At 68.7% G+C, this 57,671-nt stretch carries 51 protein-coding genes and 3 tRNA genes (1 of these 54 running past the window's edge); 44 read left to right on the top strand and 10 right to left on the bottom strand.

The genetic code is table 11. The features are described 5' to 3' along the window. From NXI30_03775 to NXI30_03800, 6 genes are all read left to right on the top strand, one after another. Positions 1–773: flagellin (locus NXI30_03775; protein ID MCR9093315.1), on the top strand; the 773-nt coding region annotated here is incomplete at its 5' end. 190 nt (positions 774–963) lie between these two features. Continuing rightward, a complete protein-coding gene (gene fliS, locus NXI30_03780; protein MCR9093316.1) occupies positions 964–1,338 on the top strand; it encodes a flagellar export chaperone FliS in 375 nt (124 codons plus the stop codon). Positions 1,339–1,546: 208 nt separating this feature from the next. Then, entirely contained in the window at positions 1,547–2,581 is a 1,035-nt protein-coding gene (pseB, locus tag NXI30_03785) for a UDP-N-acetylglucosamine 4,6-dehydratase (inverting) (protein MCR9093317.1), read from the top strand. After that, positions 2,578–3,741 carry a DegT/DnrJ/EryC1/StrS aminotransferase family protein gene (locus NXI30_03790; protein ID MCR9093318.1) on the top strand — a complete coding sequence of 388 codons (1,164 nt, stop codon included), beginning with the start codon at positions 2,578–2,580 and terminating at the stop codon, positions 3,739–3,741. The genes pseB and NXI30_03790 overlap by 4 nt, the downstream gene beginning before the upstream one ends. Next, on the top strand, positions 3,738–6,047 hold the full coding sequence (locus NXI30_03795) for a hypothetical protein (GenBank protein MCR9093319.1): 2,310 nt from the start codon (positions 3,738–3,740) through the stop codon (positions 6,045–6,047). The genes NXI30_03790 and NXI30_03795 overlap by 4 nt, the downstream gene beginning before the upstream one ends. Beyond that, a complete protein-coding gene (locus NXI30_03800; protein MCR9093320.1) occupies positions 6,025–8,013 on the top strand; it encodes a DUF115 domain-containing protein in 1,989 nt (662 codons plus the stop codon). The genes NXI30_03795 and NXI30_03800 overlap by 23 nt, the downstream gene beginning before the upstream one ends. A 69-nt stretch (positions 8,014–8,082) precedes the next feature. Here the strand turns inward: NXI30_03800 and NXI30_03805 are convergent, their stop codons facing one another. Then, positions 8,083–9,180, bottom strand: coding sequence for a hypothetical protein (locus tag NXI30_03805; protein ID MCR9093321.1), 1,098 nt, complete (start codon positions 9,178–9,180; stop codon positions 8,083–8,085). Then, positions 9,177–10,118, bottom strand: a complete 942-nt coding sequence (locus tag NXI30_03810; protein MCR9093322.1) for an N-acetylneuraminate synthase family protein — start codon at positions 10,116–10,118, stop codon at positions 9,177–9,179. The genes NXI30_03805 and NXI30_03810 overlap by 4 nt, the downstream gene beginning before the upstream one ends. Before the next feature lie 216 nt (positions 10,119–10,334). Here NXI30_03810 and NXI30_03815 point away from each other — a divergent pair, with 216 nt between their 5' ends. The 23 genes from NXI30_03815 (at position 10,335) to rdgB (ending at position 32,071) form a co-directional block, all read left to right on the top strand. Beyond that, positions 10,335–10,958, top strand: a complete 624-nt coding sequence (locus NXI30_03815; GenBank protein ID MCR9093323.1) for a hypothetical protein — start codon at positions 10,335–10,337, stop codon at positions 10,956–10,958. Positions 10,959–11,077: 119 nt separating this feature from the next. Continuing rightward, positions 11,078–12,604: a flagellar filament capping protein FliD gene (fliD, locus tag NXI30_03820; GenBank protein ID MCR9093324.1), complete on the top strand. Its 1,527-nt coding sequence runs from the start codon at positions 11,078–11,080 to the stop codon at positions 12,602–12,604. Continuing rightward, the gene (locus NXI30_03825) at positions 12,601–12,984 is read left to right on the top strand and encodes a hypothetical protein (protein MCR9093325.1); all 384 of its coding nucleotides are present in this window, start codon (positions 12,601–12,603) and stop codon (positions 12,982–12,984) included. Before fliD ends, NXI30_03825 begins: the two co-directional genes overlap by 4 nt. 232 nt (positions 12,985–13,216) lie before the next feature. Next, positions 13,217–13,609, top strand: a complete 393-nt coding sequence (locus tag NXI30_03830; GenBank protein MCR9093326.1) for a hypothetical protein — start codon at positions 13,217–13,219, stop codon at positions 13,607–13,609. 235 nt (positions 13,610–13,844) lie between these two features. Continuing rightward, a complete protein-coding gene (locus tag NXI30_03835; GenBank protein ID MCR9093327.1) occupies positions 13,845–14,540 on the top strand; it encodes a hypothetical protein in 696 nt (231 codons plus the stop codon). Next, entirely contained in the window at positions 14,537–16,582 is a 2,046-nt protein-coding gene (locus NXI30_03840) for a hypothetical protein (GenBank protein MCR9093328.1), read from the top strand. The genes NXI30_03835 and NXI30_03840 overlap by 4 nt, the downstream gene beginning before the upstream one ends. Positions 16,583–16,604: 22 nt before the next feature. Continuing rightward, entirely contained in the window at positions 16,605–17,339 is a 735-nt protein-coding gene (locus NXI30_03845; GenBank protein MCR9093329.1) for a hypothetical protein, read from the top strand. Further along, complete coding sequence (locus NXI30_03850; GenBank protein ID MCR9093330.1) at positions 17,336–18,568, top strand: sigma 54-interacting transcriptional regulator; 1,233 nt, start codon at positions 17,336–17,338, stop codon at positions 18,566–18,568. Before NXI30_03845 ends, NXI30_03850 begins: the two co-directional genes overlap by 4 nt. Positions 18,569–18,818: 250 nt before the next feature. Further along, a complete protein-coding gene (gene flgB / locus NXI30_03855; protein MCR9093331.1) occupies positions 18,819–19,199 on the top strand; it encodes a flagellar basal body rod protein FlgB in 381 nt (126 codons plus the stop codon). A 35-nt stretch (positions 19,200–19,234) separates the two neighbouring features. Next, the gene (gene flgC, locus NXI30_03860; GenBank protein MCR9093332.1) at positions 19,235–19,660 is read left to right on the top strand and encodes a flagellar basal body rod protein FlgC; all 426 of its coding nucleotides are present in this window, start codon (positions 19,235–19,237) and stop codon (positions 19,658–19,660) included. Positions 19,661–19,663: 3 nt separating this feature from the next. Beyond that, complete coding sequence (locus tag NXI30_03865; protein ID MCR9093333.1) at positions 19,664–19,969, top strand: flagellar hook-basal body complex protein FliE; 306 nt, start codon at positions 19,664–19,666, stop codon at positions 19,967–19,969. A gap of 8 nt (positions 19,970–19,977) precedes the next feature. Continuing rightward, positions 19,978–21,660 carry a flagellar basal-body MS-ring/collar protein FliF gene (fliF, locus tag NXI30_03870; protein MCR9093334.1) on the top strand — a complete coding sequence of 561 codons (1,683 nt, stop codon included), beginning with the start codon at positions 19,978–19,980 and terminating at the stop codon, positions 21,658–21,660. A gap of 6 nt (positions 21,661–21,666) precedes the next feature. Then, a complete protein-coding gene (fliG, locus tag NXI30_03875; GenBank protein ID MCR9093335.1) occupies positions 21,667–22,686 on the top strand; it encodes a flagellar motor switch protein FliG in 1,020 nt (339 codons plus the stop codon). Further along, positions 22,673–23,386, top strand: coding sequence for a FliH/SctL family protein (locus NXI30_03880; GenBank protein ID MCR9093336.1), 714 nt, complete (start codon positions 22,673–22,675; stop codon positions 23,384–23,386). The genes fliG and NXI30_03880 overlap by 14 nt, the downstream gene beginning before the upstream one ends. Continuing rightward, on the top strand, positions 23,383–24,786 hold the full coding sequence (locus tag NXI30_03885) for a FliI/YscN family ATPase (protein ID MCR9093337.1): 1,404 nt from the start codon (positions 23,383–23,385) through the stop codon (positions 24,784–24,786). The genes NXI30_03880 and NXI30_03885 overlap by 4 nt, the downstream gene beginning before the upstream one ends. Next, positions 24,783–25,271 (top strand): flagellar export protein FliJ, encoded by a 489-nt coding sequence (fliJ, locus tag NXI30_03890; GenBank protein ID MCR9093338.1) that lies wholly within the window; start codon positions 24,783–24,785, stop codon positions 25,269–25,271. Before NXI30_03885 ends, fliJ begins: the two co-directional genes overlap by 4 nt. Then, complete coding sequence (locus tag NXI30_03895; protein MCR9093339.1) at positions 25,268–25,882, top strand: hypothetical protein; 615 nt, start codon at positions 25,268–25,270, stop codon at positions 25,880–25,882. Before fliJ ends, NXI30_03895 begins: the two co-directional genes overlap by 4 nt. Positions 25,883–25,932: 50 nt before the next feature. Beyond that, positions 25,933–27,327 (top strand): flagellar hook-length control protein FliK, encoded by a 1,395-nt coding sequence (locus tag NXI30_03900; protein ID MCR9093340.1) that lies wholly within the window; start codon positions 25,933–25,935, stop codon positions 27,325–27,327. 69 nt (positions 27,328–27,396) lie between these two features. Beyond that, on the top strand, positions 27,397–28,173 hold the full coding sequence (locus NXI30_03905; GenBank protein ID MCR9093341.1) for a hypothetical protein: 777 nt from the start codon (positions 27,397–27,399) through the stop codon (positions 28,171–28,173). Positions 28,174–28,375: 202 nt separating this feature from the next. Next, positions 28,376–29,671, top strand: coding sequence for a flagellar hook protein FlgE (locus tag NXI30_03910; protein ID MCR9093342.1), 1,296 nt, complete (start codon positions 28,376–28,378; stop codon positions 29,669–29,671). 196 nt (positions 29,672–29,867) lie between these two features. Further along, on the top strand, positions 29,868–30,629 hold the full coding sequence (locus NXI30_03915) for an N-acetylmuramoyl-L-alanine amidase (protein ID MCR9093343.1): 762 nt from the start codon (positions 29,868–29,870) through the stop codon (positions 30,627–30,629). Between the two features lie 54 nt (positions 30,630–30,683). Further along, positions 30,684–31,445: a ribonuclease PH gene (rph, locus tag NXI30_03920; protein MCR9093344.1), complete on the top strand. Its 762-nt coding sequence runs from the start codon at positions 30,684–30,686 to the stop codon at positions 31,443–31,445. Further along, positions 31,442–32,071 carry an RdgB/HAM1 family non-canonical purine NTP pyrophosphatase gene (gene rdgB, locus NXI30_03925; GenBank protein MCR9093345.1) on the top strand — a complete coding sequence of 210 codons (630 nt, stop codon included), beginning with the start codon at positions 31,442–31,444 and terminating at the stop codon, positions 32,069–32,071. The genes rph and rdgB overlap by 4 nt, the downstream gene beginning before the upstream one ends. Before the next feature lie 17 nt (positions 32,072–32,088). Here the strand turns inward: rdgB and NXI30_03930 are convergent, their stop codons facing one another. Both NXI30_03930 and NXI30_03935 read right to left on the bottom strand, forming a co-directional pair. Continuing rightward, positions 32,089–32,811, bottom strand: coding sequence for a PilZ domain-containing protein (locus tag NXI30_03930; protein MCR9093346.1), 723 nt, complete (start codon positions 32,809–32,811; stop codon positions 32,089–32,091). Positions 32,812–32,905: 94 nt separating this feature from the next. Continuing rightward, complete coding sequence (locus NXI30_03935; protein MCR9093347.1) at positions 32,906–33,205, bottom strand: hypothetical protein; 300 nt, start codon at positions 33,203–33,205, stop codon at positions 32,906–32,908. 255 nt (positions 33,206–33,460) lie between these two features. Here NXI30_03935 and NXI30_03940 point away from each other — a divergent pair, with 255 nt between their 5' ends. Genes NXI30_03940 through NXI30_03950 form a run of 3 tightly spaced genes read left to right on the top strand, consistent with a single transcriptional unit; the run spans position 33,461 to position 35,439 of the window. Further along, positions 33,461–34,198 (top strand): sigma-70 family RNA polymerase sigma factor, encoded by a 738-nt coding sequence (locus NXI30_03940; protein ID MCR9093348.1) that lies wholly within the window; start codon positions 33,461–33,463, stop codon positions 34,196–34,198. Beyond that, a complete protein-coding gene (locus tag NXI30_03945) occupies positions 34,195–34,845 on the top strand; it encodes a DUF1109 domain-containing protein (protein ID MCR9093349.1) in 651 nt (216 codons plus the stop codon). Before NXI30_03940 ends, NXI30_03945 begins: the two co-directional genes overlap by 4 nt. Positions 34,846–34,848: 3 nt before the next feature. Further along, positions 34,849–35,439 carry a histidine phosphatase family protein gene (locus NXI30_03950; GenBank protein ID MCR9093350.1) on the top strand — a complete coding sequence of 197 codons (591 nt, stop codon included), beginning with the start codon at positions 34,849–34,851 and terminating at the stop codon, positions 35,437–35,439. 141 nt (positions 35,440–35,580) lie between these two features. Here NXI30_03950 and NXI30_03955 read toward each other — a convergent pair whose 3' ends face one another. Beyond that, positions 35,581–37,251 carry a carbon starvation protein A gene (locus NXI30_03955; protein MCR9093351.1) on the bottom strand — a complete coding sequence of 557 codons (1,671 nt, stop codon included), beginning with the start codon at positions 37,249–37,251 and terminating at the stop codon, positions 35,581–35,583. 63 nt (positions 37,252–37,314) lie between these two features. Beyond that, positions 37,315–37,839, bottom strand: coding sequence for a VanZ family protein (locus tag NXI30_03960; protein MCR9093352.1), 525 nt, complete (start codon positions 37,837–37,839; stop codon positions 37,315–37,317). 96 nt (positions 37,840–37,935) lie between these two features. Here NXI30_03960 and NXI30_03965 point away from each other — a divergent pair, with 96 nt between their 5' ends. From NXI30_03965 to NXI30_04020, 12 genes are all read left to right on the top strand, one after another. Further along, positions 37,936–38,943, top strand: a complete 1,008-nt coding sequence (locus tag NXI30_03965) for a D-alanine--D-alanine ligase (protein ID MCR9093353.1) — start codon at positions 37,936–37,938, stop codon at positions 38,941–38,943. 32 nt (positions 38,944–38,975) lie between these two features. Next, a complete protein-coding gene (locus NXI30_03970; protein MCR9093354.1) occupies positions 38,976–40,121 on the top strand; it encodes a KamA family radical SAM protein in 1,146 nt (381 codons plus the stop codon). A gap of 11 nt (positions 40,122–40,132) precedes the next feature. Further along, a complete protein-coding gene (locus tag NXI30_03975; GenBank protein MCR9093355.1) occupies positions 40,133–41,713 on the top strand; it encodes a hypothetical protein in 1,581 nt (526 codons plus the stop codon). Then, on the top strand, positions 41,710–45,345 hold the full coding sequence (locus NXI30_03980; protein ID MCR9093356.1) for a hydantoinase B/oxoprolinase family protein: 3,636 nt from the start codon (positions 41,710–41,712) through the stop codon (positions 45,343–45,345). The genes NXI30_03975 and NXI30_03980 overlap by 4 nt, the downstream gene beginning before the upstream one ends. Positions 45,346–45,430: 85 nt before the next feature. Continuing rightward, positions 45,431–45,506, top strand: a tRNA-Lys gene (locus NXI30_03985). Positions 45,507–45,698: 192 nt separating this feature from the next. After that, positions 45,699–45,784, top strand: a tRNA-Leu gene (locus NXI30_03990). A gap of 128 nt (positions 45,785–45,912) precedes the next feature. Next, entirely contained in the window at positions 45,913–47,244 is a 1,332-nt protein-coding gene (tig, locus tag NXI30_03995) for a trigger factor (protein ID MCR9093357.1), read from the top strand. 429 nt (positions 47,245–47,673) lie between these two features. Beyond that, the gene (gene clpP, locus NXI30_04000) at positions 47,674–48,309 is read left to right on the top strand and encodes an ATP-dependent Clp endopeptidase proteolytic subunit ClpP (protein ID MCR9093358.1); all 636 of its coding nucleotides are present in this window, start codon (positions 47,674–47,676) and stop codon (positions 48,307–48,309) included. A gap of 143 nt (positions 48,310–48,452) precedes the next feature. Further along, positions 48,453–49,697 carry an ATP-dependent Clp protease ATP-binding subunit ClpX gene (gene clpX, locus NXI30_04005; GenBank protein MCR9093359.1) on the top strand — a complete coding sequence of 415 codons (1,245 nt, stop codon included), beginning with the start codon at positions 48,453–48,455 and terminating at the stop codon, positions 49,695–49,697. 138 nt (positions 49,698–49,835) lie between these two features. Then, positions 49,836–52,295: an endopeptidase La gene (gene lon / locus NXI30_04010; GenBank protein ID MCR9093360.1), complete on the top strand. Its 2,460-nt coding sequence runs from the start codon at positions 49,836–49,838 to the stop codon at positions 52,293–52,295. Positions 52,296–52,325: 30 nt separating this feature from the next. Then, a tRNA-Val gene (locus NXI30_04015) sits at positions 52,326–52,402 on the top strand. 182 nt (positions 52,403–52,584) lie between these two features. Continuing rightward, positions 52,585–53,661 (top strand): site-specific integrase, encoded by a 1,077-nt coding sequence (locus NXI30_04020; GenBank protein MCR9093361.1) that lies wholly within the window; start codon positions 52,585–52,587, stop codon positions 53,659–53,661. On the opposite strand, the gene NXI30_04025 is transcribed toward NXI30_04020, so the two are convergent. The 4 genes from NXI30_04025 to NXI30_04040 form a co-directional block, all read right to left on the bottom strand. Next, positions 53,639–53,998, bottom strand: coding sequence for a helix-turn-helix domain-containing protein (locus NXI30_04025; GenBank protein MCR9093362.1), 360 nt, complete (start codon positions 53,996–53,998; stop codon positions 53,639–53,641). The genes NXI30_04020 and NXI30_04025 overlap by 23 nt on opposite strands. A gap of 189 nt (positions 53,999–54,187) precedes the next feature. Then, entirely contained in the window at positions 54,188–54,556 is a 369-nt protein-coding gene (locus NXI30_04030) for a hypothetical protein (protein MCR9093363.1), read from the bottom strand. Continuing rightward, positions 54,553–55,116, bottom strand: a complete 564-nt coding sequence (locus NXI30_04035; GenBank protein ID MCR9093364.1) for a hypothetical protein — start codon at positions 55,114–55,116, stop codon at positions 54,553–54,555. Before NXI30_04035 ends, NXI30_04030 begins: the two co-directional genes overlap by 4 nt. A gap of 353 nt (positions 55,117–55,469) precedes the next feature. Next, a protein-coding gene (locus tag NXI30_04040) for a hypothetical protein (GenBank protein ID MCR9093365.1) crosses the window boundary here: on the bottom strand, positions 55,470–57,671 show its 3' portion. Its footprint extends 1,029 nt past the window's final position; 2,202 of the gene's 3,231 nt are visible here — the last part of the coding sequence; the start codon falls outside the window, past its right edge; it ends in the stop codon at positions 55,470–55,472.

Raw genomic sequence — 57,671 nt, forward strand, 5'->3', positions numbered from 1 at the left:
CCGGGAATCTCCAGAAGAGCCTTCAGCGCTTGTCGTCCGGTCTCCGCATCACGCGGGCGGCGGACGACGCAGCAGGCCTCGCGATCTCGGAAGGGTTCCGAGCCGACATCCGCTCGATCGGTCAGGCCCAGCGGAACGCCAACGACGGCATCTCGCTGCTGCAGGTCGGTGAAGGCGCGCTGAACGAGGTGAGCTCGATCCTGATCCGTCAGCGCGAGCTGGCAATCCAGGCGGCCAACGGCACGCTCGGCAGCAGCGAGCGGACGACCCTGGACAACGAGTTCCAGGACCTGGTCTCGGAGATCGATCGGATCGCGGCGGTGACCTCGTTCAACGGGACCAGCATCCTGGAGTCCGGCGCGTCGACGACGTTCCAGATCGGCGTCGATGCGACGGCCGACGACCGGATCACGGTCAGCGCGGTGGACGGTCGAGCTTCGTCGATCGGTCTGCTTCGGAGCACGGGAAACTACGGTGGCATCACCACGGTGGAGAGTGCTCAGAACACGCTCGGCCTGATCGACGCGGCGATCTCGAACGTCGCTTCGCTTCGGGCGAGCTTCGGTACGGTGCAGAATCGGCTCGAGTCGTCGATCCGGTCGCTGGCGGTCGCGCAGGAGAACACGTCGGCCGCGGAATCGCGGATCCGCGACGTGGACTTCGCGAGCGAGACGGCGGAGCTGACCCGGAACCAGGTGCTCCAGCAGGCGGGCATCTCGGTCCTGGCGCAGGCCAACGTCTCCACCCAGAGCGCGCTCTCGCTCCTCGGCTAGTCCGCCGTTCGATCGACGCGCCGCCGTCTTCCCGATTCGAGAAGGCGGCGGCGCGTGGATCGTGCCGGTTCTTCGAAGAGTTCCGCTACAGACAGAGCGGGAGTCCACCGACACGGTGCACAGGGAGCGCGACCGCTCCACTTGGACGTCGTAGAGAGAAGGGAATCGTTTGGGCGCTCGATATCGTGAGATGGAGATCAAAACGGCGACTCCCGAGATGGTCATCGTCAAGCTCTATGAGGGAGCGATCCGATTCCTCGGGCAGGCGAAGACTTGCCAGGCGGAAGGCAACGTCTCCGGACGAGCCACGGCGATCGCGAAGGCCCTGGCCATCGTGGGCGAGCTCCAGCAAAGCCTGAACCTCGAGGAGGGCGGTGAGATCGCTCGAAACCTCGATTCTCTCTACTTCTACGTGACGGATCGGCTTCTCGAAGCCAACGTGCGCGGCACGGCACAACCCCTGGATGAAGCCTCGGGTGTTCTCTCTACGCTGAACGAAGCGTGGGTCGAGATCTCGAAGCGGCCTGCTCCCGCCGCCAGCGGAAGTGCCGAGGCGTCCGCTTAGCGGTTCGCACGCTCGGGGGCGGATCGGACGTTCGTTTCGATCCCGCGTTGAAACCCCCGATTGCAGCCTGAAAGGCTGCCCGGCAGAATCTGCCGCCTAACGTCCACAGCTTGCGCGAGAGCTGCGTTTCGTTGGCATCGTCCTTGCTCTTGTCTCCGGCGTGGCATGGACGAAAGCGCGGCCCGCGCTCGAGGGCAACGACAAGCAGATTCTCGGCTCGGCGCCGAAGATCCTGGTGACCGGGGGCACTGGCTCCTTCGGACAGGCCTTCGTACGCCGGATCCTCGCTTCGACGCCGGATTGCACGATTCGCGTCTACAGCCGGGACGAACTCAAACAGTACGACATGGCGGCGAGCCTGGGCCACGATCCCCGGGTTCGCTTCTTTCTCGGTGACGTCCGGGATCGTGATCGGCTGGAACGTGCGATGCACGGCATCGATCTCGTGGTGCACGCGGCGGCGCTCAAGCACGTCCCGATCTGCGAGTTCAATCCCGCCGAGGCGGTCAAGACCAACATCCTGGGTTCCCAGAACGTGGTCGACGCCGCGATCGATGCGGGGGTGCGCCGGACCGTCGCGCTCTCGACGGACAAGGCCGTCAATCCCGTGAATCTCTATGGGGCGACGAAGCTCTGCGCAGAGAAGCTCTTCGTGCACGGCAACGTGTACGCCGGCTCGCGGGACATCCAGTTCGCCTGCGTCCGCTACGGGAACGTGATGGGGAGCCGCGGCAGCGTCATCCCGCTCTTCCAGAAGCAGGCGCCGACGGGTGTCCTGACCCTGACCGACCGTCGGATGACGCGCTTCTGGCTCTCCCTCGACTCCGCCGTCGATCTCGTCCTCCACGCGGTCGGCGAGATGCAGGGCGGCGAGATCTTCGTGCCGAAGATTCCGAGCATGCGAATCGTCGACCTCGCCCGCGCGATCGCGCCCACGGCGTGCATCGAGGAGGTGGGGCGTCGCCCCGGCGAGAAGCTCCACGAAGTGCTCCTCACCGCCGAGGAGTCGCGCAACACGACGGACTGCGGGCGTCACTACGTGGTGCGCCCGGACTCGGGCTCCGTACCCGAGCCGACCGTAGCGGGGCGCGCCCTCCTGGATGGCTTCGCCTACTCGAGCGATGCGAACGACGACTGGATGAGCGTGTCGGATCTGCGTGCCTTCGTCGCCGACCAGTCGACCGCTGGTGCGCCGGGACCGGCGCGCCCGAACGGCGCCGCGGCGGTCCAGGAGACGCCGTGATTCCGTACTGCCAGCACGAGATCCGGGACGCCGATGAAGAGGCCGTCTCGAAGGTGCTGGGTTCTTCGAGGTTGACCCAGGGGCCCGCGGTCGCAGGCTTCGAGCGATCGCTCTGCGATCGGATCGGGGCCGCGCATGCGGTCGCCGTATCGAGTGGCACGTCCGCACTCCAGGTGGCGCTCGCAGCCCTCGGCGTCGGCGCAGGTGACGAGGTGATCGTTCCCTCGCTGACCTTTCTGGCGACCGCGAACGCGGTGCTGCTGAATGGAGCGACGCCCGTCTTCGCGGACATCGATCCAGAGACGTTGATGCTCGACCCGGAGGACGTCGCGCGTCGTGCCGGACCACGGACGCGCGGCGCGATTCTTGTCCACTACGCGGGGCATGCGGGAGACGTGGGTGCGTTGCGTGCCGCGCTCGGGCCGGGACGCTTCGTGATCGAGGACGCTTGCCACGCGCTCGGCGCGGAGGATCACGGAGAGCCGATCGGCACCCGATCCGAGCTCGCCTGCTTCTCGTTCCATCCCGCCAAGCACATCACGACCGGGGAGGGCGGGGCGATCCTCACGCGTCGCGACGATCTGGCCGCCGCCTGCGTTCGCTTGCGCGAGCACGGGGTCGAACGGAGACCGCAGGCCCACCGCGGCCTCGGCCTCCCCGAAGCGCTTCGCGCGGAGGAGACCGGAACCTGGGTCTACGAGATGCACGCGCTCTCGGCGAACCACCGTCTACCGGACCTGGGCGCGGCGCTCGGAACGAGCCAGCTCTCGAGGCTCGACGACAACCTGGCCCGGCGGCGTGAGATCGCGGATCGCTACCGGGGAGCCCTGGAAGCGGACGCGCGGATTCGTCTCCTGTCGGAGCGGCCCCAGACGCGATCGGCGTGGCATCTCTATCCGATCCGTCTTCGCGAAGGGGAGCGCGCGTCGATCCATGCGCGAATGCACGAAGACGGGGTCGGGGTCCAGGTCCACTACATCCCGATCCACCTCCAGCCCTGGTACCGGGAACGATTCGGAACGCGGTGGGGCGACCTGCCGGCGACCGAGGCGGCGTACCTGAACCTGCTGTCGATGCCGATGTTCCCGACCTTGTCGCGAAGCGACCAGGACCGATCGATCGAGGCGCTCCTTCGCGCGCTGGAGAGCACGTCGGGATGAAGCCGCTCCGTCTCTTCACGGCCTTCCACGGAAACCTCGATTTCTCGGCGCTGCCCGAGGCGGATCGACCGTTCGTCCTGGCGCGATGCTACTGGCCGCTTCTCCGGCTCCCGGAAGAGCTCGGGATCCCGATCGGATTCGAGCTGAGCGCGCGCACCCTGGAGATCCTCGAGAGCGAGGATCCGGACTGGGTCAAGCGATTCCTGCGGCTCTCGGAGAGCGGGTTGATCGAGCCGATCGCTTCCGGGCGCGCGCAGATCGTGGGTCCCCTCGCGCCGACGGAGATCAATCGACTCAACCTCAAGCTCGGAGCGGAGCGCTACGAGCAGATCCTCGGGAAGACCCCGCGGACCTGGCTGGTGAACGAGCAGACCTGGTCCGACGGACTCGCGCCGCTCTACCACGAGGCCGGCGCCGAGCGTCTCGTCATGGAGTGGAACAACCCGGCCGCGCGCCGGAGGGAACTCCGGCCGCTGCGCTGCCGGCCGGCCCGCCTCCGCGTCGCCGAAGAGCGAGGGCCGGTCCTGCTCTGGAACGACTCGATCGTCTTCCAGAAGGTGCAGCGCGTCGCCCATGGCGAGATTCCGGAGCAGGACCTCCGTGACTACGTCGAGCGCCTGCGATCGGGCGGCGGGGCGGTTGCGCTCTGTCTGTACGGGGGCGACGTCGAGATCTTCGACTACCGGCCCTCGCGTCGCCTGCCTGGAGGCGATTCGGGGCTGGAGATGGAACGACTGCTCGCGCTCTTCGAGCATTTCGCCGGGCAAGAGGGCTACGAGTTCGTGCTGCCCGGAGACGTCCCGGAGCCGGGGAGCGAGCTCGATCCCGTCGCGCTCGGGTCCGCGGAGGACCCGCTGCCCTGCAAGAAGCAGCCTCGGTACAACCCGACCCGGTGGGCCGTCTCCGGTCGCGATGGGCTCGGGATGAACACGCGTTGCGAAGCGCTCCTGCGGAGCGAGCGCGTCGTTCGACGGCTCTCCGCCGATCGGCGCGGTAGCGTGTCGGGGCGAGATCTCGTCGACCTCTGGCGCAGCGACTTCCGCACCCGCGCGACGGAAGAGAAGATCCGAAGCTTCGAGTCCGGTATCGGACTCGCGCAGGCCAGGAGTGACGAGCGACTCGGGAAGCTCGTGCCGCCGTTGGCAGAGGGCGAAGACATCGTCGTGATGCATCCGGGCACGCGTGCCTGGCAGGGGTCGCCCGTCGAGATTCCGCTGCGCTTCCCGCCGGGCCGACATTTCAACGCGAGCGTCGTGGTCCGGGACGGACCGCCCCTCGCGGGCGCCGATCACCAGATCGACGTGCTCTCCCGCCATCGCGACGGGAGTCTTCGTGAGGCGACCCTCGTCGTCTCGCCCAGGCTCGAGTCCGGTGAGCGGTGGGGGTTGGCCGTGGTCTCGAACGACGAAGGTCCTTCGCCGGACGAGGTCGAACCCGACGTCTACGAGATCGCGACCGAATCGGTTCGAGCGAGCTTCGTCGCCCACCGCGGTGGGGCGATCGAGGGCCTGGTCTTTCCGGAGCTCGGCGACGAACCGCTGCTCGGGACGATTCCGCACGGCTACTTCGACGCGATCGAGTACACGCCGGACTTCTACAGTGGACACATCGTCGCGCTGACCGAGCACGCGGAGAAGAAGACGGATCTCTCGCCTGTGAGTCTCACCTACCGACGGCAGAGCTCGGGACCGGTCCGCGTCGAGCTCGAAGCCTGCTTCGAGTCGACCTTCGGTCCCTGGCGCAAGCGCTATCGGATCTATCGAGGCTGCTCGCGGGTCGACATCATCCACGATCTCTCCTTCCACGACGCGCGTCTCGCGAGCCTTCGCCTCGGGACGATCACCCTTCGGCCGAGCGCCTGGGATCGGTCGAGCCTGCGATACGGGACCGTCAACGGGGGGGCGGGCATCGAGTGGCGGAGCCTGCCCGAAGGCGCTCGGATCAGGCAGTCGGAGGCGGTCTCCGCTTCCGTGACCGCGACCTCGTGCCTCGGCGCGACCGAGGGCTGGGTGGCCATCGCGGACCAGGCCCGCGGGCTGCTCGTCAGCACGGACCGGGGTCGCGCCGCCGTCGTGCCGCAGCTCGACTTCGAGGAGGTCGACGGCGAGTTCTTCCTTCGGCTCGGTCACACCGCGGCGGAGTGTGACGAGACCCGCGCGAGCTTCCTGCGCGGTCGACTCTCGTTCGGCTTCGCCATCGAGGCCTTCGATCCGAGCGACGGCGCGGTGATCGAGCAGGCCCGAACGCGGCAGCAGGGACTCATCTATCGAACGGAGCACGACGTTGGAATCACGAGCGGTCTTTGATCGAAACCTGGCGGCGCTCCGAAAGCGCAGCATCGACCTCGCGGAGGCCCTCGCAGAGGCGTCGACGGACGCGATCGTCGAGGAGACCGGACCGCGGGGGGCGCGGGTCTTCGTCCAGGAGGGCGTGCGGCTCGGCTCGGCCTACGACCCGGTCCAGGAGGGCGCTCAGATCGCCGAGCAGATGGCGGACGAGCCTGCGGACGTCATGGTCGCCGTCGGCTTCGGAATGGGCGAACAGTTCGCGCCCTATCTCGAGCGGAATCCCGCGACGCTGATCATCTACGAACCGTCGCTCCCTCGTCTGAAGGCGGCGCTCCACCGCATCTCCATCGCCGACCTGGTCACGAACCACCGGGACCTCTACTTCGCGCACGACCGCGTATCGCTCACGCGCTTCCTCACGGCACGCTACTCGCCGGGGCTGCGGATGCGGGTCTTCCCGCATCCGGCGGTGCTAAGGCTCGATTCCGCCGCCGTCGCGGAAGCGGTGAAGGCGACGCGCGACGCGAAGGAGGTCGTCGACGTCCAGCGCCTCACGTCGATCGAGATGCTTCTCCCCTGGGCGAACGTGACCGCCCGAAACGGCCGGCGGATCGCGGAGACCCCGCAGTTCGGCGTGCTCCACGATGCCTTTGCGGGCAAGCCCGCGGTGATCGTGGCGGCGGGCCCGTCCCTCGACAAGCAGCTCGATCTCCTGAGGGAGGCCCGCGACCGCGTGGTCGTGATCGGCATCGGCCAGACGACCCGCGCGTTGCGTCAGGCGGGGATCGTGCCGGACTTCGTCCACGTGCTCGAGAGCCGCGACGTGAGTCATCAGCTGACCGACGCCGGAGACACGAGCGACCTGATCGTCGCTCCCTCTGCCGACGCGGATCCCGCGATCTTCGACGTGCCGAGCCGCGCGAAGTTCACCGTGACCTCCGCCGGCGGGGCGCTCGGCGTCTGGATCGCCGAGGCGACCGGAGAGCAGCACTTCTCCATCGGCGGTGGCACCGTCGCCCAGGGCGCGGTCGGTATGGCGATGATGCTCGGCTGCAATCCGATCTCGCTGATCGGGCAGGATCTCGCTTTTTCGAACGGGCGTGCCTACGCCAAGGGGACGGCCTACGACTTCATCGAGATTACGGAGAAGGGGAATGGGAAGTTCCGATTCGACGGCATGAACGAGAAGGCCGCAATCCTGAATGAACGCGTGCCCCATCCCGAGAACGGGGGTCTGGCGGATCAGCGACTCGTCTGGGTCGACGGCTGGCAGGAAGGCGAGAAGGTCCCGACGAGAAACGCCTACGCTTCTTTCCTCGAACAGTACCGAGAGATCGGCCTCGGCTTCCGAGCACGAGGGATCTCCTTGATCAACTGCACGGAGGGCGGCGCCCGAATCCCCGAGATCGAACATCGAACCTTTCGTTCATTCGTAGACGAGTTCGCGACGGAGCCCCTGGGCGCGCGCCAGCGTATTCTCGAGATCCATGATTCGGTGCCGCGTTGGGGCCTCGCCGACTACGCGGACGCGCTCTCCGACGCCCGTAAGCTGCTCGACAAGCTGGACGAGGAAGCGAAGAAGGGGGCCCGGTTCGCGAAGCGTGCCGAGGATCGTCTCGTCGCTGCGCGGAACGACCAGCAACGGGTGGAGGTCCTGCGACGTCTGGCACGGCACGAGAAGCGGGTGCGGACCCGGCTCGATCGCGCGCCCTGGCTCGACATGTTCGTTCAGCCCGAGATCTACAACGCGATCACGGCGGTTCGACGAACGGAGCGCCAGGATCCGACCGACGAGGAACTCGTCAGGGAGTCCATCTACCTCTTCGAGGCAGCGCGCAAGGGCATCGCCCGTGCGCGGGATTGGTTCGAGCTCTTCGAGGCGTCGTTCGAGGTCGAGACGCCGTCCGCGGGCGCGGGACGAGCGCCTTCGACGAAGGCGCCCACGCCGATCGCGGGAGGCCCGGCCGCTTCGCCGCCGGCCTGACGTCCTCGCTCGGCGCGGAGCGAGCGCTTCGGAAATGGCGCGGGAATTCTGCGCGTCGGGCGCGTCGATTCAACCCGGCGGGGTCGTCGCCTCGTGGTGGCGCAGGCGGGGCCAGGGAGCGCGGAGGGCGAGCTCGGTCTCGATGCGCGCGAAGATTCTCGTGACACCCTCTCCGTCGCCGAGGGCGTCCCGCGCCCGCGCAGCGCTCGTGGTCCGCCACGTCTCGTCGCGCAAGGCGTCGACGATGTGAACCGAGATCGCCGTCGGGTTCAAGCGACGCGCGGCCGCCAGCGCGCGGCCGAAGCCGCGCGAGGCGAGGTCCCGTGCCGCGCCCCGATCGTGGTCGTGGTGGGGGATCGTCAGGAACGGGGTCGCGTGCCAGGCGAGCTCGGTCACCGAAGTTCCGAAGCCGACGATCGCGAGGAGCGCCGACCGCATGCGATCCGCCATTCCGAACGCGTCGAGACCCCGATGGACCCGGCAGCCCGCGGCCTCGAGAATGGACGCGTCGCGGTCCGCCGGATCCTCGAAGGAGGGGCCGAAGACGACGTCGACCTGGAGCGCGCGGAGCCCCGACCCGGCTCGAGCGAGTGCCCGGACGGCGTCGCGGGCGGCGAGACCGACCACCGGGCCGGCCCGGTGCGGATCCGATCCGCCCAGGGTGACGAGAAGGGAATGCCTCTCGTCGGACGGGGAGGTCGCGTGCGCGCGGTGGGCGTCCGAGAGGATTGCGTAGCGCGGCCCGGAGAGGAGCGCGAAGCCCTGCGCGTCCGTCGCGCCGGAGGTCTCGCAGCGACCGTGGTGGAGGCCGGGCAGCACGCGCCAGCCGCGCGGGCTCGCGGACGTGATCGCGTAGGGGCGTTCGTCGTCGATCAGGATCGGGCGCACGCCGAGGCCGGCGAGGTGTTCGAGCAGGGTGCCCTTGTCGTACGGCGCGTCGAGCGAGACGAGCGGCGCGAAGCGATCGGAAGCCGGGTCGAAGGGCCGGGCTTCGAACCCGCTCGTCTCGAGCCAGACCCGGTGCGCGACGGCGTCGCCGTCGACGAGTCCGCGGACGGACCAGCCGCGCCGGGCGGCCTCGCGCGCGAGTCGCGCCGATCGGACGACGTGTCCGAGTCCGAGCTCCCGCCCGCCACTCGCGACGAAGTCGATCGGCAGCGCGCTCATCGGGTCAGCGGCGACCAGGTATGGCGGAGCGGACGCAGAGGGCGGAGCCCGTCCGAGGGGTCGGCCCGCCAGGACCGCTCCTCGCTCTCGACGTTCGCCGGCTCCTTTCGTGCCTGTCCCTCGGCCCGGAAGCCGGTCTGGACCCGCTCGATCGTTTCCTGGATGTCGTAGGGGAGCCAGCAATGACCGCTCTCGAACTCGTCGCCCTCGCCCTCGAGGTCGAGGTGGAATTCGATCATCGTGGTCGGATGCGCGTGGGCCGCGCGGAACATCACGCCCGGGTCGACCGTGTGATCCGACCAGCCCGCCCGGATCGAGACGCCGTCGAAGACGGCGTCGAGGGCAGCGAGGCTGTCGATCGCGGCGAGGTTCGCCTCCGCCGCCGGGGCCGGGTAGCCCGACACGCAGTGGAGGAGGGTGAGGTCGCGCCCGCCCGCACGTTCGATCACACGGGCGGCGTGGGCGACCTCGTCGAGGGTCGCCATCCCGGTGGAGAGCACGAGGGGCAGGCCCGTGCGTGCGCAGGCTTCGAGCAGATCGTCCCAGAGAAGCTCGTAGGACGCGATCTTGAGGAAGTCGACGAAGGGGGACAGCGCGGTGACCGCGTCGAGATAGAAGGGCGTGCATCCGAAGGCGACGCCCCGTTCCCGACATCGGTGGGCGATCGGCGCCAGGAAACGTTCCGGGAGCTCCCAACGCCGGCGGGCGCGATGGGTCGCGCTCTGGCGGAGGATCTCCGGCGCAAAGAGCTCGTCGATCCGGAAGAGCTGGAACTTCACCCCGTCGCAGCCGATCTCGGCCGCACGGTCGACGAAGCGCAGGGCACGCTCGAGGTCGCACTGATGGTTGCTCGACACCTCGGCGACGAACCGGGGCGCGGTGGAGAGCGGGCTCGGGTCGGCAGAATCGTCCGTCCGGGTGTTTCGATCTGAATGCATGGATTTCATCTCGCAATCGGGTTTCGGCTTCGAGCGCGTTCTGGACGCGCGCGGAGAAGACTCCCCTGCGTAGTGCAAGGCGTGTACCGGGATCAGGAACGATCTCGCGCGCGCAGGAGCTGCGATCGTCCGAGCCGGTGCGCTTGGCATCGGGATTGCTGTTTCGAGTGCTAGGACCCGCGGCTGCACGCCGGCGGGTCGGGAGGCACCGAAGCGATGGACCTGATTCTCAATGGCGAACCGCAGCGACTCGACACGTCCGAGTGCGCGAACCTCGCGGAGCTCGTCACGATGGCCGAGACCGTGTCGACGAGCGGCGAGGCGTCGGTCGTCGTCGCGGTGGAGGTCGACGGGGAGGCGCTCTCGCCCGAGGCGCTCTCGGGCCTCGAACAGCATTCCCTCGACGGCGTCGGCCGGGTCGAGATCCTGCGCCGACCGACCCGGGCCGTGGCACGTTCCGTCCTCGAGCAGGGCGCGGACTATTGCGGACAGGTCCAGTCGGCGATCGGCCAGTGCGTGGTCCACTTCCGAAGCGGCCGAAGCGACCTCGGCAACGAGCTCTTCGCGGACGTGACGGATTCGCTCACGGTCCTCACGAGTATCGCCAACTCGGTCGCCTCCATCCTCGACGAGGCGGCCCAGTCCCTCGCCGACGTCCAGCGCGAGATCTACCCCTGGCTCGAAGCGCTGGTGGAGGCGCAGACGGATGCGGATCCGCTCCGGATCGCCGACCTCCTCGAGTACGAGATCACCCCCCGCATCGGCAACTGGAGCGTCGTCATGCGCGCAGCGGCTGCAAGCGTCGACCCGACCGAGGGGGATGCCCCGCTTTCGAGTTGAAACGCGCGGTGCCCAGGCCTCATCCGGTCGCGGCGGAGCACCGATAGCGGACGCTGGGATGCTTGCTTCCGGGCGCGCGCCGATGATTCGTCGCGCTTCGCCCTGATGGGGTTCATGTCATGGCAACAGGCTTGATCGGTCGCCCGACCTTCGGTGGCCTCGCCAGCGGTCTCGATACGAACGCGCTCCTCTCGGGGCTGCTCGAGATCGAGCGGATTCCCCTGAACCGACTGCAGTCGCGTCGGTCGGAGATCCAGACGCAGCGCAATCTCATGCGCGAGCTCAACAGCAAGCTCGTCACCCTGAGCGACGCTGCGAAGGCGCTCGACAACCGCAACGACACGGGCTCCGCGAACTCGGCCAGCGAAGAGTTCCTCCGCTACAGCGGAAGCTCGTCCAACGAGAACGTCGTCACGGTCAGCGCCGGATCCGGCGCCTCGCCCGGAGACATCGATGTCCTGGTCCAGGAGCTCGCGACGGGATCTCGGCGGTTCTCGACGGCCTACACGGACCCGGATGCGATCGCTCTGGCCGAAGGCACCGCGATCACGATCGCGCTCCCGAATGGTGATCCGGACGCGATCCCCGAGGTGGAGCCCACGGTGATCACGGTGACGGGCGGCGAGGGCGGCACGAGCCTCCAGAACCTCCGCGACCAGATCAACACCTCCGCGGACAACGGCAGCACGGTCCGTGCGGACGTCCTGCAGGTCTCGGACAGCGAGTTCCGCCTCGTGCTGACGTCCACGGGAACGGGAGACTCGAACAATCTGTTCGTGTCCGGTGCCCTCGCGATCGATCCAGCCCTCTCGAGCGATGCGACGAACGCGACGGTCCAGATCTTCGGTCAGACGATCGAGCGCGAGACGAACTTCATCGACGACGTGCTCACGGGCGTCACGCTCGAGCTCGTCGGCCCGGCCGAACTCGACGATGACGACGTACCCCAGTCCGAGACGTTGACGATCGGGGTCGACGTCGAAGAGATCGCGACCGGAATCGAGTCGTTCATCACCGCCTACAACGACGTCGTTTCGTTCATCGATCAGCAGTTCTCGTACAACGAGACGACGAAGACGTCGGGACCGCTCGCGGGCGATTCGACGCTCCGGGGCGTCCAGTCCCGCCTCCGCGACATGGTGAGTCGGGGATACGCCTTCGAGGCCAATCCGAACAACCCCTTCGCGCCGAGCGGAGAAGGCGCGCTCGGTGGCTCCATTACGGGAATCGGGATCACCCTCGAGAGCGGCGGACGGCTGTCCCTCGATCAGGAGAAGCTGGAGGAAGCGCTCGCGCGCGATGCGTTGTCGGTCGCCCAGTTCTTCCGCGGGAACGTTCGTTCGACGCCGGCGAACCAGGATCAGATCGATCTGGATCCCACGATCACCCCCGATCTCTACGACGAGGGCTTCGCTCAGCTCTTCGCGCAGGAGCTCGAAGGGCTCGTTCGCTCCGGCGACGGAACACTCGCGGAGCGCGAAGAGGCCTTCGAACGGAGAATCAGGACCTTCGACGACTCCATCGAGCGCTTCGAGGCGCGTCTCTCACAGCGCGAGGAGAGCCTGGTGCTCCGCTTCAGTGAGCTCGAGCGGATCGTCGCCGGGCTGCAGAATCAACAGGGCTTCCTGTCGAGCATCCCGGCATGACGCGCGAATCGAACGAACCGGACGCGACGAGCGCGGACGCGGCGGCCCTCGAGCTGCTGGCGGCGACCGAAGCGATCCATGCGGCGCTCCTCGGTGATGGGGAGATCGACGGAATCGGCGACGCCTATGATCGGCGCGAGCGCGCTTTCGAGTCGCTCCATGCTCGGATCGAGGACGAGGAGCCGCCGAAGCTCGGCCCCGCGGCGCGCGCCGCGATCCAGCGCGTGCGCGTCCTCGACGAGGCCATCCTCGAGGTCGGCTTCGCGGAGGCGACCGCGATCCGAGACGAGCGGCAGTCGTTGCGTAGGCGCCGCTCCGCGATCCAGGCTCACGCGGCCCGTGAACGCGAACAGCCGCGGGTGGTGACCGTCAAGGTCTGACACGTCGGCCCGTCCTCGGGACGGCGGCGTCGTGGGATCCGACGGACCCCGGGATTCCACTCAAGTCGGATCTTTTTCGCGACGATGTGAGGCCATGGACCCACGGTGGCTCCGCTGCCGGTGTCCTGCGCATCTCCGGGTGCGCTCTCGATGGAGACGCTGAGGGGTGTCTCCGCGAACCGGATCGCGTGGGCGTCTCGCGCCCGCCGTCGCGACCGCGCGGGATGACCTCATGTCCGAAGAAGCCGAGCCCAACGGGACGATCGTCGTGGTGGATCCCGATAGCGCTTCGCGCAACGATGCCGAAGACCTCGAGGACGAATTCGATCGCCAGGTGATCGCGATGGACTCGATGGACTTCGACACCGAGGCCTCCGAGGACGTCCTCGAGGCGTCCGTCTACATCATCTGCTGGAACCTCGGTATCCGCGCCGGCGCCGATCTGATCGAGGAAGTGCGGTCGAACCCTCGCCTCGCGGACAAGAAGATCCTCGTCGCGCTCGACGAGCCGACGCGGACCAAGGCCCGGTGGGCGATGATGCTCGGCGCCGATGCGATCTGCTCACTTCCGTACGATCCGGAAGAGGTGGGCGCGCGGCTCGAAGCCCTCGAGCAGGCCGCCTGACACGCGCGACGCCGTCGATCCAGAGGTCGGCAGAATCTGCCGCGAGGCGGTTTCGATTCGCGAGCCCCCGATTCGTTCTGAAACGCGCGCCCCCGCTCTCGCAGCGGAGAGGGCGCCGCCAGCTGGCACGACCCTTGCGATCTCTCCGGGGCGTGGACGTGGACCGGTGCGCCAGGCATCGGCCGCGACCCGCCTGGACGTCGATCCGACGTCCGAATCGGGGGGATGCATCGGAATGTGGGGGCGCACCAGCGAACGGGGCGATCTCGGCGACGGGGCCGGAGAGCGCGCGGCGAAGCCGAGTGGCGACTTCGCGTCGGGGCGCCGCGCCTACTACCGCGTCGAAGGCATCCTGCCCATCCGCCTGACGCCCCTCGCGCCCGAGGAGGTCGACGCCGCCCTCTTCGATCTCTCGATGCCGGATCCGCTGTGCGCCCCGGTCGGGGAGGGCGAGGAGGACACGCCGCTCATGGCCCGGCTCCGGCGCATCGAGGAGAAGCTCGATCTGCTGCTCGGGGTCGCCCCGATCGACGTGCCCCGACAGCTGAGCGGACGGGATCGTCGACCCCTCGTCTTCTCGGGGAGCGGTCTCGCCGTGGAGATCGACGGGACCTACGCGTCGGGCGACGCCTACCGCGTCGAGATCCTGCTGCCGCCCCCCTATGCGCGGACCCTACGCGCGGTCGGCTACGCGGCGCGCGACGGACGGCCGGAGGTCGGACCCGACACACGGCAGCCGCTTCCGCTCGCGTTGACGCACATGGACGACGAAGATCGCGATGCCCTCGTCGCGTACAGCTACGACCTCCAGCGCTTCGCGCTTCGCGCGCGGACCGAAGGTGCCGGACGACGTGCGGGAGAGACGAAGCGCCTCACGGTCGTTCGCGGTCCGCACGGACCTGCGGAAATCCCGGGAGGGCCCTTCGCATGAAGCGCCGATGGCGGACGATGCTCGGGCTGCTCCTGTCGGTCGCTTTCGCGAGTCCCGTCGCCGCCGCCGACGGCCTGCTGCCGAGTCCCTATGACATCCTGCGCGACCGGGGACTCGATACACCGCTTCTCGACGCCGTGCCCTACTGCGTCCCGCCCGGCCTCGATCCGGCGGTGGAGCCCGTCCTCGATCAGGCTGCGGCCGGGGAGTGGCGCGAAGCGCGGGAGGTCCTGGCCGACTGGGTGGTGGGGCTCGACGCGCCGGGGCTCGAGCTGGTCGCGCTCGACGCGGTGCTCGCGAGCCGGCAGGCCGAGGATCGAGCGGACCGGCTCGAGGTGGAAGACCACCTGCGCGCGATCCTGCGACGCTCGGACACCGACCGCGTGGAGCTCTGCATGCGGCTCGAGCTCGCGCGGATCCTGCTCACGATGGATCGTGATTCCGAGGCGGCGGCGCAGCTGACCCGCGCGAGCCGACGACTCGACGAGCAGACGAGCGCCAGCCGTCATACCGAGGAGATCGCCTTCTGGCGGGCGGAGATCCTCTATCGACGCGGAAGCGCCTTCGATGCGCATCTCGCCTACCGGAAGCTGAGTCGATCGAAGGATGCGCGGCTCGCGCTGGCGTCCCGTCTTCGCCTCACGGATCTCTCCTTCGACTCGGGGAAGATCGAGAAGGTGAGCGACGAGTACGAAGCGCTGCTGCCACGCGCCTCGGCCTATGGTGCCTCGGTCGCGGGCTGGGCCCGACGGGCGGCGGAAGCGGCCCTGGATGCCGGTGAGCACGGAAGGGCCCTGCGCTGGCTCGAGCGATTCCTCGAGAGCGGGCCGGACCGCAACGCGCGGGATGTCGTCGAGGTGCGCCTCGCCGATCTCGACGTCGTGTACGACGATCCGTTGCTTGCGAGAAAACGCCTTTCCGGTGTCTCCAACCGGCAGCGGTCGGATCCGCTGGGTGCGCTGGCGTCCGTTCGGGCCATCGATCTCGGCGTCGCGCCCGGCTCGCCGGATCAGCGTCTCGACGCGCTCCTTCGCACGCTCCGCGACCAGCGAGATGGCGTTCGGCGCTATGCGCTCGGGGTGCTCATGCGAGAGCTCCGGCATCGCGGTGACCTCGACGGCGCCCTGGCCGTGGCAACGCGGCTCGCCTACGAAGGCATCGACCCCGTCGTCACGCCGGACTACGCCGAGGGCCTCGACGCCATCCTGGCGGAGCTCGTCCGTCGACGGGTCGGCGGCGGGGACTGCAGCGAGCTCGTTCGCGCCCTCGGCGGTCGCTACGGGATCCTGATCGAGCGCGCCTCCCAGCCCGAGGCCTTCGCCCGGGTCGGGGAGTGCTTCGAAGAGATGGAGCTGCCCTGGCTCGCGGCGACGCTCTACCGAACGATCACGCGTCGCTTCGGAACCGCGGGGGCGGAACGGATCGCGCTCCCCCTGGCGCGCGCGTCCCTCTCCGTCGGCGAGATCACGCTCGCGCGGCGCGTCGCCAGTGCGGCTCTCGAGGAGCCGGACGACTCGGCGCACGAATGGCTTGCGATCCTCGCGGAGGCGGACTTCATCGAGGGGCGCTTCGCGGAGTCCGCCGAGGGCATCCGGAAGATTCTCGACCAGCCGGACCTCCGTCGGGACCGCGGACGGCTCGTCCGTCTCCTCGCGCTGACCCTCGAGGCCAGCGGAAGTCGGAGCGACGCGCGTTTCGTCGGAGAACGGGTTCCGGGTTGGCTGGCCGAGGGCGATGTCGCGCCCGGCGCCCGGGCTGCGCTGATCGAGGCGGCGATCCTGGCCGCCCACGCCCATCGCAAGGCCGGACGGTCGAAGGAGGCGCAGCCTCTCTACCGCGTCGTCGACACCCACGCGGAAGCCGGGGCCCTGCGCTCGTCCGCGCGATTCTGGCTCGGGCTCGACGGTGCAGTCGACGGCGAGGGCGCACCGGCCTGGGGCGAGGACCCGAACGTCGCGCTCGGACCACCCTGGGCGCGCTACGCCACCTTCGAAGAGCGCGTCGGCCCTCTGTGGAAGGCCTACGGCCGGAGCGTCCAGTGATCGCACCGGGAAAGGCGCCCTCGTGAGGCCGACGACGAGACACGCGAACGAAGACTGCGCGCCGTCGGCGCGGACTACGCTCACGCAGGCCCTCGCGAGTGAGAGCCGCGGTGCCCTCGCGCGCGTCGAGCTCGCCGCGAGCGAGCTCGAACGAAGCGGGCTCGCGCCTGCGCTCGCCGCGCGGGTCTCGACGATTCGTGCGGCCGTCGCCGAGCTCGATGGCCTGCTCGGCAAGATCGATCTCCTTTCCGACCCCGAGCGCGTGCCGGCCGTCGCGAAGATCGACTTCGCGCGCGTCGCGAGTGCCGTCGTCGAACGACTCCGACCGGGCCTGCGGGCACGCGGGGTCGAGGTCGTCTGGGGTGGGCCGGAAGAACACGCGGAGGGGCTCGAGGTCGCGGTACCGCGGCCCACCGTCGAGCTCCTCAGTGTCGGTCTCGTACGTCTCGTCGTGGGGGCCGTGGCGCCCCAGGGCGGGGCGGACGATCTCGGGACCGCTCCCGGCACCGTCGTTCTCGCCGCGACGCGAAGGGGCGACGACGTCTGTCTCGTCGCGCGGTGTGAGAGAAAAGAAGCCTCTCCGCGATTCGATCGGACGGCGCGGCTCGAGCTCGAGGTCGTGTTGGCGGAGTGGTCGGGGGCCTTCCTGGTCGGGGACGACGTCCGTCGGGTCGAGGTGGGGTTCGCGCTGCCGGCCAGCGGCGGCGATGCAATCGATACCATCGACGGCGGCGCGTCGGAGCGCGGTTCGATATGAGGCTCGGTCTGGACTTCGATGGAGACGTCCTCGCGGGCCGCTCGCCGCGGGTGGGACTCGTGGTGGCTCATCCGGGGTGGAGACGGGATCTCGAACGGGCGTTCGTCTCGGCCGGCTGCCGGGTCGTCGAGCTCGGGCACGCGGAGGCCCTCCGGTGCCGAACGGGAATCGACGTTCTCGTGAGCGATGCCGAGGCCGCACCGCGAGTCCTGGGGATCGACCGGTCCGTGAAGGACCGCCTCGCGGTGTGGGCCCCGGTGGACGACGGGACGCCGAGCGCGTCGTCCGCGGAGGCGTGGGAGCTGCTTCCGATGCCCTTCTCGGTCGCCGATCTCGAGCGGAGCCTCGAACGGGTGCTCGTTCCGGCGCGCGCCGCCGTCGGCGTCCTCGACCCCGTGCTGGTCTCTCGCGATCCCGGTGTCGAGGCGACGCTCCTGCGCGCTCGCCGACTCGCCGAGCGCGATCTCGATCTCGTCGTCGAAGGGGAGCTCGGTGTGGGCCGGCGGGCGCTCGCGCGAGCGACCCACGATTGGAGCCCGCGAGCGGGCGGCCCCTTCGTTCCCCTCGACCGCGTCGAGCTCGCGGCCGCCGAAGCCGGTGAGGCGGTCGACCTGATCGAGCAGGCCTGGTCGGAAGTGGGCGAGGGGACGCTCCTCGCGATCGAGCCGTCCGAGTGGACCACGCCCGCGCAACGCGCACTCGCCAGCATGCTTCGGCGCGGGAAGGGCGCGCGCGTCGTCACGATCGTCTCGCAGCCGCTGGACGCCGCCGTCGATCGAGGTCGTCTCGCACGGGAGCTGGCGGATCGGCTGGACGTCTCGCGCGTCCGGTTGCCCGCGCTGCGAGCCCGTCCTGCGGATCATCGAGCGCTCTGCGAGGCGATCGCCCGACGGGTCGCGCGGCGGCTGGGGTGCGAGACGCCGATCCTCGACGACGCGACGATCACGGCCTGGGCGGAGGAGGGCTTCCCCGGGAACCTGCTCGGGATCGAGAGTCGCGTGCGCGCGGCGATGCTCCAGGAAGAGGTCGCCGCGGCGGTGCCGGGGCCTGCGTTGGCGGTCCGGCGTCACGTCGACGAGACCGAGTCGCTCGATCTCAAGCGACTCGAACGCGACACGATCGTCCGGGCCCTCGCCCATTGGCAGGGCAATCGGACCCGTGCATCCGAGTCGCTCGGGATCAGCGTGCGGACGCTGCGGAACAAGATCCGCGAATACGGCCTGCGCTAGTCGCGCGAGGGACCGTCGCCGACGCGGCCCGGCAGATTCTGCCGCCCTCCGGACGGTGTGGTTTTTCAACCTGCACGGTCCCCCCGGTTCCGCCTTCTCGCCTGCAATCCGCCGCCCGAGCTTCGCCCTGCGAAACGCCCGTGAGGCGCGCCTGGCTCGTTTTCGAAGGTGGCACGGCGCTTGCTCTCTCGGTGTGTGGATGCACGGGCTTTCGATCCGAAGGCCGCCACGTGGGACGAGAGGGAAGAAGATGCCGAGTTTCGGGCCGGAAGCGATGAACGCGCTGCAGACCGCCATGCGCTTCCGCATCAAGCGGGAGAGCCTGATCGCGGGCAACATCGCGAACGCCGACACGCCGGGCTACCGCCGGCGCGACATCTCCTTCGACGGCGTCCTCTCCTCGACCCGGTCGCGCATGGAACGCACCCACCCGGGCCACATGGCTCCGGGCGGGACGTCCTCGAACCCGACGGTCGAGCTCGGCCCCCGCGGCACGCGCCCCGACAAGAACGGCGTCGACCTCGACCAGGAGCTCGTGACCGCCCACCGCAACGCGGGCGCCTTCATCGACCAGGCGAACGTGCTCGCCCGTCTCTCCACCCTCGTCCGCACGGCCATCGGCCAGTCCTGAGCGCGGCTCCCAAGGCGCCAGGCAGGAAGGGAAGCATGGACTTCAAGGACATCACCGACATCGCGACGGCCGGCCTTCGCGCGCAGCGCGCGCGGATGACCGTGACCGCGAGCAACATCGCGAACGCTCAGACCACGCGGACCGACCAGGGCGGCCCCTACCGCCGTCGCGACCCGGTCTTCTCCGCGGAGCGCGTGGCCAAGCACTTCGCCTCGCGCCTCGAGCAGAAGCTGCGCTCCGTCGAGGTGACGAAGATCGCCGAGGATCCGCGCGATCCGGTGACCCGGTATCTGCCGCATCACCCGGATGCGAACGAAGACGGGTACGTCGAGTTCCCCAACGTGAACCTGATCGAGGAGCAGGCGAACCTCGTGAGCTCCAGCCGGAGCTTCCAGGCGAATCTGCTCGTGATGTCGAAGGTGCGCAGCATGGCCGAAGCGCTCATGCGGATCGGTCAGTAGCGCATGGACCAGGTGCTCATCGATCGCATCCGCGAGGCGGCGCCTTCCCTCGAGGACCCGCACGGGACGCGGGCCGGCAAGTCCGAGGCGGCCGGCAGCCGCTTCGCCGACCTCGTCGGCGGTCTCGTCGAGGAAGTCAACGCGAAGCAGAACGAGGCGGCCGCGAACGCCGAAGGACTCGCCAAGGGCGAGACCGGAATCATGGAGACCGTCGTCTCCCTCAACGAAGCCGACCTCTCGCTGCGCATGATGATGCAGCTGCGAGACCGCGCGCTCGATGCCTACCAGCGCATCCTGCGGACCATCTGAGGTAAGCCGTGCCCGAGTGGCTTCAGAACTTCTTCAACCAATTCGGCGCGCTCTCGCCGGCGCGGCAGGCGACCCTCGTGGTCACTGCGGTCGGATCGCTCGCCTTCTTCGGCTGGCTCGCGAACGGCGCCCAGCAGGCCGACTACCGCGTTCTCTATCGTGGGCTCGAAGACGCCGAGATCGCCCAGGTCATCGACGGCCTCACGGCCGAGCGGATCGAGCACCGCCTGGGCGAGGGCGGCACGGCGATTCTCGTGCCTTCCACACGAGTCCACGAGGCGCGCATGCGCATCGCCAGCCGCGGGCTGCCTTCGGGCTCGTCGCCGGGCTTCGAGATCTTCGACCAGGGCAAGTTCGGCGTGACCGACTTCGTCCAGAAGGTCAACTACCACCGCGCGCTCCAGGGCGAGCTCGCCCGGACGATCGAGCAGGTCGAAGGCGTCGAGAAGGCGCGCGTCCAGCTCGCGATCCCGGAACGACGCACGCTCCTGCGCAAGGACGACCGCCGGACGACGGCGTCGATCGTGACGCGTCTGCGTGCGGGCTGGGACCTCGACGCGTCCCAGGTTCGCGGCATCGTCCATCTCGTGGCTTCCAGCGTGGAGGGCCTCGACGTCTCGCAGGTCACCCTCGTCGACAACCACGGCCGACTGCTCGCCCCGCAGGCGGACATGGACTTCGCGGGTCGAGGCGGCGGTCCGGCCCTCGGCGCGGAGCGCCGGCTCGAGACCCAGCTCGAGGAGCAGATCGAGTCCATTCTCGGACGCACCGTCGGCCTCGGCCGTGTCGTCGCCAAGGTTTCCGCCGAGCTCGACTGGACGCAGACCGAGCAGACGCAGGAGCTCTACGACCCGGACGGGCAGGTCGCGCGCAGCACCCAGGTCGACAGCGAGAGCAACAGTGATTCGGTCCGGGAGGGCGGAGTCGCCGGGATCGCCGCCAACACGCCGGACGTCGAGCCCGCCGAAGGTCCCCTGGCGACCGGAAGTGCGTCGACGCGGACCTCCGAGACGGTGAACTACGAGATCTCGAAGACGGTGAGCCGTTCGGTGCTGCCGAGTGGTCGCGTGGAGCGACTCTCGATCGCCGTGCTGGTCGATGGCAAGCCCGTGACCGCGGCGCCCGCGGAGGGTGCCGGCGAGGGCGAGGAGACGGAGGCCTTCACGCCCTGGAGCGCGGAGGAGCTCGTCGAGTTCGAGGAGCTCGCTAAGCGTGCGGTCGGCTTCGACGTCCAGCGCGGGGACGAGATCAGCGTCATCAACTCCCCCTTCATCCAGATCGAAACCGAAGGCGAGCCCGTCGGCTTCCTCACGCCGGACGTGATGATTCTCGTGAACTCGCTGCTCCAAGCGACGGCGCTGCTGCTGGGTCTCTTCCTCTTCTCGCGACTCTTCGTTCGTCCCCTCGCAGCGGCAGTCGGCGGGGGAGACACCGCTGCGATCGAGAGCCTGCGCGAGGAAGTCGCCGAACGGATCGCCGCGGTCCAGGTCGAGCGAGCCCAGCCGCTGGTCGGGCCGGACGGAGAGCCCATCGCGATTCCCGACGGCATGACCATCGACGACATGGAGATTCCCGGTCTCGTCGAACAGAGCGACGAGATGACGCTGCAGCAGCAGGTGGATCGGCTCGCCCAGCTTCGCGCGGACGACTCGGTCCGCACGATCCGCGGCTGGATGGCGACGGGAGGCTGATCGACGATGGCCGGCAAGCATCTCCAGTACGAGCTCCTGACCGGGGTCGAGAAAGCCGCCATCCTTATGATGGCGCTCGCCCCCGGCCGCGTTCGCGACCTCATGCAGCGCCTCGAGGACGCCGAGGTGGAGCGCATCCTCGCCTCCGTCGCGCGTTTCGACACCGTGCCCTCGTCGACCCTCGAGAAGGTGCTCCTCGAGTTCCAGGAAGCGATCGGCAAGCACGAGATCTCGATCCAGGGCGGCCGTGAGCAGGCGATGGCCCTGATCTCCGGTTCGATCGACGACAGTCGCGCCAGCCGCTTGATGGAGAAGCTCGGCCGGGACGAGAAGCGGATCGACTGGACCCTGCGTGACTACACGCCGGAGTTCATCGCCGACCAGCTCTCGTCGGAGCATCCGCAGACGATCGCGCTGATCCTCGCGCAGCTCCCCGCCGAGCGCGGCGCCACGATCGTCGCGCACCTGACCGACGACGTGCGGCCGGAGGTCATGCTCCGGGTCGCGAACCTCGAGACGGTGTCGAGCAACGTCATCCACGAGCTCGAGGACGAGATCGCGACCATGTTCAGCCGAAGCGTCGGCGCGCCGACGCCGCTCGGCGGAACGGAGGTCGCGGCGAAGCTGCTGAACGGCGTCCCCAAGGCGGACGGCCAGTTGATCCTGGACAAGATGGACACCCGCGATCCGGAGATCGCGGCGGACATCCGCAAGCAGATGCTGACCTTCAACGACCTCGAGTCGATCGACAAGCGCGGCTTCCAGGCGCTGCTTCGCGAGATCCCGACCGAGGACCTCGTGATCGCGCTCAAGACCGCGAGCGACGAGATGAAGGAGAAGGTCTTCTCGAACGTGTCGTCCCGTGCGGCCGACCAGATCAAGGAAGAGTCGGATCTGCTCCCGCCGATGCGCCTCTCCGAGATCGAGCAGATCCAGCGTCAGGTCGTCGACGTGGCACGTCGTCTCGAGGAAGAGGGCGTCGTGTCGATCGATGCGGGCGGAGGCGGCGACGATGTTCTCGTTTAGGCCGGACTCGGAGGCCTCCGCGTTCGAGTTCATTCCGACGCCCCTCACGCGGACGAGCGAGAGGGTGATCCTGCCGGTCGAGCAGGAGCGACCGGCCGACGATCCGGTCGAGGACGCCGCCCGGGAGGTCGTGGCTCTGGTTCCGACGCCCGAGGAGATCGCTGTCCTCGAACAGGCGGCGTTCGATCGCGGGGTCGAGAGCGCCCGCGCGGAGCAGGACGCACTGGCTGCGACCTGTCGGAAGATGGATCGGGCGATCGCGGAGTGGCGCGCGGCCGTCTCGAGTCTGGTGACGACCCATCGTCGGGGCGTCCTCGATCTGACTCGGGCGTTGGTGGCCCAATGGGTCCAGGCCGAGCTGGTCACGGACCCGGAACTCTATGCGGCGTATCTCGACCGGGCGCTCGACGGGGTCGCGGACGACGACGCGATCCGGCTCCATCTCACGCCGACCGACCGGGCCCGTCTCGAAGCGGGCGCGCCCGAGGCGCTCGCGCGCTGGCAGGACGCGGGGGTGACCCTCACGACCGACGACGAACTCGGCGAGGCGAGCTTCCGGATCGACACGGCGACGGCAGGCATCGAGGGCGACCTCGCGACCCTGGCGGACCGCCTGCGTGAGACCCTCGCCCCGGCGATTTCGGCGCCCCCGCCCGGTGATGGCTCGGACGAAACCGAGGAAGGGGAGGGCGCCGGATGAGCGCGGCCTTCGATCCCGGATTCGACCGCGCGGTGCGGGGACTCGCGCAGACCTTCGTTCCGTTCGAGCGGACCGGGCGCGTACGGAGCGTCGTCGGCCTGCTGGTCGAGGTCGAGGGACTTCGCCCGCCGATCGGTGCCTTCTGTGACATCGCGTCCGAAGAGCATGCGGGCGCCTCTCTCCCCGCGGAAGTCGTCGGCTTCCGGGATGACGTGACCCTCTTGATGCCGCTCGGTCCGCTGCGCGGCCTGCGCGTCGGCGCGCCGGTTCGTGCGCGCGTCGTCGGCGACGCGGTGCCCTGCGGTCCGTCTGTCCTCGGACGCGTGGTGGATGGTCTCGCGCGGCCCATCGACGGCGGTCCGCCGCTCTCCCGCGAATGGACCACGCCTCTCGAGGCGGAGCCGGTCTCGACGGTCGATCGCGCCCGGATCGACGCGCCCCTCGACCTCGGCCTGCGCGCCCTCAACACATTCTCGACGGTCGGACAGGGGATGCGCCTCGGCATCTTCGCCGGCTCCGGTGTCGGCAAGTCGACGCTGCTCGGACAGCTGGCGAGCCAGGCGGACGTCGACGTGTCGGTGATCGCCCTGATCGGTGAGCGCCGGCGGGAGGTCCGTGAGTTCGTCGAGCGGGATCTCGGCGAGGCCCTCGGCCGCTCGGTCGTCGTGGTCTCGACGAGCGACGAGCCGGCACCCATGCGAACCCGCGCCGCGCGCACGGCGACGGCGATTGCCGAGGGCTTCCGCGACCGCGGCGCGCGCGTCCTGCTGATGATGGATTCGCTCACCCGCTTCTGTACGGCGCAGCGCGAGATCGGACTCGCGACCGGCGAGCCGCCGACGACGCGGGGCTTCACGCCGTCGGTCTGGAGTCAGCTCCCGAAGCTGGTCGAGCGGGCGGGCACGACGCGTGGCGTCGGAAGCATCACCGGTCTCTACACGGTCCTCGTCGAGGGCGACGACATGAACGAGCCGGTGGCGGACGCGGCGCGCTCGCTGCTCGACGGCCACATCGAGCTCTCTCGCAAGATCGCTCAGCGCGGACGCTTTCCCGCGGTCGACGTCCTGTCGAGCGTTTCCCGCGTCATGCCCGACGTGACCGACGAGCACCACCAGGCCCTGGCCCGACGAGCGCGCCAGCTGATGGCGACCTATCGCGACGCGGAGGATCTGATCTCGGTCGGTGCCTACCAGCAGGGGACCGATCCGGAGATCGACCGTGCCCGGGAAGTCTGGCCCGCCCTCCAGGCCTACCTGACCCAGCCTCGGGGCGAAGTCAGCTCGCTCGCCGAAGGGCTCGCGGCCCTCGAGCAGCTGCTTCCGCCGGAGCAGGCGCCGGCCGCGGCTCCCGTGATGGCGGCACCCGTCGCGGGTCCGCCGATGGCAGGAGGGGCATCATGAAGCGATTCGCCTTCCGGCTCGAGAGTGTGCTGCGCGTTCGTCAGTTCGAGTTCGACCGCACACGGAGCCAGCTCGCCCGCCTCGAGGAAGAGCGCACGCGCCGTGTGCAGGTCGTCCGTGCCGAGGCCGAGCGCCTGTCCAACGGGCGTGTGCTCCTCGAGGCCGAAGTCCAGCAGGGGGCGGACGGCGAGCGCATCGCCTTGCGCCACGACGCGGTCACAGCCGGGCGCTTCCGGCTCGCCAGCGCCGAGCGCGCGGTGGAGGAGATGCTCGAGCCGATTGCGGAGGTGCGCAAACGGCTGCAGCACGCCCGTGCCCGGGTGCGCAGCCTGGAGCGCCTCAAGGAGCGCGCCGCCGAGGAGCACCAACGCGAGGGTCTGGCCGCGGAGCAGGCCGAGCTCGAGGAGCTCGCCCTGTCGCGGATCGCGCTCGAGCGCGTGACGGCGGAGCGGCGCGAGCGCCTCCACGAGGAGGCGGGACGATGAGGTCGAGCTGGATGAAGTGGTTGGGCACGCTCCTGTTGGTGCTCGTCGTGGCTCCGTTCCCGGCGAACGGCCAGACGAGCGAGACGCCGAGCTCCGACGAAGAGACGGCGCGGAAGCCGATCGATCCCGATGCCTTGAAGGAGGGCGCGGCGTCGGTCGATCTCCTGAATGCGCCGGGCCTGTCGCGCGGCGTGGACGCGATCATCGAAGAGATCCGCAAGCGCGAGGTCGAGATCGCGCTGCGCGAGCAGCGGGTCGCCGAGCGGGAGCGCGCGGTCGTCGAGCTCGAAGGCATGATCGGGAAGCGCTCGACGGACCTTGACCGCGTGCGGCAGGAGATCGAGGACCGCATCGCGGAGTGGAGCAGTCAGGGGCGCGATCGCGTGACCCAGCTCGCGGACGTCTACGCCGCGATGCCACCCGAGAAGGCGGGCCGACTCCTCGACAAGCTCGAGCTCGATCTTGCGGTTTCCGTCGTCCGCAACATGAAGAAGAAGGCTTCCGCGGCCGTGCTCGCCGCCATGCGCGCCGATCGCGCGCTCCTGGTGAGCCGCCGGATGTTGAAACCCCTGGATCCGTCGACCGACGCGCCCGCGGCGCGGGGGCGCTAGCCCGGATCCGAACTCGCGCCGAGCGCGATCCTCTCGAAGGAGGTGACTCCATGAACGTCGATCTGATGAAGGCCCTGGACGCCCGAGGCGCGGAGACGCCTCGGTCCGACCCGCAGGCTGGGGAAGGCGAATTCCCCGAAGTCTTCGAGTCGACTCTGGAAGCGGCCTCGTCGAACGGCTCCGCCGGCAACGAGGATGGGGAGCGCGGCGAGTCCCCGAGCCCCGAGGCGGCCGAAGCGTCGACCGCCGGTGTGGACGCGAAGCAGCGCGACGAGGCCGAGACCGCTTCCGGCGACGAGGACGGTTCGAAGGCAGAAGCCGCCGCCGAGTCCGGTGCCGTCGGCGGGACTTCGACCGACGTCGCCGAGCGCGTGCGGGTCCAGGCCGACACGGAGCGCTGGACGGCCGAGCAGCTCGAGGGAACCGGCGACGAATCGGCCGCCGCGCGAGCCGCGGTCGAGGAAGGTCTCGAAGAGGGCGAAGCCCTCGACGAAGCGCAGGCCCGGGAAGTGATCGAGCAGCTCGAAGCGGAAGGACGCGTCGCCGCGGACGGTGACGAGGCGAGCGCCACGGCCGAGGCTGCGGTCACGGGTGCGGTCGCATCCGGGATCCCGCAGGCAGCCGGCCGGATCGCCGAGGGTCCCGTGGTGCCGTCGGAAGACGCGGGCGCAGTGGAGAACGCACGGGTCGAAGCCGAGGACGAAGCCGCGGCCGCGGCCTTCGCGGCGGAGGAACGCCCGGCGGACGCGGACCAGAACGCGCCGAGAGAGGACGCGCAGCGCGCCCCGGACGAGTCGGTCTTCGAACGGGCCGCCGAGGGCAGCGCGCAGTCGGGCGTCGATCCGAACCTGCGGCAGGCCGTGGCGAATGCCGAGGAAGCGCAGCGCGCGCCGGAAGTCGCTTCGGTCGACGGAGCGGCGGCGGTGGCGAGTCCCGTGGCGGGGCAGGTGACGGAGACGACCACGACGGCGACGCCGGGCTCACCCCAGCCGGCGGCGGCCTCCCAGGCGATCTCGGTCCAGACCGAGTGGCTCGCGACGCGGGGCGGTGGCACCGCGCGGATGGTGCTCCACCCGCCGGAGCTCGGCGAGATCGCGATCCGCGTCTCGCTTCGAGGCGGTGCGGTCGACGTCGTGATGGTCGCGCAGGAGGCGGCCGCGCGGGGCGTCGCCGAAGAACAGTCGGAGCGACTCGCGCAGGCCTTCGCCAACCGCGATCTGCGCCTCGAGAACTTCGAGGTCCGACGCGGCTCGGCCGACGATCTCCCGAACGGGGACTCCGGTCGCTTCGCCGAGTCGGGCGCCGAGCGCGACGGACGGCCGGATGACCCAGGCGGCGATCGCCAACGCGGGCCGGGTTCCGGAGCGGACACCGGGGAAGCCCCGATGGCCGTTCCGCGGATCCTGAGCCGCGCTCCGGAGACGGGCGTCGATCTGCGGATCTGACCCGCGCCACGACATGACTTCGCGCGGGCGACACGGCCTGCGCCATTCACGTAGAGAGAGGAACCCATCATGGACGCACTCGAGAGCTTCAGAATCGAAACGGCCCTCGCGGCCCAGGCCGAGAAGGCCGCCGCAGAGGACGATGTCGGTCAGAGCGATTTCCTGACGATGCTGGTGGCGCAGCTCGAGAACCAGGATCCGCTGAATCCCCAGGACTCGGCCGACTTCGCCGCCCAGCTGGCGCAGTTCTCCTCGGTCGAGCAGCTGATCGCGATGCGCACGGGCATCGACCAGCTGGTCGCTGCCTCGGCCGCGCCGGCCGACGCGGGGGCCGCGGTCGGGACGACGAACCTCGACCCGACGAACCTGGTCGGCAAGGACGTCACGGTCTTCGGGAGCCAGATCGAGGTCGACCCGGAACAGGGACGGGTCTCGATGGACTTCCGCACGATCGAAGACGTCAGGACCGGCACGGTCACCCTGCGCGACGCGAACGGGAACGTCGTCTACAGCGAGGCGCTCGTGAACCAGGTCGACGGCGAGGCGGCGCGGTCGCTCCGAGCGGGAGATTACGTCTACGAGCTCGATCCGGCTGCCCACAACATTGCGCCCGGGATCTACGCGATCGAGTTCACTGGAACGAACCCGGGCGGTGAGCCCGTGACGCTCCTGCCGACGGTTTCCGGTCGCGTGACCGGGGCGATCCTCGCCGGCACGCCCAGCATTCGCATGGGGGACCGCATCTTCTCCGTGGACGACGTCCTGGAGGTCAGTCTCTCGGGCGCCTCCACCGATCGTGAGATCGCCGGCTCCGTCGGTGTCGGTGCGCGGAGCGAAGGCGGGTGAGCTTCGCGCAGATCTTGTCGAACGTGATCGAAGAGGACGATGGAACGCTCCTCCGGGTCACGGTCGTGGAACGAATGATGGAGGCGAGGGAAGCGCCGCGCGGACGGTCCGCGCGACGCTTCGACGGCCTCCGACGACGATCAGGGAAGATCACGAGCTGGGCGCGCCGCCTTCTGGGCGCGCCTGATGGAAGGAACGGAACATGTCCTTGACCAATGCCCTCTTCAGCAGCGTCAGCGGCCTGGAGACGGCCTCGACGCAGATCTCCGTGATCGGCGACAACATCGCGAACGCGAGTACGCCGGGCTTCAAGGAGAAGCGGGCGGAGTTCTCGGCCGTCCTCGGTCAGAGCATCACCGCCGGTTCGGGCTTCGCCCAGATCGGCGCGGGCGTGCTGACCAACGACATCGGCACGATCTTCACCCAGGGCGTCTTCGAGACGACCCAGCGACCGACGGATCTCGGGATCAGCGGCCGCGGCTTCTTCGTCCTCGAGGGCAGCTTCGGTCGCTCGTACACGCGCTCGGGCATCTTCGGGTTCGATCGGGAGGGATTCCTGGTCGATCCCCTCGACAACCGTCTGCAGGGCTACGGGATCGACCCGGCCACCGGTCAGTCTAACGGCGTGCTCGGTGACATCCAGGTGAACCTGCCGCTCTCGCCGCCGCAGCAGACCTCCGAGATTGCGCTCGGCATGAACCTCGACGCATCCGAACCCCTGATTCCGGGGGGCTTCGATCCCACGGACGCGCAGGGCACCTCGAGTGCGCGGGAGGTCGTGACGGTCTACGACTCGCTCGGCACGGCGCGCCAGGCGACGATCTTCTTCACCAAGACGAGTGCGACCGACTGGGAGTACAACGTCACGCTCGCTGACGCGGACGCCAATCCGGCGACCCGCACCGGCAACGACTACGTCGTCCAGGCGACGGGCACGCTGACGTTCGACTCGAGCGGCACGCTGACGGCGGCGTCGACGACGAACTTCGACTTCGACTTCGAGACGACCAACGGCAACGCGCAGACGCAGAACGTCGACTTCAGCATGGGGCCGGTCGGGGCCGCGGGAACCGGCGCACCGACGACGCAGTACGACGAGAACACGGTGACGAACTTCGTGAGCCAGGACGGCTTCGCGCCGGGGACGCTCTCGGCCCTCGAGTTCGACGAGAACGGACGGCTGAACGGCGTCTTCACGAACGGTGTGACCCAGACGCTGGCGCAGATCGCGCTGGCGAACTTCGGCAACGTCGAAGGGCTCACGGAGATCGGCCGAAGCCAGGTGATCGAATCGGTGGATTCGGGCCCCGCGGTGCTCGCGCCGGCGAACTCGGGCAACCTGGGTTCGATTCGGAACAGCTCGCTCGAGAAGTCGAACGTCGACCTCGCCCAGCAGTTCGTCAATCTGATTGTTTCGCAGCGCGCCTTCCAGGCGAACACGCGAACGGTCTCGGTGGCGAACGAGCTGCTCGCGAACCTGGTCTCGCTCGGCCAGTAGTCGATCGCAGCCTCCGCCCTCGCGGCGGAATTCCGTGCACGCGCCCGCGTTCCTCCCCCGGGAGGGCGCGGGCGCTCGCCGTTTGGCCGCTGGGCGGTCCTGCGTGATATCCTCGGCGGCCGAGGGGGAACGCGTGGGAGTCCAGGCGAAGAGAGGCACGTGGCGTCGGGCCGCGGGATGGCTCGCGTGCGTGCTGTTGGCCGTCCTGCCGCTCGTGGCGGTCGAAGCCGGCGAGGAGCCCGACCGATTCGACGTCGTCGTGCTCGACGCGGGGCACGGGGGCCATGACGAGGGGGCCACCGGACCTTCGGGCCTGCGCGAGAAGGACCTCGTGCTCGACGTGACGCGTCGCTTGAAGAAGCGCCTCGAGCGGAGAGGGGTAAAGGTGATCCTGACCCGGCAGGAGGATCGCTTCCTCTCGCTCGAGGAGAGGACCGCCGTCGCGAACGACGCGCGTGCCGACCTCTTCGTATCGATCCACGCGAACGCGTCCAGGAGCCGCAAGCCGCGCGGGATCGAGACCTACTTCGCGTCCCTCGAAGCGACGGACGATGCGGCGCGGGCGACGGCCGAGCGGGAGAACAGCGCCTTCGGGGCCGCGGCCCCGGACCTCGGGCAGGCCGATCCGCTGGCGGCGATCCTCGGCGACCTGATCGCGACCCAGCACCTCCAGGAGTCGAGTGAGTTCGCGAAGCTGGCCCAGGGCGAGCTGGCGGAGATCGGTCACGCACGTTCCCGGGGCGTCAAGCAGGCGCCCTTCGTCGTGCTGATGGGGGTCCAGATGCCCGCCTCGCTCGTCGAGATCGGATTCGTCTCGAACCCGGCGGAAGAGAAGGGGCTGCGGCGGGCGAAACGACGCGACGAGATCGCCCGCGCGCTCTCGCGCGCGATCGGCGCCTTCGCCGCGCGTTACGATGAGCGTCGCGGCGTGCCGGCGAACCTCTCGCTGGCCCGCTAGCGCGTCGACACGGTCGTCGACGCGAACCTCGAACCGACGGGAAGACTCGGATCAATGCGGAACGATGGACGGAAGGCGGACGAGCTCCGACCGCTCTCCTTCGAAGTGGACTTCACGGAACATCCCCTGGGCTCGGTGCTGACCTCGATGGGGCGGACCCGGGTGCTCTGCACGGTGACCGAGGAGGCCTCGGTCCCGAAGTGGATGCGCGGTAGTGGGAAGGGCTGGCTCACGGCGGAGTACGCGATGCTCCCGAGCGCGACGGACACGCGAAACGATCGCGAGTCGACCCGCGGCAAGGTCTCGGGCCGGACGATGGAGATCCAGCGCCTGATCGGACGCAGCCTCCGGGCGGTGGTCGACCTCGACCATCTGGGAGAGCGCACGCTCTGGGTCGACTGCGACGTGCTGCAAGCGGACGGGGGGACGCGGACCGCGTCGATCTCCGGCGCGTTCGTCGCGGTCGCCCTCGGCCTCGCGCGGCTCGACCGCGCGCAGGCGTTCTCCGGCCCCGTGCTCCGCGATCAGGTGGCGGCGATCTCCGTCGGCGTCGTCGGGGGGGAGCCGATGCTCGACCTTCCCTACGTCGAAGACGCGAGCGCGGACGTCGACATGAACGTCGTGGCCACCGGCTCGGGTCGCTTCGTCGAAGTCCAGGGCACGGGCGAAGAGGCGACGTTCGAACGCGGCGAACTCGACGCGCTGCTCGACCTCGCGCTCGGGGGGATCGAAGAGATCGGCGCCGCCCAGCGGGCCGCCGTCGAGGGGGCCGGCTTCAAGCTCGAGCGTCTGCTCGCGACCGGCCGCAAGGCGTGACCGGCGAAGGCGCGGATCGGGGGGCGAACGCGAGGCGCGTCGTCGTCGCGAGCCAGAACCCCGGGAAGGCCCGGGAGATCGCGCGGATCCTGTCGGACTGGGAGGTCTCGAGCCTCGCGGACCATCCGCCGGTGGACTTCCCGGAAGAGGGCGGGGACTACACGGAGAACGCGCGGGTGAAGGCACGGACCGCCGCCCGGGTGATCGGTTTGCCGTGCGTCGCCGACGATTCGGGGCTGGAGGTCGATGCGCTCGACGGTCGACCCGGCGCCTATTCCGCGCGCTACGGCGGTCCCGGGCTCGACGACGAGGGACGCTGGCGAAAGCTGCTCGAAGAGCTCGACGGCGAGCCGTCGCCGCGGCGGGCACGCTTCTACTGCGTCGCGGCATGCGCCTGGCCGAACGGCGAGTCGGTCGTCGCGGAAGGCGAGTGCCGGGGCGAGATCCTGACCGCGGCGAAGGGCGACGGGGGCTTCGGATACGACCCGGTGTTCGCGCCGGAGGCGGGCGGGGGCCGTTCGATGGCGGAGCTGGGACGCGCCGAGAAGGACGCGATCTCCCACCGCGGGCGCGCCCTGGAAGCGCTCGCGCCGCAGATCACCGAGAAGGCCGGCGAACGCGACTGATCCCGGTCGAAAGCTGCTTAGATTTCGAGCGCTTCCGCCCGACGCTGGATGAATTGCTCGAGGCTGCCGAGGGCGGTCTCGGGGATCGGGTCGAAGCGCACGCCCATGCCGAGGGGCAGGTTCGGGCGCTGCAGATTGCCGGGCACGTTCGCGAAGACGACCTCGCCGGTCAGCTCGTAGGGCCGCTCTTCGAGCTCGAAGTGGAGTGTGAGTCGGGCACCGTCCATGGACGCGCGCGGCGTCTCGATGAAGCAGCCGCCCTCGGAGAGGCTGTAGAGGACGCCGTCCTTTTCGCGAGTCCCCACCCGCACGCGGACCGGCGCCGCCATCGGCACGCGGCGTGATCGGCGCGCGGAGCTCTGGGTGTCGCCGCTCAGCAGCCGATTCGCCTGGAATCGGAGCATCGCTTCGTCGTAGTCATCCCAGAGCGCGAGCAGCACGCCTGCGTCGCGAAGGGCCGCGGCCTGCTTGCCCTCCGGCGCCTTGCCGTACGCCATGGCCGGCATCACCGGCTCCCGACGGCGCATGCTCTTGAGTGCCTTGCGCAGGTCGCTGCCATTGGCATCGCTCGGGACCAGGATCGCCGCGATGGCGTATTCCTTGGCCTTCACCGTCGCGACCGCGTCCGCGAGGTCGGGGACGCGGATCGGCTCGACCCCCAGCCGGACGAGTCCGGCCGCGAGCGACTCGGTGCGCTCGGGGTCCGATTCGACCAGGAGGAGGAAATGGCTCGCGGGCATGGCCCTTGAATCGGGTGCCCACGCGCTGCGCTTGAGTCGCCGGCCGGGGCGGACCCGGTCGAGGGGGCGACGGGACCCGCGCTCCGGGGGCGGCTCAGCCCGCGAGGCGTTCCACGGTTCCGGACAGCCACTCCTCGGGGGTCGGATGCGTGGGGTCGAAGGCGAGGAGGCTTCGTTCGAGGCGGCGGCGGGATCGTGGGTCGAGGCGGACGCCTTCCTCACGGAGGAGCGCGTCGAGCGGTTCCGCGACGAAGGCGTGGAGCTGATCGCGGCTCAGGTCGTCGGGATCGCCCCCCGCCTCCCATACGAGGAGCCAGAGGCCGTAGCGCGATACGCGCTTGCCGACGGCGACGCTGATCTCGTTGTACATGTGGTCGAAGGTTCGACGCGACACGGTGACTCCTGGGGGGATCCCGCTCGCTCCGGGATCCGTGCTCTCCTGGTCGAGTGGAGGCGACCGTTCCGATATGTCACAGGAAACGCGCGCGCGCGCTCGCTTCCTCGTGCGGCGGGTGCGGTTGCGTTCGCACTGCACATCGGATGCGGCCGCGTCGCGCCCCGCTCGCGTCCGTTCTGCGCCGGCACCGTCCTGCGATACGATGCCATCGCGCGCGGATCCGGCTCCCGGCTCACGACGCAGGAGAGATCGTTGTCCGCAGACGAACGCCAGTCGGATTCGCCGGTGGACGAGCGTGCGGACGCGAGCGCGCCCACCACGGAGGCCCCGGCGTCCTCGACCGCGCCGTCGCGGACCGGGATCGACCCGGCGGTGGCGGCGCGCGAAGCGCAGCTCACCGAGTGGATGCAGGCGGCGCAGAAGGGCGACGCCGACGCCTACCGCAGGCTGCTGGGGGCGATCCAGCCGATGATCCGAGGGATCGTTCGGGCGAAGGTCCGCGACGAAGCCGCCGCCGAGGACGTGGTCCAGAACACGCTGCTCTCGATCCACCGGGGGCGGCGGACCTACCGGGCCGAGCGTCCCTTCGGTCCGTGGATGCGCGCGATCACGCGCAATACGATCATCGACCACTTCCGGGAGCGGAAGCGGAAGGGCGACCGCGAGGTGGAGCTCGTGGTGGAGGAATTCGCCGACGAGCACGAGGGCAGCGCCGAAGCGGATACGGCGCTCGCCCCGGAGCTCACGGCTGCGTTGGCGGCGCTCCCGGATTCGCAGCGCGAGGCGGTCACGCTGGTGCAGATCGAGGGCCTGTCGGTGGCGGAGGCCGCGCTTCGGGCGGGCGTGTCCGCGGGCGCGCTCAAGGTTCGCGCCCATCGCGGCTATCGCGCCCTTGCGAAGGCCCTCGAGGGCGCGCGCGTCGAGGGCGAATGGAAATCGGAGCGACCCCGGGCGGCGAGGGGCGAAGGCGGAAGCGGAGAATCGCGATGACGAGTGGAACCGAACGATTGATCGACGGACTGGTCGACGATCTCGAGCCGGTGACCCCGATGATTCGTGTTCGGCAGGCGTTCGCGGTCGTGATCTCGGTCTGGGCCGCGGTGCTCGGCGTCGTCCTCTGGTCTCAGCAGCACCCGGCGGGCGCGTCCTCGATCTTCTCGAACGGCGTCTACTTCACGAGCTTCGTGGGCCTCATGGTCGCTGCGCTCGCGTCCACGCTCTCCGCCCTGGCCGCGTCCCGCCCGGGCCGCGAGGGGGTCGAGCGGACCGGCCTGGGCCTGGCCGCGGGGGGACTGCTCGTCGCCAGTGCCGTCTGCCTGGTCGGGTTGATGGGGGACGGAGCGTTGCCGTCGCCGCCCGGGGCGGACGCGATGTGCCTTCAGAAGGGCGCCTGGCTCTCCCTCCTGCCGGCCGGCGTCGTGCTCAGCTTCCTCGTCCGTGGCTGGGCAGCGCATCCGGTTCGCGCGGCGCTCGTCGGACTCGTCGCCGCCGGAGCGCTCGGGGGCGTGATCGTCCACCTGAGCTGCGACTTTCTCGGCGCCGGTCACCTGTTGCGCGGACACATGGCGGTTCCGCTCGTTCTGGCCGTCCTCGGGACCTACCCCGCCGGAGCGCTCATCCGTCGACTGCGAGGCTGAGTGGTGTCGACGTCGATCCTCTTCGTCCGCCACGGCGAGACGACCTGGAACGTCGCGAAGCGGTGGCAGGGCCAGGCGGACACGCCGCTCACCGAGCAGGGCGAGGCGCAGGCGCTGCGCGTGGCGGCGCTGCTCGCCGCCGAGACGGATCGACCCTGGACGCGGCTGGTGTCGAGCGATCTCCAGCGCGCCCGTCGAACGGCGGAGGCGATCGGGAGCGCCCTCGGGCTCCGTGTCGAAGACGAGCCCCGATTCCGGGAGCGGGACGTGCGGGACTGGTCGGGGCTGACCCACCCCGAGGTCGAGGCGCGCGATCCCGAGGCCTACCGCCGGTTCCGGAGCGGAGACCCGACGATTCGGATGGGGGGCGGCGAGTCCACCCTCGATCTCCGTGCGCGGGCCCTCGCGGCGATTCGTGAGCTCCACGCCGCTGCGGACGGCCATGTGATCGTCGTGACCCACCTCGGTCTGATCCGGAGCCTCTTCCCCGGCGCGGAGGTCGCGAATACAGGGCGCCTCGCGCTCGACGCGGCGACGCTGCTCGCCTCGCCGCCGCCCACGCGGCGCGAAGACGACTCGGCGCCGGTGCTCTAGAAGCGGTCCGCGACCCAGCGTCCAGGCGCCGGTGCTCTAGAAGCGGTCCGCGACCCAGCGTCCAGGCGCCGGTGCTCTAGAAGCGGTCCGCGGCCCGGCGTCCAGGCGCCGGTGCTCTAGAAGCGGTCCGCGGCCCGGCGTCTAGCCGTCGGTTTCGGGCTGCGCGTCGCGGAGGACCCGGAAGCCCTCGAGCAGGATCCAGACGTCGAGCGCGAGGATCAGCGTGCCCGAGAGCGAGAGCAGCCAGAGCGTCTCGAAGTTCGCGTAGTAGTCGAGCAGATTGCCGATCATGGCCCAGGCGGTGACGGCGGCGACCGCGACCATCGGCACCAGCGTATAGGCGTAGGGGCGGCCCTGGCGCTTCAGCCAGACCGACACGACCAGCAGCGTCACGCCCGCGACGAGCTGATTCGTCGTTCCGAAGAGCGGCCAGAGCGCGAGGCCCCCCTGGCCACCGCCCTGGGTGATGGCGAGCAGCAGCGCGGCGCCGATCCCGAGCGCCCCGGCCACGAAGCGGTTCGACATCGGCTTCACGCCGTAGGCTTCACCGAGCTCGGCCAGGACCAGGCGCTGGATGCGTGCTCCCGTGTCGAGGGAGGTCGCCGCGAACGCGATCACCATCACGGCCATGAAGGTTCGCGCCGTCTCGAAGGGAATGCCGAGCGCCGCAACGAAGCGCGCACCGCCGCTCACGAAGGCGTCGAGCTTGGCGGCCATGCCGTTGGCCGCGCCCCAGCTCTCGTAGTGGGCCCACCAGTCGGCCGCGGACTCGAAGCCCGCCGTCGCGGCGAGCACGGCCATCAGCCCGAGAAAACCCTCGGCGAGCATCCCGCCGTAGCCGATCGGGCGCGCGTCGGTCATGCGCGAGAGCTGCTTCGAAGTCGTGCCCGAGGAGACCAGGCCGTGGAAGCCCGAGATGGCGCCGCAGGCGATCGTCACGAAGAGGAAGGGAATGAGCGACGGCGCTCCTTCCGGCGAGGCATTGAGCGCGGGGGCGACGACGCCCGGCCGTAGGACGATCAGGCCCGCGGAGAGGAGGGCGAGGCCGGTCACGAGCTGGTGCGAGTTGATGTAGTCGCGCGGCTGCAGGAGGAGCCAGACGGGCATCACGCTGGCGACGAACGAATAGAGGAGCAGCAGGACCACCCAGTGGGTGATCGTGAGCTCGGTGATCGCCGGGAAGGCCTCGACGAAGGCCTGGCCCTGGAAGATCGCGAAGAGCAGCAGCGCATAACAAACGAGCGAAGGCACGAACATCGGGAGCCCGCGCTTGTACACGAGCCAGCCGAGGGTCATCGCCACGAGGATCTGGACGTTGATCGGGAAGATCGAGCTCGGGGTCGAGACGAAGAGCGTCGCGATGATGTAGGCGAAGACGGCGAGCACGACCCAGGTCAGCAGCGAGATGATGACGAGAAAGAGCGTGCGCACCCGCGCTCCGACCACCGCGCCGGCGACGTCGCCGATCGAACGACCGCGGTGGCGGGCGCTGATCACGAGGGCGGAGAAGTCGTGGGCCGCGCCCATGAAGACGGTCCCGAGGCACACCCAGACCAGCGCCGGGACCCAGCCCCAGATGACCGCGATCGAAGGGCCGACGATCGGGGCGGCGCCGGCGATCGAGGCGAAGTGGTGGCCCCACAGCACGTGCCGCTTGGTCGGAACGTAGTCGACGCCGTCTTCGAGCTCGCGGCTCGGGACCGGCTCGTCCTCGCGCAGCTGGTAGAGGGAGTTCGCGAGGAAGCCCGAGTAGAACCGGTAGCCGAGCGCGAAGACCACGAAGACGAGGGCGGCGAGCGTTGCGGCGTTCAATCGAGGGACTCCGGGTGACGGTCGTCGGGGGCCGCCAAACGTATCCGGGCCGCGGGAGCGCCGCTAGGCGCGGGTGCCGACCGAGGGGCTGTCTTCCGGCGCGCGCAGCCGGCGCGAGATCAGCAGCAGCGCGCCGATCGCGACGGCGCCCCCGGTCACGTCGATCAGGATGTCGTTCGGACTCCCGGTTCGCGCGGTCGAGAAGGCCTGGCGGGCCTCGTCCGCGGTGGCGACGAGGGCGACCAGGAAGAGGGCGGTCCAGGCGGCGGTCGCGACCCGGTTGCGGGGCGCCGAGATCAGGGCGGCACGGAAGGTGAGCAGCGCGAGAACGCCGTACTCGACGAAGTGGGCCGACTTTCGGACGGCCAGGTAGATCCGCCATTTCGTTGGGCCTTCGAGCTCGCCGAAGAAGAACTCGAGCAGCGGCGAGAGCGTTCGGCTCGTCTCCTGGAGCGACCAGTCGTCTCCGCCCAGGGACCAGATCACGCCGGCCCAGACGGCGACGAGGGTCCAGGCGAGGGCAATGCGTCGTCGTCGCGACGGGGTCGCGGGATCCGGTTCGCCCGGCTGGGAGTCGGTCGCGGCCAAGGTGCCCTTCCTCATCGCGCCGAAGCGCACGCGCGGAACAGGATAGCCCGCTTCGTCGAAACGACTCGCGGCGTCCGACCTCGGTATCGTATCGGCATGTCCATCCTGAACGTGGGTCTCGTCTTCGAGACCTTCGACACCTATCCCCGCGAATCCGCGGATCCCGTCGACGCCCACGTGGAATTCGAGCCCGAATCGACGATCGAAGCCCTCGAGTCGGCGATCGCGTTCCTCGGGCACCGTCCGCGTCGCCTCGGTTCGCCGAGGGCGCTCCTGGAGGCCGCGGCGAAGGGAGGGCTCGCGGGGGTCGACGTCGCGTTCAACCTGGCCGAGGGGTTCGGCGGGCGGAACCGCGAGGCGTGGGCACCGGTCGTGCTCGAGATGGCGGGGATCCCGACGATCGGATCCGATGCGCTCTCCCTGTCCCTCTCCCTCGACAAGGCCTGGGCCAATCGCCACGTCGCGGCGGCCGGAGTTCCGATCGCGCCCCAGCGGACCCTTGCGAGCGGACGCGAGGCAAAAGAAGCCGAGCTGCCGGCCGGGTTCCCACTCTTCGTGAAGCCGCGCTGGGAAGGGACGGCGAAGGGGATCCGCGCGAGCTCGCGGGTCGAAGACCGGGAGGCGCTGGTGGCCGAGGTGGACCGCGTGACCACGACCTACCAGCAGCCGGCGCTCGTCGAGGCGTTCGTGCCCGGGGCCGAGTACACGGTCACGCTGATCGGGAACGACCCGCCCGAGGCGCTGCCCGTCGTGCAGCGGGCGCTCGAGCGCGAAACCGGGATCGGATTGCATGCCCTCGAAGGCCCCGCGTCGGGCGGAGCGGCGCTCGATCACGTGACTCCGGGCGCCCTCGAACCGACGCTCGAGGCGGAGCTCTCGCGGCTCGCGGTCCTGGCCTTCGATGCGCTCGACTGTCGGGACTTCGCACGGGCGGATTTCCGGCTCGACCGCGACGGAGGGCCGGTCTTCCTCGAGATCAACCCGCTTCCGACCTTTGCGACGGACGGGACCTTCGCCATCCTCGCGGAGCTCGAGGGGGTCTCCCTCGACGAGATGCTCGGCCGCTGCGTCCGAGCGGGGCTGCGACGTCTCGATCTGGAGTAGGGCGCAGTGGCGAGGACGAAGGAGAAGCGGGCGTGAGTGCGGCGACGACACAGAACGAGGCACGCCCGATCGCGGTCTGGCCGCCCGAGCCGTCGGTTCCGCCGAAGGGCGTCGATCCGTCGGATTGGTCCGATTGGGGCTGGCAGATGCGCAATCGCATCCGTGACGCCGAGGGCCTCCGCGCCTACATCGACCCGACGCCGGAAGAGGAGGCCGCGATCGTCGATCTGGCGAGCCGCTTCCGATTCGTGATCACGCCGTACTTCGCGTCCCTGATGGACCCGAAGGATCCGGCCTGTCCCGTTCGCAAGCAGGTCGTCCCGCGGCCCGCCGAGCTCGGCGACGCCGCTGGTCGCGAAGATCCGCTCGACGAGGTCGCGCACTCGCCGGTCAAGAACGTCGTCCGGGTCTATCGCGACCGGATCGCCTTCTGCGTCAACAACGAGTGCGCGCTCTACTGCCGCTACTGCCTGCGCAAGCGGATGGTCGGCGACGCCGAGTGGACGATGCAGAAGAAGGAGCTCGAGCTCGCCCTCGACTGGATCGCGGCGACGCCGGAGATCCGGGACGTGCTGCTGACCGGCGGAGATCCCCTCGTCTTCTCCGACGCACGGCTCGAGTGGCTGCTCACCCGGCTGCGGGCCATCCCGCACGTGGAACTGATCCGCCTCGGAACGCGTCTGCCCGTCACGCTGCCTTTCCGCGTGACGGACGATCTCTGCGCGATGCTCGAACGCTTCCACCCGCTCTGGGTGAACACCCACTTCAATCACCCGAAGGAGCTGACCGCCGACGCGGCGGCGGCCTGCGATCGCCTGCTGCGCGCGGGGATCCCGGTCGGCAACCAGAGCGTCCTGCTCCGGGGGGTGAACGACGACCACGACACGATGAAGGCGCTCTGTGAGACGCTCGTGCGGATGCGCGTCCGCCCCTACTACGTCTATCAGGCGCAGCTCCTCGAAGGGACCGAGCACTTCCGGGTGCCGATCGAGGACGGGATCGAGATCTTCAAGCAGATGCGGGGTCGGACGAGTGGCTTCGCGATCCCCCAGTTCGTGCTCGATACCCCCCATGGCAAGGTTCCCCTCGATCATCCCTTCGCACGCGGAAGGGACGGGGACGACTTCGTGGTGGAGGCCTTCGATGGCACGCTCTGGCGCGAGCCGAATCCGCGTTAGGGGACGCGAGCGTGACTGACGACCAACGTCGCGTCGCCGGTGCCGCGGGACTGCTCGCGGCGAGCGTGCTGATCGCGCGCGTCCTCGGCTTGTTGCGAGACGCGCTCCTCGCCTCTCAGCTGGGGCTTGGGCCCGAAGTCGACGTCTACTACGCGGCGTTCATGATCCCGGACATCCTGGGCTACCTGCTCGCCGCCGGGGCAGTCGCCGTCGCGATCACGCCGCCCTACGTGAAGCGGCTCGAGCACGAGGGCCAGACCGCTGCGGCGCGATTCGCGTCGGTCGTCGTCGGGACCGTCGGGGGCCTCGCGACCGGGGCGACGATCGTGCTCTGGTTGCAGGCCGAGCCCTTGATGCGGCTCCAGTTCCCGGACTTCGACGACGCGAACCTCGCGGAGGCGGTCCGTCTGACGCGGATCGTGCTGCCGGCGCAGATCTTCTTCCTGACCGGGGGCGTGCTGCGCGGCGTGTTGATGGCGCACGGTCGCTTCGCGCCCCAGGCGTGGGCGTCGATCGTCTACAGCGCCGCGCCCATCGGCGGGGCGCTCGTCGCGATGGCGCTCGGCGTCGAGGGGCGCGCCGACGGCTTCGCCTGGGGCACCCTCGTCGGCGCGATCGTCGGTCAATGGGCGATCCCGGTCTTCGCGCTTCGCCGTCTGCCCGGTGCCGTCGGACGGATTCGCGTGGCGCCCCTCGACCGCGATTTCCGGGAGTACGCGTGGCTCGCGCTGCCGCTCATGCTCGGGCTCGGTCTCACGACCGTCGACGAGTGGTACGAGAAGTGGCTGGGCGCGACGATCGCGCCCGGCGCGATCGCGGCCATCACCCTCGCGCGCAAGCTGATGATGGTGCCGGTCGGGATCGTGGGACAGGCGGTCGGGGCGGCGCTCCTGCCTTCGCTCACGACGCGATACCAACAGGGAGACGACGCGGGCTTCGGCGAGCTGCTGACGACGACGTTGCGGACGTGTCTCGGGCTCGGTCTCGTCGCGGCGGGCGGACTCGCGGCGCTGGCGCTTCCGGCGGTTCGGCTCGTCTACGAGTACGGACGATTCGAGGGCGCGGACTCGCTCGCGGTCGCTGGGCTCCTGGTCGTGCTCGCCGCGGCCATCCCGGGCTGGGTCGTGCAGCAGGTCGCCGTACGCGGGTTCTACGCCCGCGGCGAGATGTGGCTCGCGATGGGGCTCTCGACGGGGATCGCGCTGGCGGTGTTCCCGCTCTACTGGATGGGCGCGCGGGGGCAGGGCGTGCAGGGGCTCGCGGCGGCCTCGGCGACGGCGATCTCGATGAACGCGATCCTGACCCTCGTCTGGCTGCACGTCCGCGCCGGGAGCCCGGATCCGCTCGCGCTCGTCCGCACGCTCGTGCGCGGCCTGCTCGTGGTCGCGCTCGCGGGGGTTGTGACGGTCCTCGCGCTCGGCCTCCTGCGCGAAGCGCTGCCCTGGGCGATCGCGCAGCTCGCAGTGGGCGGAGCGTTCTATGGAATCGTCGCCCTCGTCGGGATCCGCTTCTTCGGCGACGAGGCGCTCCGCGAGGGCATCGAGGCCGTGCTCGCTCGGCTGCGCCGCGGATCGCGATCGGACCCCGAATGAGCGCCGCCCCGTGGCAGTTCTGGATCGACCGGGGCGGGACCTTCACCGATTGCCTCGGACTCGCGCCGGACGGTGTCGTCCATACGACGAAGGTGCTCTCGTCGGATCGCGCGCCCCTCGAGGCCGTCGAACGGATCGTCTCCGTCGCCGGCGCGGGCCCGGAGGCGACCCGGGGCGCCCGCATCAAGCTCGGCACGACCGTCGCGACGAACGCGCTCCTCGAACGGCGCGGCGTCCCGACGGCGCTGCTCACCAACGAAGGACTCTCCGGCGTCTTCGACATCGGCACCCAGGAACGTCCCGACCTCTTCGCCCTCGAGATCACCCGCTCCCCGCGGTTGCAGCGCTGGCGGCTCGAAGTCCCCGGACGCCGCGGCGCCGACGGCGAAATCGTCGAGCCCGTCGAGCTCGACCACGCACGCTCGCTCCTCGCAGGCGCCCGCGAAGAGGGGGCCCGGGCCGTCGCGATCGTCTGGCTGCACGCCCACCTCGACCCCGCGGACGAGCGCGCGCTGGCCGAGGTGGCGCGCGACGTCGGATTCGAGCACGTCGTGGGCTCCCACGAGCTCGCCCGCGAAATCGGCTTCCTCTCGCGCGGCGAGACGACGATCGCCGACGGCTACCTGACGCCGCTCTTGCGCGGCCACGTGGATGCCCTCGCGCGTGGTCTGCCCGAGGCCGATCTCCGTTTCATGCAGTCGTCGGGAGGACTGACCGAGGGCGAGCGCTTCCGCGGGCCGAACGCGCTGCTCTCGGGGCCGGCGGGCGGGGTCGTCGCGGCCGGCCGGGTCGCGCGGGCTGCCGGCTTCGACCGGGCGATCGGTTTCGACATGGGGGGCACGTCGACGGACGTGTCGCTGGTCGAAGGCGAGCGTCTCGACCGGGCTTTCGAGAGCGAGGTGGGCGGGGTCCGGGTGAAGGCACCGATGCTGCGGATCCATACCGTGGCCGCCGGGGGCGGCTCGCTCTGTCGCTTCGACGGAATCCGGCTGACGGTGGGGCCCGAGAGTGCGGGGAGTGATCCCGGCCCGCTCTGTTACGACCTCCGCGACGCGGAGGGGCGGCCGAAGGCGACGGAGCTCGCGGTGACCGACGTGAACCTCGCCCTCGGGCGCGTGATGCCGGACCGCTTCCCTTTTTCCCTCGCGCGCGCGCCGGTCGACCGCGCGCTCTCGTCGATGCGCGACACCCTGGCCAAGTCTGGATTCGAACGCAGCGAGGAGGAGATCGCGGCGGGCTTCTTCGAGATCGCGAATGCGAGCATGGCGCAGGCGATCATCGAGGTGAGCGTCGAACGCGGGGCGGATCCGCGCGACCACGTGCTCGTCGGCTTCGGTGGCGCCGGGGGCCAGCACGTCTGCGCGATCGCGCGCCGACTCGGCATCTCGGAGATCCTGCTCCATCCGTACGCCGGTCTGCTCTCGGCCTACGGGATCGGGATCGCGCCGGAGTCCTGGGACGGTCAGCGCGACGGGCGCGCGCGCACGCTGCCGATCGAAGGGCCGCTTCCGGAATCGATCGGGGCCGAGTGGTCCGCCCTGGAGGACGAGGGGCGCGGCGCGCTCACGGGCGAAGGCGTCGCCGGCGACGATCAGCACGTCGAGCGCAGCCTCGACCTCGGCTACGTCGGAACGGATACCGCGCTCACCGTCGTCGGGTCGGGAGACGCACCCGCCTGGCGGACGTCCTTCGAGGACGAGCACCGCACGCGTTTCGGCTACGTCCGTGAAGGCCGCGAGATCGAGGTCAAGGCCGTGCGTGTCCGGCTCGCCGGCGCGGCGGGGGAGGCGCCCTCACCGGCGCCGCCGGACGGGCACGCCTCGCCGGAGCCGATCCGGCGAACACGGGCCTGGTTTCCGGAGGTCGGCCGGGTCGAGGCGCCCGTTTTCGAGCGCGAGTCGCTTCGGCCGGGGGATCGTCTGGAAGGACCGGCGCTGATCCTCGAATCGACGGGAACCGTCGTCGTCGACCCGGGCTTCGCGCTCGAGGTGGACGAGGGACGCGTGTTCCGGCTGCGCTTCGAGGGACGGGTCGAACGGACGCGATCCGTCGATCTAGAGGAGGCGGATCCGGTCCGGCTCGAGGTCCTCGGCAACCGCTTCATGTCGATCGCGGAGCAGATGGGTGCCGTGCTCCGGAACACGTCGGTCTCGACGAACATCAAGGAGCGTCTCGACTATTCCTGTGCGGTCTTCGATCGCGAGGGGGGGCTCGTCGCGAACGCGCCGCACATTCCGGTCCATCTGGGCGCGATGGCCGACACGATCGCGGCGGTGCGCGCGCGCTTTCCGGAGATGGCGCCCGGCGACGTCTTCGTCACGAACGATCCCTTCGCGGGGGGGTCGCACCTGCCGGACGTGACGGTCGTGACGCCGGTCTTCGAGGTGGGGGACGAGCGGCCGTCGTTCTACGTGGCGAGCCGCGGCCACCACGCGGACCTCGGGGGCAAGACGCCCGGCTCGATGCCTCCGGACTCGACGTGCCTCGAGGAAGAGGGCGTGCTGATCGAGGCGTTCCCGCTGGTCCGCGAAGGACACTTCGACGAGGCGCGCATCCGACGCGTGCTGGGCGAGGGGCCCTATCCGGCGCGGCGACCCGACGACAACGTCGCGGATCTCGAGGCGATGGTGGCGGCGAACCGGGCCGGAAGCGCGCTGCTCGAAGCCCTCGTCGAAGAGGTCGGGGACGAGGTCGTGCAGGTCACGATGGCGCAGCTCCAACGGGCGGGCGCCACGAAGGTCGCCGGCGAGCTCGCGGCGCTCGCTCCGGGGGAGCACGTCTTCGAGGACGCCCTCGACGACGGGACCCCGATCCGGGTCCGGCTCGGTCTCGTCCACGCGGACGGCAGCGATCCGGACGCGCTGCCTGCGCGGATGACGATCGACTTCGAGGGCACGGGCCCCGCGCAGGCGCACAACCTGAACGCCCCCGCGGCGGTCGTGCGCGCGGCGGTGATCTACGTGCTGCGTTCGCTCGTCGCGGAGCGGATTCCGCTGAACGGTGGCTGTCTCGCGCCGGTCGACGTGCGCATCCCGAGCGGCTCGCTGCTCGACCCGCCGCGCGGCTCCGCGGTCGTCGGCGGCAACGTCGAGACGTCGCAGCGGGTGGTCGACGTTCTGCTGGGGGCGCTCGGTCGGGCGGCGGCCAGTCAGGGGACGATGAACAACGTGACCTTCGGCGACGAAGCCTTCGGCTACTACGAGACGATCGGCGGCGGCGCCGGCGCGACGCCCAACGCCCCGGGCGAGGGCGGCGTCCACACCCACATGACCAACACCCGCATCACCGATCCCGAGGTACTCGAGGCACGCTTCCCCGTCCGCCTCCTGGCCTTCGGGCTCCGGCCCGGCTCCGGGGGCGAGGGCGCTCGGCGAGGGGGCGACGGACTCGTGCGTCGCTACCGGTTCCTGCGCCCGGTCACCGTCTCGCTCCTGACCGAACGTCGCACCCGGGCGCCCTTCGGGCTCGAAGGGGGCGAGTCGGGCGCGTGCGGTCGCAATCGCGTCCGGCGTGTCGGGACCGGCGCCTTCGAGGACGCGCCGGGGCACGCGCGGCTCGAGCTCGCGGCCGGCGACGAGCTCTGGATCGAGACGCCGGGCGGCGGCGGACACGGCGCGCGGACGGGCGGGTGAGGCCCTCGCGGCCGCGGCGTCACGCCGCGGATGCGAAAGCACCCGGGAGTCTTGAATCCCCTCCGGGTAGTGGTAAGGTCCGCCCGGGCGAGTAGCTCAATTGGCAGAGCAAGTGGCTCTTAACCACTAGGTTCGGGGTTCGATTCCCCGCTCGCTCACCATTCCTTGTTTCGGCGCGGAGCGCCTCTCGACGCGACCTTCGGTCGCGTCTTGCGCTCAGGGCTGACAACGGGATGGTTCGGGGCTTCGAGGCCCTCTCGTAGGCCGCCTGTCCGGGCGGCTTTCTCCTTTCTGGACATGGACTCGGCGGTCTGGCCGCTCCGACGAATCGGGATCCGCTACCTAATGGGCGGGCCGGGGTGGCGGAACTGGTAGACGCAGTGGCCTTAGGAGCCACCGTCCTCGTGACGTGCAGGTTCGAGTCCTGTCCCCGGTACCATTTCCTTTCGCGCCCTCGCAGACCTTCGCCTTCGCTCCATCACGAGGCTCGGGCGCGATGACAGAATGATGCGTCCAGCAGAGGCCGAAGCGCCGGACGTGATCCAAGACGAATAGAGGAAGACAGTCATGGCAGACGTCGAGACGGGTCGGGATGACATCCAGATCGAGACGAACGAGATCTCCGAGGTCGTGCGTGAGATCGCGATCGAGGTCGCGGCCAAGCGCGTCGATGCGGCGTTCGGGCGGGTCGTGCAGGAGCTGCGCAAGACGGCGCGCGTGAAGGGCTTCCGCCCGGGCAAGGTCCCGGCGAACGTGATCAAGCAGATGTATGGCGAGGGGCTGGGCGAGGAGATCGAGCGCCAGCTCGTGCGAGAGACCCTGGCCGACGCCGTCGAGCTCGCCGAGCTCGAGCCGGTGGTCGAGCCGCAGATCGAGGCCGAAGTTCCGAGCGAGGGCAAGGCGTTCCGCTACAAGGCTCGAATCGAGATCAAGCCGTCGATCGATCTGCCCGAACTCTCGGCGCTTTCCGGCGAGCGGCCCCGGGTCGAGGTCGGAGACGACGAGCTCCTCACCGAGCTCGAGAGCCTACGAGAGCGGAGCGTGGCCTGGGTGGAGGAGGACGAAGAGACCCTCGCCGAGAGCGGCCATCAGGTCACGATCGACTTCGTCGGCTCGATCGACGGCGTCGAGTTCGAGGGGGGGAGCGCCGAGGGCGTCGACCTCGAGCTCGGCTCGGGCCGCATGATCCCGGGCTTCGAGGACGAGCTGATCGGCGCGAAGTCCGGCGAGGAGCGGGACCTCAACGTGACCTTCCCCGAGGACTACGGAAACGAAGAGCTCTCGGGCAAGGCCGCGGTCTTCAAGGCGACGGTCAATGCGATCAAGCGCAAGGAGCTCCCCGAACTCGACGACGACTTCGCCAAGGACCTCGGCGAGGAGTTCGAGACCCTCGACGACGTGCGCGAGAAGATCAAGGAAGGCCTGACGGCCCAGCGCCAGCACGCCTCCGACCACCACCTCCACAAGAGCCTGCTCGACGACCTGGTCACGCGCACGAGCTTCGAGGTCCCCCCCGGCATGGTCGAGCGTCAGCTCGAGAGCCAGCTGCAGCAGTTCGAGCAGCAGATGCAGGGCCGGGTCCCGGAGACGGATCTCCGCGCGCGCCTCTCTCAGATGCGCGAAGAGGGATGGGACGAAGCAAAGCGACGCGTCCAGGAAGGGCTCCTGCTCGAGGCGGTTGCGAAGCGCGCCGAGCTCGAGGCGAGCGAGGAAGAGATCGACGCGCGACTCGACGAGATGGCGGCGGGGCAGGGCGTCGATGCGAAGCTCATGCACGACATGGCGAACGCCCAGGGCTGGCGCCCGGCGGTCGCTGCGGAGGTCGTGGATCGAAAGGCGCTCGACCATCTGTCCGAGGCGGCGAACGTCACTGACGTCGATCCGCCCGAAGCGGACTGACGCGCGAGAGACGGACGGAGCGCTCTCCGGGTCGTTCGGTCACCGTCGCAATCGACGACGGCCCGAGGCGATCCGGTGGAGTCGGACGAAGGTTCGCAGGCAACTCCGCGTCGTCGTTCACGATCCCGAGGGAGCGCAGCTGTCGGCCCGAGAGAAACCGCACGCGCATGTCGGGCACTCTCTTTAGCGCGCGCCTTGCGGAGGGCGGAACTTCGGTGCCGCGAGGAGCGGCAGCCGGCTGCGTGGCCGCCTGCGCGAGTTGCGGTGGCCTCGTGCGTGGCGGAGACTAGTCTAGAGAAGTGTCCGTGATCCCCGGGGTCACGGGGCGTCGAGGCGGGCGGGGGGCCCGCGTCGGATCGCACAGCCGCCCGAAGTGCGTCGGAGCGCCGAGAGGCGCGCGAGCGACGCGAGAGAGGAAATAGAGGCCGAATGGAACGGTTCAATCCCCAGGCGTACACGATCCCGATGGTGATCGAGCAGAACCAGCGCGGAGAGCGTGTCTTCGACATCTATTCCCGGCTGCTCAGGGACCGGGTCGTCTTCCTGGGGACCGAGATCCACGACGAGATCGCCAACGTGATCGTCGCCCAGCTGCTCTTCCTCGAGGCGGACGATCCGGACAACGACATCCACCTCTACATCAACTCCCCGGGCGGTTCGGTGACCGCTGGGCTCGCGATCTACGACACGATGCAGTTCATCCGTCCCGACGTGCACACGACCTGCATCGGGATGGCGGCGTCGATGGGCGCCTGGCTCCTGGCGGCGGGTGCGGAAGGCAAGCGCTCCGCGCTCCCCAATGCGCGGGTGATGATCCACCAGCCCATGGGCGGGACCCGCGGGCCGGCCAGCGACATCGACATCCAGGCGCAGGAAATCCTGAAGCTTCGCCATAGGATGAACGAGATTCTTGCGGGCCATACCGGGCGCGATCTGGACCAGATCGCGGCGGATACGGAGCGCGACTACTATATGAGCGCCGAGGAAGCGCGGGACTACGGGATCGTCGACTCCGTGGCGAACCGTCGCTCGGGTGGCCCGGCCGAGAGCAGCAGCGAAGGCTGAACGGATTCCATCGTCGGTTCGACCGGCAGGCGACCGGGAAGGGATCCGAACGGCCTTCATGCGGGAACAGCACGCGAACCGCACGAAAGTGTCGATGGGCCCACCGTCGGTCAAGTCAATGATCACCGGGGGGTGAGAGAAGAATGAAGAAGCGAGACGACAACGCGAACCTCTCGTGCTCCTTCTGCGGCAAGTCGCAGAAGGAAGTGAAGAAGCTCATCGCCGGGCCCACCGTCTACATCTGTGACGAGTGCATCGAGCTCTGCAACGACATCATCGCCGAGGAGTACGGCCAGGAGGAGGCCGGCGGCGCACCGCCCCGCGTCCTCAAGCCCAAGGAGATCAAGGCCGCCCTCGACGAGTACGTGATCGGTCAGGATGCGGCGAAGAAGGTCCTCTCGGTCGCCGTCCACAACCACTACCGCCGGATCGAGAGCGGAAACATCTCCGACGTCGAGCTGCAGAAGGCGAACATCCTGCTGCTCGGCCCGACCGGTTCGGGCAAGACGCTCCTCGCCCAGACCCTGGCCAAGATCCTCGACGTCCCCTTCACGATCGCCGACGCGACGACGCTCACCGAGGCGGGCTACGTCGGCGAGGACGTGGAGAACATCGTCCTCAACCTGCTCCAGGCCGCGAACTACGACGTCGAGCGCGCCCAGCGCGGGATCATCTACATCGACGAGATCGACAAGATCGCCCGCAAGAGCGAGAACCCGTCGATCACGCGTGACGTTTCGGGCGAAGGTGTCCAGCAGGCGCTCCTCAAGATCATCGAGGGCACGATGGCGAGCGTCCCGCCCAAGGGGGGGCGAAAGCACCCGCAGCAGGAATTCCTGCAGATCGACACCACGAACATCCTTTTCATCTGCGGCGGCGCCTTCGTCGGCCTGGAGGGAATCATCGAGCGGCGGATCGGGGTGAAGGGCCTCGGCTTTGCTGCCGATATCCAACACAAGGCCGAACGCAAGAAGGGTGAGGCGCTCCGCGAAGTGCAGGCAGAAGATCTACTCCATTTCGGATTGATTCCCGAGTTCATCGGGCGCCTGCCGGTCGTGGCGACGCTCGAAGAGCTGAACGAGGAAGCGCTGATCGCGATCCTGACCCAGCCGAAGAACGCGCTGGTCAAGCAGTACGAGAAGCTCTTCGAGTTCGAGGACGTCTCGCTCCAGTTCACCGACGGCGCGCTCAGCGCGGTCGCGCGGAAGGCCCTGTCGCAGAAGTCGGGCGCCCGTGGGCTGCGCGCGATCCTCGAGAACGCGATGTTGGAACTCATGTACGAATTGCCCTCCAGGGACGACGTCGAAGAATGCGTGGTCGGCGAAGAAGTGATCGAGCAGGGCGCAGAGCCCGTGCTCGGCCTGAAGCGGGAGGCGGAGTCGGCCTGATCAGGGCGGTTTCCGGGCCAGGAACGGGGGTCGCTTGCCCCCGCCGCGAGCGTGCCTAGGGTTCGGTCTCGCACCCGGGATGCCTGACGAGGGCGATGCTGTGAACCGCAGGATCGAAAAGACGACGGGGGGTTGGTCATGAGTGAAGAAGAAGCCGGAAACGGGGGGCGCGTCCCGCTGCTTCCGCTGCGAGACATCGTCGTCTTTCCGCACATGGTCGTGCCGCTCTTCGTGGGCCGCCCGAAGTCGATCCAGGCCCTCGAAGACGCCATGGCGGGCGATCGTCAGCTCGTCGTCGCGGCCCAGCGCGTCGCCGGCGAGGAAGAGCCGACCCCCGAGGACATCTTCGAGATCGGCACCCTCGGGACGATCATCCAGCTGCTGCGCCTGCCCGACGGGACCGTGAAGGTCCTGGTCGAGGGGAAGAGCCGCGCGCGCATCCGTGACTTCGCGGCGACCGACCCCTACTTCGCGGTCGAGGTCGAGGCGCTCGACGACGAGGGCGCGGACTCCCCCGAGGCGGAGGCGCTCGTTCGCTCGATCCACACGACCTTCGAGAGCTACTCCAAGCTCAACAAGAAGATCGCCCCCGAGATCGTGAACTCGGTCGCGGCGATCAGCGAGCCCGGCAAGCTCTCCGACACGGTGGTCGCCCACCTGAACCTGAAGCTTCCCGATCGTCAGAAGCTCCTCGAGGTGACCTCGACGGTCGAACGCCTCGAAGAGGTCTACAACCGCATGCAGGCGGAGATCGAGGTCCTCGAGGTCGAGCGGAAGATCCGCGGCCGCGTCAAGAAGCAGATGGAGCGCTCCCAGAAGGAGTACTACCTGAACGAGCAGATGCGGGCGATCCAGAAGGAGCTGGGCGACCGCGGCACCGGCGACGACGGCAAGAACGAGCTCGCCGAGCTCGAGGAGCAGCTCGCCGCGAAGAGCATGCCCGAAGAGGCGCGCGACCGGACGGAGAAGGAGCTCAAGAAGCTCAAGCAGATGTCGCCGATGGCGGCGGAAGCGACCGTCGTCCGGAACTACATCGACTGGATGCTGGCGCTGCCCTGGGACGAGTACACGGACGAGGAGAAGGATCTCCAGGTCTCGCAGGGCGTCCTCGACGCCGACCACTACGGCCTCGACAAGCCCAAGGAGCGGATCCTCGAGTACCTCGCGGTGCAGACCCTGGTCGAGAAGATCAAGGGCCCGATCCTCTGTCTCGTCGGCCCGCCCGGCGTCGGCAAGACCTCCCTCGGCAAGTCGATCGCCCGCTCGACCGGTCGCGACTTCGTTCGGATCTCGCTCGGCGGCGTCCGGGACGAGGCGGAGATCCGCGGCCATCGCCGGACCTACATCGGCGCGCTGCCCGGCAAGATCATCCAGGGCCTGAAGAAGGCGGGGTCGTCGAACCCGGTCTTCCTGCTGGACGAGATCGACAAGATGTCGATGGACTTCCGCGGCGATCCGTCGTCGGCGATGCTCGAGGTGCTGGATCCGGAGCAGAACAACACGTTCTCGGATCACTATCTCGACGTCGAGTACGACCTCTCGCGTGTGATGTTCATCTGCACGGCGAACGTGCTCGGTGAGATCCCGGGTCCGCTTCGCGACCGTATGGAGATCATCCAGATCCCCGGCTACATCGAGTCGGAGAAGCTCGAGATCGCGAAGAAGCACCTCGTCGACAAGGTCCGGCACGACAACGGACTCTCGGAGGAGGACGTCGTCTTCACGGACAACTCGATCCTCGAGGTGATCCGCCACTACACGCGCGAGTCCGGCGTGCGAGGGCTCGAGCGCGAGCTGGCTTCCGTCGCGCGCAAGGTCGCGCGCGAGAAGGTGTCCCAGGGCGAGTCGTTCAAGCCCGTCAAGGCATCGCCCAAGCTGATCCGGAAATATCTCGGCGTGCAGAAGCACCGCTTCGGCCAGACCGAGGAGGAGAACCGGATCGGCGTGACGACCGGCCTCGCGTACACGGAGGTCGGGGGCGAGCTGCTCCAGACCGAGGTCTCGATCATGCCCGGCAAGGGGAAGGTCCAGATCACGGGGCGCCTCGGCGAGGTCATGACCGAGTCGGCGAACGCGGCGATGTCCTACATCCGCTCTCGCGCGAAGCAGCTCGGCCTGACGAGCAACTTCCACGAGCAGGTGGACGTCCACATCCACGTGCCCGAAGGCGGGACGCCCAAGGACGGGCCGTCGGCGGGCATCACGATGGCGACGACGATCGCGTCGGCGCTGACCCGGATCCCGGTCCGCTCCAACGTGGCCATGACCGGCGAGATCACGCTCCGCGGACGCGTGCTCCCGATCGGCGGCCTCAAGGAGAAGCTGATCGCGGCCCATCGCGGCGGGATCGACACGGCGCTCGTTCCCAAGGAGAACGAGAAGGACCTGAAGGACCTGCCGGCGGTGATCAAGAAGAACATCAAGATCATCCCCGTCGAGCACATGGACGAAGTCCTGCGCCTGGCCCTCGCGGTCGAGAACCCGGAGCACTTCCTCGAGGACGCCGACGGCATCCACGAGATCGAGGACATCTACATCACGCCCGGTGGGATCGCCCAGGCGACGACGGCTGTGCCGCATCCGGCCGGCGTGAACTGATCCGGGAGCCCCGAACCCGGGGCGCATCCGGGGCGCGTAGCTCAGCTGGCTAGAGCACCTCGTTTACACCGAGGGGGTCCGGGGTTCGAGTCCCTGCGCGCCCACCATCTTCCTTCTGAAAATCGCCTTTCTGAACAGTGACTTGCCGTCCCTCTGGTTCCTCGGCTGCCGTCACGGTAGCATGCGTCGAGTTGGGTGTGGGGGTTTTTGTGGGGACTCTTTCTGAATCCTGCCCCCGCGCAGCTGGCTCGGGGTCCACTGTGGGGACTTCCGTGGGGAGTCTTGGTAGATGGGTGTCCACCGGAGGGGTGCCAGCAAGGTCTGGCAGATCGAGTTCCAACACCGGGGGCAGCGCATTCGCCGGAGTTCTGGGACCACCATCAAGGCGGACGCTCAGGCCCTAGAGGCTCAGCTTCGGTCAGAGCTGCGTGAAGGGGATATCTACGGTTCCTTAGAGGAGCTGACCCTCAGCGAGGCATTCAGGCGGTACTACGAGGCTCGGATCAAGCAAACCGCGAGGAAGCCGAACGCCCAGAAGGTCCTGGCCGCGATCCAGCGCGTCCAGTCAGACCTGGGGCCGGACACTCCTCTTGCCGACCTCACTACCCCCAAGCTGACCAAGTGGCGGGATGGTCTTCGGCGGGCCGACAAGGCAGACGGGACGCCAGGAGAGCCGCTCGCTCCCGCCTCCAAGAATCGGTACCGGGACGTACTGATGGCGACCCTCCGTATGGCACATGAGGAGTGGGGGGCTCTGCGTACGCTGCCCAAGCTCGCGAAGGTCAAGGAGGGCGAGCAGGTCACCCGCTTTCTCACGGACGAAGAGGAGACTGCGCTTCTGGACGCGGCACAGCCGCACCTGAAGGATCTGTTGGTATTTCTCCTGGACACCGGGGCCAGGAAGAGCGAAGCCCTCCAGCTCGAATGGGATCGCGTCAGTCTGGATAGAGCGAGTCCGTCGGTCAGCTTCGTCTCAACCAAGAGTCAGAAGCCCCGAGGTGTACCCGTTCCGAGACGGACCGAGGTGCTACTCCGGCGGCTCCATGGCGAGGCAAGCGAGCGGGCTGGTGGTCGGGAGCTAAAGGGCAGGGTCTTCCTGTGGCAGCCTCCTGGGACCGATTCGTTCGTCCCCTTCGAAGACCCAAAGAAGGGGTTCCGGGCGGCTCGCGAGAGAGCCGGACTTGGTGCCGATGTAACTCTACACGTTATGCGGCATACCTACGCCAGCCGCCTGGTCATGGCTGGGGTTCCCCTCTACGACGTGAGCAAGCTGCTCGGCCACAGTACGGTGACCATGACCGAGCGATACGCGCATCTGGCTCCCGACCACCTGGAGCGCGCGGTTAGGCGGCTCGATCAGCGCTAGTGCCGGGAGCACTCAGGGCGTCGCGCTCTTCTTCGATCCAGTCTCTCGCCTTCCCGCCAGTTGTCTTGTGTCGGTTGGCCTTCCGGAGCTGGCTGGCCTTAGCGGGAGCAGCCTGAGCGAGGTTCGGGAGAGTCAGCTGTTCGGGCGCCTCTGAGATCGCGAGGTCCGACACGAAGGCGTCGAGGCTCTCTCGATGGAAGAGGACTCGTCCACCGAGCTTGATCCGAGGGATCTCCTTGTGTCGGTCGAGGGTTCGGGTGGTCATGCAGAGGTAGTCTGCTGCCTGCACGCGGGTCAGGTAGGTGCGGTCAGAAGTCGTGGTTGTGCGGGTATCCATGGAATCTCGGCTCCAAACGCACTGAAGCCCGGCCGGAGAACCATGAAGGCTCCCTGACCGGGCTCCAGATACAGCGAGACCCACCGGGCTTCCTCTAGGGAGCGGGGCGGGCCATGTGTTGGGGTATTCGGCTCGTTATGTGTGGACAGCGCCTAGCGGTAGGCGCGCGTCACGGATCGAAGGCTCACATCAGTTCAGCCCCTTCTTTGATGTCCGCATGGCCGTTCTCAGTTGGCTATCGGCCGCCGCGTTTCCGGCATAGTCCGCGTAGTAGTGGGTAGGGGGAGGGGGAAGCTCGTCCAGCCCACTCGGGCACCCTTCAAGCTCGTCTAGCTCTTCTGCGCCCACTTCAAGTGCCGGTCTTTCGGTCGCACTGATGCGGTTGTCCCTGAGTAGGCCCACACCGGCTGATAGGTCGGCGGCCGTGGCCGTGCCATCCGCCAGCTTCTTCCTCAGATGCCGCACTGTCTCGGCAGCGAGTGTCTGAAGGTCATCCTTGAAGTAGGTGGGGTCGTCTGAGGTCTCTTGGGTCTCGGGTTCGGTATCGGGCTCAGTCATTTCGCAGTCCCTTGCGTGTTTCGGTCTGAGGTTTGGTGTTGGTCTAGGTCTTGATTGGGTTCATTCGGTAGGCTCTTCTTGAGTTCGAGCCCAGGCAGGGGGAAGGCCATCGACTCCCTCAGCCTTGCTTCGGTGGTCCACGCCTTCTGCTCGGAGTGGACGGCATTGGTTAGGAGTGCCCCCAGCCCCTCCCACACGACTCCCCCCAGAGCGAGGTCCACTTCCTTGCGGAACCTCCGGCAACCGCCGTAGCGCTCCCGGAGCCGAGTGATCTCCATCCCAAGGACGGTGAGGCCATCCCGGTCGGGGAGGCGGCCAAACCTCTCGGGCTCAGCCTCGGCAAGGAGGTAGACAGCGAGCGCCACCTCTAGGAGCTGCTGCGGCGCGACACCTGCGTCGGCTAGAGCGGCTGCCTCGGAGCGGACCACGCCGGCCGCGAGAGGGCACTTGAGGCTCAGGAGTCGCTCACACCAAAGAAGCCCAGCCTGGACTGCTTGGTGCCCCAGATTCCGGCTGACGAACTTGGAAGCTGCCCCCAGATAGGGGCGCAACTCGGCCATGGACAGCCGCAGTAGGTTGGTCGTCCCTGTTCTGGCCCATCGGCTGCGGTGGGCTGAGCACATTGAGGAGGCCTGGTAGCGGGTATTGGAACAGCCAGGTACTCGGCAGGGCAGCCGCCGGTTGACCTGTATCCTGCCTTGGCGGGACTGTGGGTCAAAGAACCCGTTTAGGTGCCCGTGCATCGAGTCTCCTTCCATGAATTGGGCTGTATTCGAACTGAGAGGCACTAGAGAGCGCGGAGACGGCTTAGAGGGGTGCGGGACCTTACTGATCGCCACAGGTCGGGTTCCCCATTTAAAGGGTCAGACCCCTTAGAAGGTCCGCCCCTCGAAATCGACCCTCTAACCGGATCTCAGAAGTCATCCTCCGGTCCGCCGGGGACTCTCTCGCCACTACGCAGCCGCACGATGGACTTATGGGTCGGGTCGTATTCCCATCCCCAGAACGGATTACTGGTGGCTTCTTCGAGAGCGCGCCTGAAGGTCTTGGGGTCGATCCCAGACCATCTGTTGGCCTCCTTCAGCTTCCGAACCGACAGCTTCTCCAGGTCATCGGGGAGCTTTGTCAGAACATCCTCGATCTCCTCGGCAAGCTGCTCCCATCGGGCCCGCTTCACTTCCTCCGTGTGCTGGGGATGCCATCGCATCACATAGGCTCCAGGCATCTCCCTCTCCAGGATGGGAGTCACCTTTCTGCTGGCAATGGGGAGCCACAAGTGCATCTGCCCAGCCTTCCCATCGACGATCCGCCTGCAAGCACCACGGCCCGCCGCCTGGTAGATCACATGGGCCAGCTCACTGGTCATCAGCTCGTTGATCTTCCCGTCCTCGATCGGCTGCTCTGGGTCTCTTACGGCGCCGAAGTAGGCTGCGGCAAGCCGCTGTTGATCCTGGTGGAGAACTCCACACAGGATGACGTGTCGGCAGTAGGCGAAGTCGTTGAGTCCCGTCTCCTGTCCCCATGTCAGGACTGGCCATCTAGGTTTCAGCTCCACCTCTCCTCTCTCATTGGGCACTTCGATCATCGCAGCCTTGTCGAGACCATTCTCAGCCATGAGCTTGTGAAGTCGGCCCTGGAAGTCGTCTCCCTTGTTCTTGTCCCGGAAAACGAAGGTCAGTGCTGCCTCTTCAGGCTTCACTTGATTGACCATCAACTCCGCCACTTCCCGTCCGACATCCCAGTGTTTCGGGGACCGCTTCGCGAACTCCTTGGCAAGAGCCGAACGGCCAGACGGCCGGTACCAGTGGTGGATCGTCACCGGGCTGTAGTCCTTGATCCGCCCTTGGAATCCAGCGGGACGACGAATCGTCTTGTCCAGGTTCTCCAAGAGACGGATCGGGAAGCTGGCATCCAGGACCACAACGTTCTTGATGGCGTCCGGGATCTGGACCACATAGGAGAGGGCAGCCGAGGTCCCGCCAATGGCACCAGTGCGAACTTTGAGTCCCGCCATCTCCACCAAGGCCTTCACGGTTTCCAGAGGCCTCCCATCCCGAGATGGTTGGATTTTCAGCACCTCTCGGCAGACGTAGACGAACTCGGCGGGCGCCTCTAGGGGTAGGCAGGGGATCTCCCTGGTCACAGGCGGGCAGTCCTTCTTCTTCTTTTTCCCAGTTTCAGCATCACTCGTTAGTCGCTTCTCCTCTTGGGTGCCCTCTGTGATGACATCCCGGACGTCTTCGAGCCAGGCGATTGCTCTTGAACGTTCCTCTGCCTCATGGGAGTTCTCCGGAGTTGGCATCTCCTCTATCCGAGTCTTGAGCGCCACATAGGCCTCCTCCAGGTTGACCTTCGAGACCCACCTCGCCTCGGTCGTCAGGAAGGCTTCATCCCAAATCACCAACGGTCGGAGATTCCCGCAGTAGGCGATCTGTTCGACTCCGATGTCCTTGAGTCTCCTGACACGCTCCTGGGTAATCAGCATGTACTTTCGGCCTTGGGCTGCCTCGATACCGATGCTCGGCTCACTTGCATAGACTCTCTCAAGGTGCTGTCGGGCTCGCTCGGCCTTCTGCTCCGAGTACTCCTTGGTGTGAACAAGGCCGATCTCTTCCGGGGTCACCCCCCTGCGGACCAGCTGGCGGTAGTTCGAACAGTTGGCCTCCACCTTCTCCACAGCCACGGCCAATGGCCAAGGGAGATTCAGAGCATCGAGAGCGGTGATGAACGCCAGGATCGCCTGAGTCTTCCCGCCTCCCAGGTCGAGGTCATGGGCCTTTCGTCCCGTCTCCCGCCCGCTCGCCATCGCGGCGAACGAGAGGAGGATCTGGCGGAGGCTGTCTCGGTGCTCCTGGCTGAGCACGTTGCCGTAGTCGCTCAGTCGGGTGATGAGGAGGATCTCAGCCAGATCCGCCGCAGCTTTCTCGGGGAGGCTGTCCCGTGTCCCGATCAGCTGGTTGGCAGTCCCGTCTTCGATGCCAAGGCTGGCGAGTCTCTCGAAGACGCGGGCCCGATCGTCGTCGCTCAGCCGTTCAACCGGAATCGGGGCGTCTTCGCTTGCTGTCGGTTGCTCATGTTCGACGTCGTTCGCTCTCGGGAGCCAGTCCCAAACTTC

The sequence above is a fragment of the bacterium genome (assembly GCA_024742285.1).
GTDB lineage: Bacteria > Myxococcota_A > UBA9160 > UBA9160 > UBA4427 > UBA4427.

Excerpts from the sequence above, each read along its gene's own strand:
- fliS (MCR9093316.1), top strand. The coding sequence starts at position 964 with ATGGAGATCAAAACGGCGACTCCCGAGATGGTCATCGTCAAGCTCTAT.
- NXI30_03795 (MCR9093319.1), top strand. The coding sequence starts at position 3,738 with ATGAAGCCGCTCCGTCTCTTCACGGCCTTCCACGGAAACCTCGATTTC.
- NXI30_03805 (MCR9093321.1), bottom strand. The coding sequence starts at position 9,180 with ATGAGCGCGCTGCCGATCGACTTCGTCGCGAGTGGCGGGCGGGAGCTC.
- NXI30_03810 (MCR9093322.1), bottom strand. The coding sequence starts at position 10,118 with ATGCATTCAGATCGAAACACCCGGACGGACGATTCTGCCGACCCGAGC.
- NXI30_03815 (MCR9093323.1), top strand. The coding sequence starts at position 10,335 with ATGGACCTGATTCTCAATGGCGAACCGCAGCGACTCGACACGTCCGAG.
- fliD (MCR9093324.1), top strand. The coding sequence starts at position 11,078 with ATGGCAACAGGCTTGATCGGTCGCCCGACCTTCGGTGGCCTCGCCAGC.
- NXI30_03825 (MCR9093325.1), top strand. The coding sequence starts at position 12,601 with ATGACGCGCGAATCGAACGAACCGGACGCGACGAGCGCGGACGCGGCG.
- NXI30_03830 (MCR9093326.1), top strand. The coding sequence starts at position 13,217 with ATGTCCGAAGAAGCCGAGCCCAACGGGACGATCGTCGTGGTGGATCCC.
- NXI30_03835 (MCR9093327.1), top strand. The coding sequence starts at position 13,845 with ATGTGGGGGCGCACCAGCGAACGGGGCGATCTCGGCGACGGGGCCGGA.
- NXI30_03840 (MCR9093328.1), top strand. The coding sequence starts at position 14,537 with ATGAAGCGCCGATGGCGGACGATGCTCGGGCTGCTCCTGTCGGTCGCT.
- NXI30_03850 (MCR9093330.1), top strand. The coding sequence starts at position 17,336 with ATGAGGCTCGGTCTGGACTTCGATGGAGACGTCCTCGCGGGCCGCTCG.
- flgB (MCR9093331.1), top strand. The coding sequence starts at position 18,819 with ATGCCGAGTTTCGGGCCGGAAGCGATGAACGCGCTGCAGACCGCCATG.
- flgC (MCR9093332.1), top strand. The coding sequence starts at position 19,235 with ATGGACTTCAAGGACATCACCGACATCGCGACGGCCGGCCTTCGCGCG.
- NXI30_03865 (MCR9093333.1), top strand. The coding sequence starts at position 19,664 with ATGGACCAGGTGCTCATCGATCGCATCCGCGAGGCGGCGCCTTCCCTC.
- fliG (MCR9093335.1), top strand. The coding sequence starts at position 21,667 with ATGGCCGGCAAGCATCTCCAGTACGAGCTCCTGACCGGGGTCGAGAAA.
- NXI30_03880 (MCR9093336.1), top strand. The coding sequence starts at position 22,673 with ATGTTCTCGTTTAGGCCGGACTCGGAGGCCTCCGCGTTCGAGTTCATT.
- NXI30_03885 (MCR9093337.1), top strand. The coding sequence starts at position 23,383 with ATGAGCGCGGCCTTCGATCCCGGATTCGACCGCGCGGTGCGGGGACTC.
- fliJ (MCR9093338.1), top strand. The coding sequence starts at position 24,783 with ATGAAGCGATTCGCCTTCCGGCTCGAGAGTGTGCTGCGCGTTCGTCAG.
- NXI30_03895 (MCR9093339.1), top strand. The coding sequence starts at position 25,268 with ATGAGGTCGAGCTGGATGAAGTGGTTGGGCACGCTCCTGTTGGTGCTC.
- NXI30_03900 (MCR9093340.1), top strand. The coding sequence starts at position 25,933 with ATGAACGTCGATCTGATGAAGGCCCTGGACGCCCGAGGCGCGGAGACG.
- NXI30_03905 (MCR9093341.1), top strand. The coding sequence starts at position 27,397 with ATGGACGCACTCGAGAGCTTCAGAATCGAAACGGCCCTCGCGGCCCAG.
- NXI30_03910 (MCR9093342.1), top strand. The coding sequence starts at position 28,376 with ATGTCCTTGACCAATGCCCTCTTCAGCAGCGTCAGCGGCCTGGAGACG.
- rph (MCR9093344.1), top strand. The coding sequence starts at position 30,684 with ATGCGGAACGATGGACGGAAGGCGGACGAGCTCCGACCGCTCTCCTTC.
- NXI30_03930 (MCR9093346.1), bottom strand. The coding sequence starts at position 32,811 with ATGCCCGCGAGCCATTTCCTCCTCCTGGTCGAATCGGACCCCGAGCGC.
- NXI30_03945 (MCR9093349.1), top strand. The coding sequence starts at position 34,195 with ATGACGAGTGGAACCGAACGATTGATCGACGGACTGGTCGACGATCTC.
- NXI30_03965 (MCR9093353.1), top strand. The coding sequence starts at position 37,936 with ATGTCCATCCTGAACGTGGGTCTCGTCTTCGAGACCTTCGACACCTAT.
- NXI30_03980 (MCR9093356.1), top strand. The coding sequence starts at position 41,710 with ATGAGCGCCGCCCCGTGGCAGTTCTGGATCGACCGGGGCGGGACCTTC.
- tig (MCR9093357.1), top strand. The coding sequence starts at position 45,913 with ATGGCAGACGTCGAGACGGGTCGGGATGACATCCAGATCGAGACGAAC.
- clpP (MCR9093358.1), top strand. The coding sequence starts at position 47,674 with ATGGAACGGTTCAATCCCCAGGCGTACACGATCCCGATGGTGATCGAG.
- clpX (MCR9093359.1), top strand. The coding sequence starts at position 48,453 with ATGAAGAAGCGAGACGACAACGCGAACCTCTCGTGCTCCTTCTGCGGC.
- lon (MCR9093360.1), top strand. The coding sequence starts at position 49,836 with ATGAGTGAAGAAGAAGCCGGAAACGGGGGGCGCGTCCCGCTGCTTCCG.
- NXI30_04020 (MCR9093361.1), top strand. The coding sequence starts at position 52,585 with ATGGGTGTCCACCGGAGGGGTGCCAGCAAGGTCTGGCAGATCGAGTTC.
- NXI30_04025 (MCR9093362.1), bottom strand. The coding sequence starts at position 53,998 with ATGGATACCCGCACAACCACGACTTCTGACCGCACCTACCTGACCCGC.
- NXI30_04030 (MCR9093363.1), bottom strand. The coding sequence starts at position 54,556 with ATGACTGAGCCCGATACCGAACCCGAGACCCAAGAGACCTCAGACGAC.
- NXI30_04035 (MCR9093364.1), bottom strand. The coding sequence starts at position 55,116 with ATGGCCGAGTTGCGCCCCTATCTGGGGGCAGCTTCCAAGTTCGTCAGC.